The sequence below is a fragment of the Lysobacter zhanggongensis genome, assembly GCF_046638635.1.
Taxonomy (GTDB): domain Bacteria; phylum Pseudomonadota; class Gammaproteobacteria; order Xanthomonadales; family Xanthomonadaceae; genus Novilysobacter; species Novilysobacter luteus.
Genome location: NZ_JBJXHK010000018.1, coordinates 1 through 42,912 on the forward strand (window position 1 = coordinate 1; position 42,912 = coordinate 42,912).

Consider the following 42,912-nt stretch of genomic DNA (forward strand, 5'->3'; position numbering starts at 1 on the left):
CACGAGCGCGCGGCCGAGGAAGCCGCCGGCGCCGGTCACCAGCGCGTCGGCGGGTTCCAGCCGGCGCAGGCGCCCCTCGAGTTCGCGCGCCCGCAGACGGTCCGGTGCAACGCAGGCGGGTTCGAGCAGTCGCGCGATCCGCAGGGCGTCCTCGCCGCCGAACGGCGGTTCGGCATGGTCGAGCACCGCAAGCGCGAACTGCTCCACCCCGCGCTGGATGCCGGGTGAAGGCCGCAGCCGGCCAGTCGCGAAACGCAGCACGTTCCACGGAATCCGCACCAGGTCGGCGGATGCATGCAGCATCGCGTTGGCGACGATGCCGATGAACTTCGGTCCGGGGAACACGCGATGGACGCGGCAGGTCTGCAGGAAACGGTCAACCTCGATGCCGCCGTTGGTGCCGCGGATACACAGGCGGTTCTCCAATGGCCGGGCCGTCCACGACAGCGACAGGCGGCCTACACCGGTGCGTCCACGGGTACGCGCCTGCCAGTGGTCGAACCCGAGGTTCGGATCGGTGCCGCTGGCGTGGTAATCGACCTGCAGCGGTTCCAGCGGTCCGAGGAAGGCTTCGAGCGTATACAGACCGTGCACGCCGAGGTCGCGGAACGGGTAGGAGCCCTGGCTGACCATCCCCGGCAGAGGGCCGCCTGCGTAGGCGGGGTAGTCGGAGCTGCGCAGGATGTCGACCGAGACCACCTCGCCAACGCGTCCCGCGCGGACGATGTCGAGTGCCTGCTGCAGGACCGGGTCGAACAGGTCGGAATGGTTGACGCCCAGCAGCACACCCTTGCGGCGCGCGCTGTCGATCATGGTTTCGCAGTCGGCAACCGAATCGGCCATCGGCTTCTCGACCAGCACGTGGCAACCCATCGCGATCGCCTCCAGTGCCAGCGCCGCGTGCGACGCCGGCGGGGTCAGCACATGCACCACCTGCGGGGGCTCGGGCAGGTCGGCAAGCCGTGCGGCCGCAACGCCGCCGTAACGGTCTGCCAGCAGCCGGGCGGCGCCGAGGTCGGTGTCGCAGATGCCGACGATGTCGATGAAGTCCAGCCGGGACAGTGCGGCGAGGTGGTGGCCGGCCACGTAGCCGGCGCCGATGATCGCCACCCGGAGCCGGCGCGTGGTTGCTAGTGACATGGAGCCGTCCCCGAATCAGGCAGTGGCGTGCGGCGGGCGAGGGCCTGGCGCACGGTGTCGAGCACGGCGTCGACCCGCCGATCCCAGGTCTGGTCGGCCACCGCGGCCATGCGGGCGGCGGCCGCGGCCGGCGAGTCGTCACGCAACGCGCGCTCCAGCCCGGCCAGGAAGTCCTCCCGCCCGTCGGCGATGTGCACCCAGCGCGCGAACTTCTCGATCTCGGCGTTACGCACGCTGACGACGGGCTTGCCGGTGGCCAGGTACTCGCGCAGCTTGAGTGGGTTGGCGTTGGCGACCTGGCGGTTCAACCGGTACGGGATGATGCAGGCGTCGAATGCCCGCGCCCAGTCCGGCAGCGCGGCGTACGGCACCGCGCCGGTCAGGTGGACGTTGGGCAGCGCACGCAGGGCGCCGACGTCGGCGGCGGCATGCCCGACCAGTAGGAAGCTCCAGTGCGGCCGGGAGCGCGCCAGCCACTCGATCAACTCGAAGTCGATCCATTCGTGCAGCGACCCGAAGTAGCCGATGACGGGGCCGCGGAGGTTCCGTGCGCCGTCGGCGACCGGTGTGGCCGGGTCATTGGCGCGCCCGAACAGCGACACGTCGACGCCGTGGGGCGAGAACACGGTGGCGGCGTTGAGCCGGCGCTTGTCGTCCAGCAGCGCCGGCGGCGCGACGAACAGCACGTCCGCGCGCCGGCTCAGGTCGAGATCGCAACCCGCGATGAGCGGCGCGTCGACCCCGGGATGGGCGGCGTAGTCGTCGATGCAGTAGTAGACGCAGAGCGATTCGCCCAGCCGTCGGGCCAGGAAACCGGGGTGCGGGACGACGAACCACGAGATGCAGTCGCCGATGCCGACGCGGCGCATCGCCCGTCGTACGGCCCATCGACCGAACATGCGGTTGAAGCGGTCGACGCCCGGCAGCCGGCGGAACGGCAGTTGTGGAACCGTGCAGTGCCAGGGCCCCTGGGGGGTGGGTACCGGCGCGCGGAACGCCGCGGCGAGCTTGCGCAGCGCGCGACGGACATCGTGCCCGGACGCGCCGGGCGCCCGCATGCCGGGCGAGTCCACGTACAACAGCGGCATCCGCGTCGCCAGCCGCTCGGCGATGTGGTGGCTGCTGGTGCGGTTGGTGGCGTTCCAGTCGTTGCCGAAGTAGACGATGCCCAGCCCGTACAGGCCGGCCGCGGGTGCGTCAGGCACCATCGTGGTCCGTCCACCATCCGACCAGCCACGACGTGGCACCGGCGTGGATCCAGTCCTTGTGCAGGCCCGGCACGCGCTCGAGTACGTCGCCGAGCCGGCCGACGGCGGGCGCGAAGAAGGTGACCAGGCCGTTGCGACCGAGCATCTGCATGCGTTCGATGGTTGCGGCCGGGTCGCGCAGGTAATAGAGCACCTCGCAGGCGGTCACCAGGTCGAACCGGTGGCGTTCGTCGCCCCACGGCTGGCTGAAGATGTCGGCCACGGCGAACCTTGCCTGGGTCACCCGTGCATGCGCGCGCTCGATCGCGTGGACGCTGACGTCGACGCCGTAGACCTGGTCGCAGGCCCGTGCGAGGTAGCCGGTCTGGTGGCCTTCGCCGCAGCCCAGTTCCAGTACCGATGCGGGACGGCCAAACGCCTGCCCGATGATGCGGTTGGTGGCCTCGAAGCGGGCGCGCTCCATCGCGGACGCCATGTTCCACGGGTCCGGCATGCGGTAGGCGAGGTCGAGCCGCGCGTGGTTGTCGCTGCCTCCGACCCCGCGCAGCGCGTATTTCATCCACAGGCGCCGCTGTGCCTTGCCCAGGAGCTGCGTGGTTGCTGCAAGCATTGCCTTCCCCATCAAGAGTCGTTCCAGCAGTCCGGTGCCGGAGCCGGGTGCAGCGGCTTGCCCCCGATCGTCTGTGTTTCGTCCACCCGCAGCGGCTGGGGTGGGGTGCTGTACCAGTCGGCCACCTTTCCGCAGCGGAATTCGATCCACGACGGCCCGTAGTGCCACCGGGAACCGTCGATGCCCGTCGGTGCACCCTGCAGCGCGCGCACGTCGGACGACGTCATGCCCAGCTCAAGCCGGGGACGCTCCAGCTCGGCGTGGTACAGCCACAACAGCGCCACCGTCACCACTGCCACCACCAGCGAATAACGCGCGCGGTCGGATGGCCCGGCCACGCGCGACGCGGCGTCGGCCGGTTGATGCGCTCGCACCGCAGGTTCGGTTGCGGCTTCGCGCCGGGAGCCGGGCAGGCGCCCGTGCAGGCGGTGGAACTCCGACGCCTGCGCGTAGGAGCGATTCAACCGCTGCAGCCGCACCAGGCCGTCGTCACCCCCGATGCGGTCGGGATGCAGGCTTCCGACCCGGCGCCGGTAGGCCAGCCGGAACTGGGCGATGTCGCAGTCGGCATCGACGCCCAGCTCGGCGTACAGCGCGTTGAAATCGGTGTCTGCCGCCATATCGTCCTCGTTGGTGGATCCAACTGCACCGCCGCAACCCGCCGGCCTCGATTCGCCCCGCCTTGCGTTACAGCAGAAGAGATCTGCCAAGCCCGGTATCAGGGCCGCAGGGGAACGATCACAGGAGCGGCCACCCCGATGACCACCCCGGAGCTAACGGCAACCGTGCCGGCGACCGGCTACGGCCGTCGCCAGTTGCTGGCGCGGCTGTGCCATGGAAGCCAGCTGGTGTCGCCATTCGCCCGGCTGCGGACGTTGCTGCGCAACGACCTGCGCATCCTTGCCTACCACCGGGTGCTGGAGTCCGCCGAGCCGGACGGGTTCGATTTCGACGTCGACCTGATCAGCGCGTCGGCCGAGCGCTTCCGCGCGCAGATGGCTTTCCTGCGCCGCCATTTCCACCCGATGCGGTTCGACGAAGTGCTGGCGCGGATCGACAGCGGCCGTGCCCTGCCGCCGCGCGCGGTGCTGGTGAGTTTTGACGACGGCTACGACGACAACCATCGGGTCGCCTTCCCGATCCTGCAGGACCTGGGCATGTCGGCGATGTTCTTCGTGTCCACCGGCCATGTCGAAACGGGCCTGCCATTTGCCTATGACTGGCTGGTGCACATGATCTGCGGGACCGGTGCCTCGGTATTCAGCGCTCCGGAACTTGGCATGCGGGCGTCGTTGCCCCCGGAGATGGAGGGGCGCCGCGCGGTCGCGCGGCAGGTGCTTGCGCGACTGAAGTCGCTTGACGACCCGGCCCAGGCGGCGCTGGTGGCGCGGCTCGAGACCGAGTGGAACCTGCCCCGCGCCAACGGCCACGCCGACTGCCGCGCAATGAGCTGGGACCAGCTGCGCGAGATGCACCGCGCCGGCATGGAGGTCGGTTCGCACGGCGTTACCCACCGGATGCTGGCAAAGCTGTCCCCGCGTGACCTGGAGCAGGAACTGCGCGGCTCCAAGCAGGCGCTGGACCGCGAGCTGGGCGCCAGCACGTGCGTGCTCGCCTATCCGGTCGGAGGCAGCGACGCGTTCAACGACCGGGTGGCACGCGCGGCGCGCGAGGCTGGCTACCGGATGGCGTGCAGCTACATCTCGGGCACCAACCCGTCGGTGCACGAGTCGCGCTATGCGCTGCAACGGCTGCCGGTCGAACGGGAAATGGACGACGCCTGGTTCGAGTCGATGGTCTCGCTGCCGGAAGTATTCAGTTTCCGGTCCCACCAGCGCGTGTACTAGGGCCCGACGATGTTCCTGCTCATCCTGGCCTATCTGGTGCTGGTTCTGATCCGTCCACAGGACTATCCGGCATCGCTGGACTCGCCCGGGCTGGCTTGGCAGCCGATCGTGCTGGTGCTGGCGGCGGTGGCCTGGCTGATGTCGCCGCGCAAGTCCTTCGCCGCCCCGCAGTACCTGCTGCTGCCGCTCTTCCTGTTGGTGCTGATGCTGTCGAAGGTGGTCAACGGCTGGACGGGCGGGGCGCTCGTGCAGCTGACCAAGTTCGCACCGGTGGTCCTGGCGTTCGTGCTGCTGGCCAATGCGGTCGATACCCGCGAGCGGGTGCGCGCGGTGATGGCGGTGTTCGCCGTGTGCGCCGGGGTGCTTGCGCTGCACGGCATCGAGCAGTCGATTACGGGCGTGGGCTGGACCGGCGTGACGCTGTCGCAACAGACCCGCATCCAGTACGTGGGGATCTTCAACGACCCCAACGACCTGGGCATGCTGTTCGTGACCTGCCTGCCGATGAGCCTGTACCTGAGCGGCCGCGGCGGCCTGATGGGCCTGCGCCGGCTGTTCTGGCTGCTGGTGGCCGGCGTGTTGCTGTACGGGATCTACCTGACCGACTCGCGCGGGACGATGCTTGCGCTGGTGGTGCTGCTGGGCGTGTGGGTATGGCAGCGGCGCGGCGTGGTCACCGCGGGTGCGCTCGGCGCCGGCGCGCTGGCGGTGCTGATCGCACTGCCGTCGCGCATGCAGGAGCTCGACGTGGCCGAAGCATCCGCGCAGGGCCGGGTGGAGTCCTGGTACGAAGGCATGCACATGTTCATCTCGCGGCCGCTGCTCGGCATCGGTGCCGACGGCTATTCGGACCTCTACAACCTCACCGCGCACAACTCGTTCGTGCTGGTCCTCGCCGAGACCGGAATCATCGGTTTCACGATCTGGCTGGCCTTCATCGGCTACTGCTTCCGCATGGTGCTGGCGGTGCTGCGGCAACAGGACGACGGGGTCGACGACGCGCTGCACGGCGTCGCGACCGGACCACAGGGGCAGCTGCTGGCCGACGTGGCCGAGCCCGACGACGGCGCTGCGTTGCAGTGGCAGCAGGACCGGGCGATCGCGATGACGCTGCTGCTGTCGCTGTCGGGGTTCTTCGCGGCGGCATTCTTCCTCAGCCGCAGCTACGTCGTGGTGCTCTACCTGCTGGCAGCCCTGGTGGTCGGCCACTACTGCGGCATGCAGACGCGTTACCCGGCGCTGCCGCGGTTCCGGCTCGAGCACGACCTGCTGCGCTGGGCGCTGTGGTCGGTGTCCGGCGTCGTCGGCCTGTACCTGGTCGTCAAGGTGTTGCTGGGGATGGTATGAGCACGCGTTCGGCCACCTTGCGCAATACCGCGTTCTCCTCGATCGGCATGTACACGGAGTACCTGCTCGGCATGGTCACGTCGGTGGTCATCGCCCGGCACCTGGGGCCGGATGGATTCGGTGTATACGGGCTGCTGATCTGGCTGGTGGCAATGGGCGTGGCGACGGCCAACTCCGGTACCGCCAGTTCGGCGATCAAGTTCGTGGCCGAGCTGCGCGGGGCGGGGCAGGAGCAGGCCATCCCGTCGTTGCTGGCGTACCTGCGGCGCGCTCAACGGCTGTTCCTCGCGGCGGTACTGGTGGTCGGGACGGTCGTTTTCCTGCTGGCCGGCGATCACCTGGCCGGGGACATGGACCGTGCGCTGCTGCTGGGCTTCCTGCTGGTGGCGACCAGCCTGCGCGCGGCCTACATGTTCAATGTCGGCGTGGCCAAGGGGTTCGAGGACTTCCGCGGCACGGCGGTCGTCTCGCTGGTGTCGACGCCGCTCAACCTGTTGATGGTGGTGCTGGCCTGGCAGTTAGGGGCGCCGGTCGAGGGGCTGCTGCTGGTGTTCGTGGTGTCGGGGGTGGTGTTCCATGCGATGTCGCACTGGATGGTGGCGCGCCATGCGCCGGCCCGCGGCGATACTGGGCGGCCGCCGCCGCTCGCGCCGGCGATGCGCGCGCGCATCCGGCGCCACATGTGGCTGACGGCGATGATTGTCAGCGTGGGTTTCCTCGCCGCGAGCGAGGTCGAGGTGCTGTTCCTCAACCTCGATGGCGATCCCGAGGGCGCCGGGCGGTTCAAGGTGGCCTACCAGCTGGCGGTCGGCGCCGCGGCGCTGGTGCCCGGTGTGTTCGGGGCCCTGCTGCTGCCGATGATGGCCAACGCGCTGGGGCAAGGGCGTGAGGTCGCCGGCCGGCGCTTCGTCGCCAGCACCGGCTACCTGGTGCTGCTGGCGGCGCCGCTGGTCGCCTTCGGCGTGGTGTTCGGCGCGGCCGCGGTCCATGCGCTGTACGGTGATGCCTACCGCGAGGCGGCGCCGGTGTTCGCTGCGTGCCTGCTGGGCGTCGCGATCACCGCGGTGACCGGTGGGGGTTCGAGCCTGTTGATCAGTGCCGACCGGCAACAGAGTGTGCTTGCCGTGGTTGCCGGCTGCGGCGCCCTCAAGCTGGCGCTCGGTGCGCTGCTGGTGTTCTGGCTCGGCCTTGCTGGCGCGGCCATCGCCTATGTCGCGGTGGCGATTGCCAGCGCGACGGCAATGATGGCGCTGGCGATCCGGGTCAGCGGCGTGGTGCCGGACTGGGGCCGGTTGCTGCGCGCGGTGGCCGCGGCAGGGCTGGCGGCGGTGATCGTGCTGCCCTTGCGGGGACAACTGCTGCCGCTGGCCGAAGTCGCGGTCGGCGCCGCGGCCCTCGCCCTGGTCTACGCACCGCTGACCCTGCTGCTTGGCTGCTGGAGTAGGGCCGACATCGAATACCTGCAACAACTCCACCAGCGGTTTACCGCCGGCCGGCCATGGTTTGGCGCGCGGCTGCTGGAATGGGCCTGCCAGCGCGCACCCCTCGGAGGCGGGCAATGAACCTCTACGAGCCGCTGTTCCGGCATCTGCTGTTCCCGGCCTACGAGTCCGGCCTGCGGCGCCGGCGCACGCTCGCCTACCTGCGCGAGTACGAAGCCAGCCAGTGGTTGTCGGCCGACGCGCTGGCGGCTTTGCAGTGGCACCGGCTCCAGCGCCTGGTCGAACACTGCTGGAACGAGGTGCCGTATTACCGCGAGCGCTGGCGCCAGGCGGGCATGGCCGGTGCGGGCGATATCCGCGGGCCGGACGATTACGCCCGGCTACCGGTCCTGACCAAGCAGCATGTCCGCGGCAACCTCGAGCGGCTGGTGGCGCCTGCGTACCGTGGCCGGCTGCTGTACAAGGCGACCGGCGGTTCGACCGGCGAGCCGATGCGCTTCGGCTACACGCGTGAAAGCTACGAGCGCCGCATGGCGGGGATGCACCGCGGTTACGGCTGGAGCGGCGCGCGTCTGGGTCAACGGACGCTGTATCTGTGGGGGGCGTCATTGAGTGCCAGCGGGCTGCCACGCATCAAGGACGAGCTCTACCACGCCGCGTTCAACCGCAGGGTGCTCAACGCGTTCCTGATGACCGAGGCGGCGATGCCGCGCTATGTGGACGCGATCGCGAAGTACCGCCCGCAGGTGGTTGTGTCGTACGTGGCACCGCTGGTCAACCTGGCCCGCTGGATGATCGCCCACGGGCGCACCGTCCCGCCGCCCGAGCGCATCCTGACGGCGGCGGAGGCCCTGTTGGCGCCGGACCGGGCGACCATCGAGCAGGCCTTCGGCTGTCCGGTCCACAACACCTACGGCTGCCGGGAAGTCATGCTGATCGCGGCTGAATGCACCCATCGCGACGGGCTGCACATCAATGCCGACCACCTGAAGGTCGAGTTCGGTGCGCCGCTGGATCCGGAACGGCCCGACGGACCGGCCGAACTGCTCGTCACCGACCTGCACAACTACGGCATGCCGCTGCTGCGCTACGCCAATGGCGACCTCGGCACGCCAATGGCCGGCACCTGCGCGTGCGGGCGCGGGCTACCGCGGCTGGCCAGCGTGGATGGCCGCAAACTCGACACGCTGCGCACGCCCGATGGCCGGGTAGTGCCCGGCGAGTTCGTCGTCTATGCGCTGCTGGGCGTGGAGGGCATCCGCCGCTACCAGGTGGTGCAGCGCCAGCTGGACACGCTCGAGGTGGTGCTGGTGCGCGGCGAGGGCTTTGGCGACGACACGGTTGCCGCGGTACGACGCGAGCTGGCCCGGGCGATGGGGACGGAAGTGGCCTGCAACTTCAGCTACGTCGATTCGATCCCGCTCACCGCCAGTGGAAAACTGCGCGTGACCGTGTCGGAGCTGTCGTGAAGGCGCGCTCCGTTCGTCCCGCCAGCGTGGTCCATGTGGTCGAGAACCTCGAGCGTGGCGGGCTGGAGCGCGTGGTGATCGAACTGGTGCGCGCCCAACGCGCGCTGGGCATGCGCTGCCGGGTGGTTTGTCTGTTCGGCCGCGGTGCACTTGCCGACGAGCTGGCAGCCGACGGCGTCGACGTAAGCGCGTGCGGCAAGCGGCGCGGGCCCGACATGCGTGCGCTGCGGCGCCTGCGCGCGCAGCTCAGGCACGAACCGGGTGCCGTCCTCCATACCCACAACGCGGTGGCCCACTACTACGCGGTGCTGGCGGCGATCGGGCTGCCGCTGCGGCAGGTGGTCAACACCCGCCACGCGATGCCGACGACCGGCGGCAGTGGCCGACGCGAATGGCTGTACCGCCAGGCGATGCGGCTGACCGACGTCTGCGTGGCGGTCTGCGAAGCCGCGCGGCGCCAGCTGCAGGCGCACGGCGTCAGGCCGCGCAAGGGACTGGTGGCGATCCCCAATGGCATCCGGCTGGAGCGCTACCGCCCCGCATCGGACGCCTCGCGCCGCCAACTGGCCGAGGTGCTCGGGCTGCCGCGCGGAACCGTGCTGGTCGGCAGCGTGGGACGTCTCAACCGGGTAAAGGACCAGGCATCGCTCATCCGTGCGTTCGGACGTGTCCACCAGGCAATGCCGGCGACCGCGCTGCTGTTGATCGGCGACGGACCCGAGCGCGACGCGCTGGCCGAGGTCGCGCATGGCGAGGGTGTCTATCCCGCGGTGCACTTCATGGGCGACCGCGGCGACGTCGACGTACTGCTGCAGGGGCTGGACCTGTTCGTGCTGTCGTCCGTGTCGGAGGGATATTCGATCGCATTGCTGGAGGCCAGCGCGGCCGGCCTTCCCATCGTTGCGACCGATGTCGGTGGCAACGGCGAGATCGTGCGCAACGCGATCAGTGGACGACTGGTTCCGGCCTCCGATCCGGTTGCGCTGGCCGAGGCGATGCTGTCGATCCTCGACGACCGCGAGCTGGCCGGCCGCATGGGCAGCGCGGGGCGTGCCTGGGTGCTGGAGTGCGGCTCCTTCCGCAGCATGGCCGAGCGCTACGCGGCGGTGTACGCCGGCATGGTGTTCGCATGAACGCCACCGCCGTGGCCACCATGACGCCGCGCCCGCGGCGGCTCCACCTGCTGCGCTGGCTGCCGGGCGCCTGGGTCACCACCGCCGGGCCGGGCGGGCGCAAGGCGCTTTACCTGAGCTTCGACGACGGACCGCATCCGGAACACACGCTGCCCTTGCTTGACCTGCTCGCGCGCCACGGTGTCCAGGCGACGTTCTTCCTGGTCGGCAATCAGGTCGAGCGGCACCCGGTGCTGGTCGAGCACATCGTCGCGGCCGGCCATACCCTGGGCAACCATTCCTACGACCATCCACGGTTCGAGCGGCTGTCGCTGCACCAGCAACTCGAGCAGATCGATCGCACCGACGCGCTGCTCGAACGTTTCGATAGCCGCGCGCGGCATCCCTTCCGGCCTCCGCGCGGCGTGCTGCCTTTGCCACTGCTGGCCCATTTCGTCCGCCACCGGCGCCCGATCGCGTACTGGTCCTACGACAGCCTCGACTACGGCCACCATCCGGCGCCGTGGTTGATCGAGGTCGCACGGCGGCATCCGCCACGGGGGCGCGACATCATCCTCATGCACGACGACAGCACGACGTCCCGGCAGATGCTGGCGACGCTGATACCCGAATGGATGGCCGAAGGATTCACCTTCGCGGCGATGGACGGCCATGGCTGAGCAGGCCGTGGGGCGGGGGACAGGCCGATGAGCGTGGCGGGTTGGCTGGCGCTGGTGGCACTGGTGCTTGTGCTGCTGGCGGGCCTGCTGGTCTGGCAACTGCTGCGCGCGCGCAACATGCAGGTCTGGATCCTGGCCTACCTGCGGCGGCGGCCCCCGCGGGTCACGGGGCGGCCGGTCCACGTCATGTTCTGCTTCGTCGACCACTTCGAGCCCATGTGGCACGGCGCCGATGCGGACGTGCAGCGTGCGCGGGTCGACCGCTGGTGCAGCGAGTACCGCGCGCTGGCCGCCCGCCACCGGGACGCCGACGGCCGGCCGCCGCAGCACACCTTCTTCTACCCGGAGGAGGAGTACGTGCCCGCGCACCTGGAAAAGCTGGCGTCGCTGTGTGCCGACGGGTTCGGCGAGATCGAGGTGCACCTGCACCACGACAACGACACCGAGGCCAACTTCCGCGAATGCATCACCCGCTTCAACCAGGTCCTGCACGAGCGTCACGGTGCGCTGCCGCGCGATCCCAAGACCGGACAGCTGCGCTTCGGCTTCATCCACGGCAACTGGAGCCTGGACAACTCGCGCTGTGACGGGCGCTGGTGCGGCATCAACAACGAGCTGGTGCTGCTGCGCGAGCTGGGGTGCTACGCCGACTTCACCCTGCCGTCGGCGCCGAGCGAAACCCAGACGAGCACGATCAATTCGATCTACTACGCCACCGACGACCCCGGTCGCCCGAAGTCGCACGACCGTGGGACGCCGGTGAAGGTGGGTGGCCAGCCCGAGGGCGACCTGATGCTGGTGCAAGGCCCGCTCGGCCTCAACTGGCGCGAGCGGCGGGCTGGCGTCATGCCCCGCATCGAGAACGCAGACGTGCGTGCCAGTTGCCCGCCGACGCCGGCGCGCGTCGATGCATGGGTGCGCACCGGCATCCACGTCCAGGGTCGGCCGGACTGGGTGTTCGTGAAGGTGCACACCCACGGCACCCAGGAGCACGACATGGACACCCTGCTTGGCGCACCGGTCGACGCGATGCACGACCACCTCGAGCGCCGCTACAACGACGGCAAGGACTACGTACTGCACTACGTCAGCGCGCGCGAGCTCTACAACATCGTCAAGGCGGCCGAGGCCGGGCTCGACGGCGACCCAGGGCAGTACCGCGACCGCGGCCTGCCGCCCCCGCGGTCGTCCTGGGCCGGGGGACGGGCGCAATGAACGGGCAGGGGGCCGCCACGGTCAGCGTGGTGATGCCTGTGTACAACGCCGCCACCACGCTCGCCCAGGCCATGCAGTCGGTGTTGGGACAGACCCACCGGGCGGTAGAGCTGGTGGTGGTCGACGACGGTTCGCGCGACGGCTCGTCGGCGGTGATCGACGCCTTCGCGGCGGCCGACCCGCGCGTGGTGACGGTGCGGCTTGCGGGTAATTCCGGCGTGGCCGCCGCGCGCAACGCCGGCATCGATGCCGCCACGGGCGACTGCATGGCCTTCCTCGACAGCGACGACTGGTGGCACCCGCGCAAGCTGGCCGTGCAATTGGCCTGGATGCGCGCCAGCGGCATGCCGATCAGCTACACCGCTTACCAGCGTGTCGATGAAGCGGGGGCGGAACTGTCGGTGGTCCAACCGCCGGCGACGGTGAACTATCGCGACATGCTCAGCAGCAACCGCATCGGCAACCTGACCGGAATCTATGACCGCCGCGTGGGCGACGGCCGGTTCCAGCGGGTGGGACACGAGGATTACGCGTTCTGGCTGGCGATGGTCCGGCGGGCCGGCGTGGCGGGCTGCGCACCGGATCCGGAGCCGCTGGCGTACTACCGCGTCAGGCGCGGCTCGCTGTCGGCCGACAAGCTGCGCGCCGCGCGCTGGCAATGGCACATCTACCGCGAAGTGGAATCACTCGGCTGGGCGGATGCGTGCCGCTGCTTCGTCCACTACGGCGTTAACGCGCTGGCCAAGCGCTGCTGACGGGTCAGTCCTCGCTCAACGCGACCACGTAACCGGTGTCGCTGCCGCTGACGTCCAGGCGCCAGCCACGGCGGAACTCCTGAGCGTCGACGCTGCTCCAGTCGTGCACCGCGAGCGTGGCGTTGGCCGGTTCCAGCACGCGCACGCGGAGGTTGCCGGCGACGGCCTGGTTGCCCTCGATACGCGGCCGCTCGGGAACGTTGAGCTGGAACACCGCGCGCGTGCCCGGGCCCAGGTCGAAGCGGTCGCGCACCGTGAGGGTCCGGTCGGCGAAGTCGAACCGGCGCTGCCAGCCACGCAGGGCAGGGTTGCCGGCATAGGCGGCAGTCAGGTCGGCGTTGGCCGAGAACGACCCATCCGGCCCCGGGGTCACCTCCAGGGTCGAACGGGTGGGCGTGCACTGGTGCACCACCACGTCACCCGCCGGCGCATTGCACTGGCGCGCACTCGCATCGGCACGCTCGAACCGCACCACGTTGTGGACCGTGGTGCCCTGCTGGATGCCGCTGTGGCTCCAGATGTTCTCGGTCACCGCCAGCCAGTCACCCGCGAACAGGGTGAACCCGCCCTGGTCCTGGTGGGCGTGGCTCTCCTCGTAGGGGCCGGCGACGATCGCCACCCACATGGCGTCCTTGTCCCAGCCGGTGCGTGCGAACAGGTGCCCCGTGCCCTCGGCATGGTGGAGCAGCGACGCGGGTGGCTCGCCGTTCCCGCCGGCGGGCAGCAGGCCGTGTCGCAGGTTGAAGCCCGACGACATCTCGGGCACCGAGATGTTCCCGAGCCACCAGGCGGCCGCGCTGCGGGCCTGCGCGTCCTCGGTCAGGGCACGTGCTTCCAGCACCACCCGCCGGTGGTAGTCGAACAGTTCGGGCACCGAGTTGCGTGATTGGTCGCCGATCGGTGCAAAGCGGTCGCGGGTCGGCACCGTCGCGTGGATCCAGTAGTCGATGCTGTCGCGCGCATGGCTGCTGGCGCCGGCGAGGTCCTGGCCGGTGGCATCCCGCCACAGCCGGTACCAGGGGAACAACCGCATGTGCGCGGCACCGTATCCGGTGCCCTCGCGGCTGCCGCCGCCATCGAGCTGGGCGAAGTATTGCTGCAGCGGCGGCACGCGGTCCTCGCGCAGCTCCTTCATCCAGTCGGCGTTGCCGCTGGCGAGCGCCCAGTACAGCGTCGCCTCCAGGAAGCTGTAGTAGTAGTTGTTGCCCGGGTTGTCGGTGGCCCAGCCGGTCCACGGCTCCGGCCGCATGCCCCAGTGCGCGCGCACGTGGTGCCACACGTTCCACACCGCCTGCTCGGCGTACGCCGACCAGCGCTGACGCTGCGCGGCCGTCACCATCGTGTTGCAGGTGTCGAGGGTGAGTGCGAGGTCGGAGATCATCGGGCCGACCTGCAGGTAGGAGTCGCCGGCGACTTCCGGGCGGTCGCCGCGCGCGATCGCGGCCTCGGCGTCGGCGACCTGCTTCTCCACCATCGAAACCGCCAGCTCGCAGTAGCGGTCCTTGCCCGACAGCCGGTGCATCAGGGCGGCATCGGCCGCGGCGAACGCGTAGCCGGGATTGCCCCGTACCGCGCTGTCGACGAAGGCGGTGAAGCGGCGGTACTCGCCGGAGTTTCGATCGACGTAATCCAGGTCGAGCGGAATGCCGCTGGCCATCGTGCCGGCTGCCGCGGGCGCCGGGGCCGGTACTACATCGGGCGCCGGAGCGGCATCGGACGGGGCGGGCAGGGCTTCGGCCTTGGGGACGGACACGGGCGTCCCGGTTTCCGGGAAGCCACAAGCCGCGGCCAGCGAGACCAGGTACAGCACCGCGGCGGTGCGGCCGCGCCAGGCCAGTGCGCTGCGGCGAGGGGCGTGGCCCGGTCGGTGGATTGCTCGATGGGACGCCATGGCAGTGTTCCTCAGCGGCGGTAGGTGATGCTCAGGTAGACCAGACCCTGTTCCGCGTCGTCGCCCGGCACGTTGCTGAGCCGCTCGTGGCGCGCCCATTCGATGCGCCCGCTCAGGTGGCGGGACCAGTCGTGCTGCAGGTGGACGCCATAACGGCGGGTCTCGTGCTCCACCGTCAGTTGCAGGTAATCGATCCGGTCGACGCTGGCGAACGCGCCGATGGTGGTACGCGGGCGCAACTGCCAGCCGATGGCGGCGGCCACGCCGTGGCCTTCCTGGTCGAACTCGTCGGCATCGACGTAGTCGAGCCGGTCCACGTAGGGCTCCACGCTGAAGCCCAGCCGCGTGCCGGTGAATGTGTAGCCCAGGGCGATGCGCCGCTCGCGGTACGGCGACGCGTTGACCACCGCATCGCCGACCAGCAGCGGTCCCGGCGTGGTGGCCGCGTCCTCGTCGATGGCGACCAGCGCTTCGGTCGCGGCATCGGAGAACTGCTGCGACGCCGACAGCGACAGGCGATGCCGCTCACCCGGGGTCCAGTCCGCGTTGGCCCGCAGCAGCGGCTCCGAGCGACTGCCGGGGCCATCACGGTAGGACAGCCGCGAATAGCCGCCATCGAACCCGAGCTCGAAGTTCGCCAGCGTCCGGGCGTAGCGTGCGAACAGGTCGTAGCGCGTGTAGTCGCGCGCGATGACGTCGTCGTCGAAGTCAACCCGCTGGCCCTGCACGTTCAATGACAGCTGGCTGGTCGGCCCCAGTTCCTTGATGGTACGCACGGCCATGCCCAGCCGCTGCGAGTTGAACTCGTCGGTGATCTCGGCGTCGCTGTCGGTGTAGCGCAGTTCCGCACGCCCGCGCAGGCTCGAGCCAAGGTCGAAATGCAGGTTGGGCCCGAGCGACAGCACGTTGACCTGCTGGCGGTTGCCCGGTGCATTGACCGCCAGGGTGTCGACGGGCTGCACCGAGAGGTTGTCCTCGACGGTGAAACTCAGCCGTTCGGGCAGCGCGAACCAGTTCAGACGGCCCTGCGCGGTGCCGTCGAGGGTGTCGTCGTAGGCATCGCCGAGGTAGTCGCGGTACTCCGCCCGTCCAGCCAGGCTGGCCTGGATGACCGCGGTGTCGTGGGTCAGGGCGAAATCCAGCCCGGCGCGGAGGATGTCCTCCTCGACCGGGTCGATCGGGGTCATCGCGACGTTGTCGTTGCGCTCCACGCCCAGGTCGACCGAGTAATCCAGCCGGAGGGCCGCGGCCGTCCCCGGCAGCGTCGCCAGCGCGGCCGCAAGTGCGTGAACCGTGCCAAGCCTGTAGCGGTTGCGTGCGCCGGATCGGCTCATGGGCTGTTGTTGAGCACAACGCCGGCAAGCTTTTCCGACGGGAAGCTCGCCATGGTCTTCTCGACCGCGGCGGCGCTCACCCGGCCGTACCCGGCGACAAGCACCACGAAGTCGGCCAGCTCGGAGAGGATCCTGGCATCGGGCGAGCCCTGCACCGGGGGGCCGTCGAGGATCACGTAGCGGTCGTTGTACAGGCCGCGCAGGGAATCGGTCATCGCGCGCATCCGGAAGGAACTGAAGGCCTCGCCGGTGATCTCGCGGACGCGTCCGCCCGGGATCAGTCCCAGGCGCGGCACGCCGGTGGGGTAGACCACGTCGCCGACATCGAGCGACGGGTCGTCCAGGTAATCCATCAACCCGCCGCCGGTGGCCTCGACCTCGAGGGCGGTGTGTTGGGAAGGGTGCCGCGCGTTGCAGTCGATCAGCAGCGCCTTCTTGGATTCATCGAAAGCGAACGCAGCCGCGAGGTTGCGCGCCACGAAACTGCCGCCACAACCGGGGGCGACCGAGGCCACCAGCGTGACGAAACTGCGTTCGCCGCCCAGTTCCACCAGCCGCGTACGCAGTTCGCGGAAGGCGTCGGCCTGCACCCGCACCGAGTCGTGCCGGTGGATGAGGCGGCGCTCTTCCAGCTTGCGCGCCGGGAGCGGCTCCGGTTCGGCGTAGCGGCTGATCGCGTGGCCAGCCGGTACCGGGCCGAGCACGCCGGCCGAATCGGCGGTTACCGGCGCCAGGGGCGCGCGCTGTCGGGTCTGCTTGCTCATGGTCTTTGTTGTCATGCGTAGAGCTGCTTGTAGCCGTAGACCAGTCCATAGGCGACCACGACCGTCGCCACGATGGCGAAGCTCAGCGCCACGCGCGCCACGTCCTGGCGGCGCTCGGCGGGCGTGTGGTAGGTCGGGATAACCGCCAGCAGCGGCGCGCCGATCCGGCGCGACAGGTGCGATGCCGAGCGGATGCGCGGGTCGAAGCGTGCGCGCAGGAACACCACGCCCAGCGGCAGCAGGATCGCCAGCATCAGGCCGCCGATCGCGAAGTGCATGAAGCGCAGGCCGGTGGGGCGCAGCGGCATGGTGGCCGGGTCCTGCACCCGCAGCGTGAGGCCACGTTCTTCCTGGTCGAGCTGCATCGACACGCGTGCGTTCTCGCGCCGGCGCAACAAGTCCTGGTAGAGGTCGCGGTTGACCTCGTAGTCGCGCGTCAGCTCGGCCAGTGCGCCCTCGGCGTTGACGATGCTGCGGCGGCGGCCCAGCTCCTCGCCGAGCATCGACTGCGAGACCCCCAGCCGGGCGTTGGTGGCGGCCATTTCGCGCAGGGCCTCGTCGCGCTGCTGGCGCAGCTGCTGGTAGTGAGGGTTGAGCTGTGCGCTCTCGAATGGCGTGCCGCCCTGGGCTGCGGTGTCTGGGCGCGCGGCATCTTCCTGCATGGCGCGCTTGATGTCGGCGATCTGGTGCCGCAGGCGGACCACGTCCGGGTACTGCTCCGTGTAGTTGAGCAGCAGCAGGTCGACCTGGCTCTGCAGCTCCACCAGCTGCGCGCCGTACAGGTTGGCACGCGTCTGCACCGCGGTGACGGCCGACTCGCGCGAGAGCTGCGAGGCCAGCGCGGCGGCGCGCGACCGGTGCTCCTGCAGCTCCATGCGGTTCTGGCTGACCTGGGTGCGCAGGGCCGAAACCCGGTTGTTGACCTCGGCGGTGCTGTCGGGCTGGGCGTCGGCATTACGCGACCGGTACGCCTGCAGGTTCTCCTCGGCTTCGATCAGCTTGCGGTGGTACGCCTGTACCTGGCTGTCGATGAACTCGTAGGCCTCGCGGCTCTCGCGCTCCTTTGTCTCCAGGCTCTCGGCGATGAACAGCTCGGCCAGCCGCTCGGTTACCCGGAAGGTGCGCTCGGCGTCGGAGTCGCTGTAGACGATATGCACCAGGTCCTCGCGTGGGCTGGTGACCCGGGTGTTCTCCTGGATGCGCTCCATCCTCCGGTCGCGTTCGATCGGGGACGGGTTGTCGGCCAGCCAGCCACCGGTGGCGAGGATGTCCTCCAGCACCTTGCGGCTGAAGATCACCTGGCGCGCCATGCCGGCGCGGTCGGTCACGCCGGTGGCGACCGCGCGTCCTTCCAGCAGCGGCTGGATGATGTCGCTCTCGCGCGCGAGGATCGTGGTCGAGGCGACGTAGTTGCGCGGCAACAGGAACAACCCGACGAGCAATGCCAGCAGGGCGACCGCTCCAAAGGTGGCCGCGATCGGCAGCGCGTGGCGCCGGCACTCGGCCAGCAGCACCGGCACCAGCTCGTCCGGCGGCAGGGCGTCCGGTACCGCGACGGCCGTGCGTCGCGCCGGAAGGGCGATGGCGTTCATCAGAACGTGCGCTCCGGAACCGTGATCACGTCACCCGGGGCGACCGGATAGTTGGTGGCGAGATCGCCCCGTTCCAGGATCAGGTCGAGCCGCACGCCATGGGCCTGCGCGCCGTTGCTGGTCTTGCGATGCAGGTTGGACCGCCCGGGCGCGGCGAACTCGGTGATGCCGCCGGCCTCCAGCACTGCGTCGAGCACGGTCATGCCCTGGCGGTACGGGATCGACACCGGTTGCTGCACGGCGCCGGTGACCCGCACCCGCGACAGGTACTCATGGCTGCGCAGGTCGGTCAGGATCACCGCCACCTGCGGGTCGCGCACATAGGCCGCCAGCTTCTCCTGCAGGTCGGCGGCCACGTCCTGTGGGGTCAGCCCGGCGGCGGCGACGTCGCCGACCAGCGGTACCGAGATCATGCCGTCGGGACGCACCGGCACGGTGATGCCCAACTCGGGGTTGCGCCACACCGACACCTGGACGATGTCGTCGACGCCGATGAGATAGGCGTCCACTGCGTTGGCGGATTGGGCCGGCGGCGCATCGGCAAGCGAGCCGCCGCCGCTCGCGCACGCGGCAAGCAGGGAGCACAACAGGAGGGACAGGAAGGAGGCGGCAGCTCGCAGGTTCATCGTGGCGTTTCCCCGGATTCGCAGACTTCAACGACTGATCCGAGCCAACCCGGCCACGAGTCCGGATGCGGATGCGGACGGGTTGCGACCTGCTTGGTCCTGCGATGGTCGGGTTTGGCGTTGTACCGGTCATCGGGCGGGCCTGGAGGGCAGCATGCATATCCTGGTGACGGGTGGAGCCGGCTACATCGGGGGGCACACCTGCGTGCAGCTGGTCGAGCGCGGCCACCAGGTCGTCGTCGCCGACAGCTTCGTCAACAGTTCGCCGGCCGTGCTGCCGCGGTTGCGTCGGCTTACCGGCGCGCCACTGGTGGCGCACCGGGTGGACCTGCGCGATGCCGATGCACTGTCGGCGCTGTTCGCAAAGCACCGGTTCGACGCGGTCATCCACTTCGCCGCGCTGAAGGCGGTCGGCGAGTCGTGCAGCCGTCCGTTGGACTACTTCGACAACAACATCTGCGGCACGATCACCCTGCTGCGGGCAATGCAGGACGCCGGCGTGCAGCGGCTGGTGTTCAGCTCATCCGCCACCGTGTACGGCAACCCGCGGCACGTGCCCGTGCGGGAGGATGCGGACCTGCAGGTCACCAATCCGTATGGCCGCACCAAGCTGGTGGTGGAGCAGTTGCTGGCCGATGTCTGCCAGTCCGGCAGCGGCCTGCACGTGTGCAACCTGCGCTACTTCAACCCGGTCGGCGCGCACGCGTCCGGGCTTATCGGCGAGGACCCGGGCGGCTTACCCAACAACCTGATGCCCTTCGTTTGCCAGGTGGCGGTCGGTCGGCGCAAGCGCCTGCAGGTGTTCGGTGGCGACTACCCGACCGTGGATGGCACCGGCGTACGCGATTACATCCATGTCGTCGACCTGGCGCGGGCCCACGTCGACGCGATCGAGTACCTGCAGCGCGGCGATGCTGGCGCGACGGTCAACCTCGGCACCGGCCGCGGAGTGAGCGTGCTGGAACTGGTGCGCGCGTTCGAGCGTGCGTCGGGCCGGCAGGTCCCGTACGAGATCGTCGATCGCCGGCCCGGGGACGTCGCCGAGGTCTACGCCGACCCTGGCCTGGCCCGGCGGCTGCTGGGTTGGGAAAGCCGGCTGGGCATTGACGACATGTGCCGGGATGCCTGGCGCTGGCAGTTGATGAATCCACACGGCTATGCGCCGGCGCCGCGTACGAAACCGTCCGGCCGTGCACCGGTCGGGATCCCCGCGCCGAGCGCTGCCAAGGCAGCCGGGCGCACGCCCGTGGAGGGGCCGGTCCGCGTTCCCAGCGTCACGCCCTGAATCCCGCCAACAAAAAGTGGTTGATCGGCGTACCAATGTGCATTAACGTGCTAACGCGTTAATACATTGGAGCGCGGGATGAAGCGTCGTTCGGACGGGGTTGGAGAGGTGCAGGAAGACGTGCTGGACACGCTGGCGTCGGTGATCGACCGCCTGCGCGGGCCCACGGAGGTCCGCGCGTTCCTCGAGGACCTGTGCACGCCGGCCGAACTCGAGTCGATGACTGACCGGTGGCGGGTCGTGCCGCTGCTGGCCCAGGGCATCCCGTACCGCGAGATCCACGAGCGCACCCATGTCAGCGTCACCACGATCGGCCGCGTCGCGCGGACGCTTGAGCGCGGCGCCGGCGGTTACGGCCAGGCACTCAAGCGCAGCCGCGCGGTCGCGGCCAAGTAACGCACCACCCCCTTTTCGAACCAGGAATACCGGGATGACCCCTGTGCCCCCCGCGCGCGATCGCCTGCGCATCGCGATCCAGAAATCCGGCCGGCTGGCCGACCCCGCCCGCGCCTTGCTCGCTTCCTGCGGGTTGAGCTGGCGCGAGAGCCGCGACCGCCTGTTCTGCTACGGCGAGACGCTGCCGGTGGACCTCTTACTGGTGCGAGACGACGACATCCCCGGCCTGATCGCCGATGGTGTCTGCGACCTGGGCGTGGTCGGCCGCAACGTGCTGGCCGAGCAGGGCGCCGACCGGGCTGCGAACGATCGCCCCGCCGCGTTCCGCGAATGGCGGTCGCTGGGCTTCGGCAGTTGCCGGCTGGCGCTGGCGGTGCCGGAAGGATGGGCCTGGCAGGGACCGGCGCAGCTGGCCGGCATGCGGATTGCCACGAGCTATCCGGCATTGCTATCGCGCTGGCTGGCCGATCAGGGCGTGGCCGCCGAGGTGGTGTTGCTGTCGGGGTCGGTGGAGATCGCGCCGCGGCTGGGCCAGGCCGATGCGGTCTGCGACATCGTCTCCAGTGGCGCCACCCTGGCGGCCAACCAGCTCAAGCCGGTCACGACGATGTTCGAGAGCGAAGCGGTGCTGGCGGGGCCCGTGGCCGAGCTCGACGCGGTGCGTGGCGAGCTGGCGGCACTGCTGTTGCGCCGCCTCGACGGGGTGCTGCGCATGCGGCACAGCAAGCTGCTGCTGTTCCAGGCACCGCGCGCGGTGCTGCCGTCGCTGTTGCCGCTGCTGCCCGATGCGGAGGCGCCGACGGTGATGCAGGTCGAAGGCGCGGACGAGCTCGCGCTGCAGGCGCTGTGCCACGGCGCGGTCACCTGGCAGCGGCTGGAGGAACTCAAGCGGGCGGGCGCGCGCGGGCTGATGGTGCTGCCGGTCGAAGGGATGCTGGCATGAGCCGGATCGTGGACTGGAATGCACTCGATGCGCAGGGCCAGGACGAACTCCTGCAACGCCCGGCGCAGAAGACCGGCGCCAATGTCGCCACGACCGTCGCAGCGCTGCTGGACCAGATCCGCACGGACGGCGATGAAGCGCTGCGGCAGATCGGCGCAGGTCTCGATGGCGTAGCGCTTGACCGCTTCGAGGTGTCCGGCGCCGAGTTCGAGGCCGCGGCCGCCGCACTCACACCGGCCCTGAAGGCCGCCATCATCGAGGCCGCCACCCGGATCGAGCGCTTCCACCGCGTGGGCGCGGGCGAAACACCGGCGGTGGAGACGGCGCCGGGGGTGGTCTGCCAACGCATCAAGCGGCCGATCGCCCGGGTCGGTCTGTACGTGCCGGCCGGCTCGGCGCCCTTGCCATCCACGGCGCTCATGCTCGCCGTTCCCGCCGGGCTGGCGGGCTGCCGCGAGGTGGTGCTGTGCACGCCACCGCGTCGGGACGGCACCGCGGACCCGGCGGTCCTGTTTGCGGCCGCGCATTGCGGCGTGCGGCGGGTATTCAAGCTGGGCGGTGCGCAGGCCATCGCCGCCATGGCGTTCGGCCGCGGCGGCATGCCTGCCTGCGACAAGCTGTTCGGCCCGGGCAATGCCTACGTGACCGAGGCCAAGCGGCAGGTCGCACTGATGACTGGCGGCGCGGCGATCGACATGCCTGCCGGTCCGTCGGAGGTGCTGGTGATTGCCGATGGCGGCGCCAACCCGGCGTTCGTCGCGGCCGACCTGCTGTCGCAGGCCGAACACGGGCCGGACTCGCAGGTGCTGCTGCTCACCGACGACGACGGCCTGCTGGCGAGCGTCGAGACGGCGATGCAGCAGCAGCTCGCCGACCTGCCGCGGGCCGACATTGCCCGGCAAGCCCTCGCGAGCTCGCGGCTGGTACGGGTGGCGTCGATCGAACAGGCATTCGAGGTCAGCAATGCGTACGCGCCCGAGCACCTTATCCTGGCCTTGCGCGAGCCGCGTGGCTGGCTGCCGCGGGTGGCCGCGGCGGGTTCGGTCTTCCTCGGCGACTGGGCGCCCGAAGCACTGGGCGACTACTGCAGCGGCACCAACCACGTGCTGCCGACCGGTGGCGCCGCGCGCTGGTGCAGCGGGCTCTCGGTTGCCAGCTTCCAGACATCGATCACCGTGCAGGAGGTGTCCCCGCAAGGGCTACGCGCGATCGGGGGCTGCGCGATCGAGCTGGCAAGCGCCGAAGGGCTGGATGCGCACCGGCTGGCGGTCGTCCGGCGGCTGGAGGCCCTGGCGTGAACCCTTCACCGACGACACTCCTGCGTCCGGACCTGCGTGGCTTTGCCGGTTATCGTTCGGCGCGCAGCAGCATGGCTGGCGGCGACACGTGGCTCAACGCCAACGAATCGGCGTGGCCCAACCCGGCCGATGACGACGCGCGGGTGCGTCGCTATCCCGATCCGCAACCCTCGGCGTTGCGCGCGCTCATGGCGACCCGCTACGACTGCCGCCCCGAGCAGGTACTGGTCGGCCGCGGCAGCGACGAGGGCATCGACCTGCTGGTCCGCGCGTTCTGCCGGCCCGGCGGGGATGCCGTGGTGGTCACCCCGCCCACCTTCGGCATGTACGAGGTCTGCGCCCGCCTGCACGGCGCTCGGGTTGTCGCCGTGCCGCTGGTGGACGGTGAGCGTGGCTTCGCCTGCGATTTCAATGAGGTCGGCAACGCGGCACTGGCTGCAGGTGCCCGACTGGTGTTCCTGTGCTCACCCGGCAATCCGGTCGGCAGCCGCCTGTCGCTCGCCGCGATCGAGTCGCTCGCCCTGCGGCTGAGGGGCCAGGCCCTGGTCGTGGTGGACGAGGCCTACATCGAGTACTCGGAGGGCGCCTCGGCGGTGTCGCTGATCGGGCGGCAACGCAACGTCGTTGTGCTGCGGACGCTCTCGAAGGTACATGCACTGGCCGGCGCCCGGATCGGCTGCGTGGTCGCCGATGCAGAGTTGGTGGAGGTGCTGCAGCGCTGCCAGTCGCCGTATCCGGTGCCGGCACCCTGCGCGGAACTCGCCTGCCGGGCGCTCGATGACGCGGCCTGGTCGGACACGCTCGGCCACATCGCAATGACGGTCGCCGAGCGGACCCGGATGGGGCGCGCGATCTCGACCCTGCCACAGGTCCGGCGCGTCTATCCGTCATCGGCGAACTTCCTGCTGGTGCGCTTCGCCGATGCCGCCGCCGTGCTGGAGCGACTACTGGGCGCCGGGATCGTCGTGCGTGACATGCGGGGCTACCCGGGCCTCGGTGACGCCCTGCGGATCACGATCGGCACGCCGGACCAGAACGATCGCGTGATCGCCCAGCTTGCCGCGCTGGAGGCCGTCGCATGACCACCGCAGGCCCGATCCTCTTCATCGATCGCGACGGCACACTGATCGAGGAGCGAGAGGACTTCCAGATCGACCGCTACGAGAAGCTGCGCTTCGTCGCCGGCGTGATCCCGGCGCTGCTGCGCCTGCGGGACGCGGGGTACGCATTCGTCATGGTCACCAACCAGGATGGCTTGGGCACCGAGGCGTTCCCGCAGGCCGACTTCGACGGCCCGCATGCGCTGATGATGCAGGTGCTGGAAAGCCAGGGCATCGTCTTCCGCGACGTGCTGATCGATCGCAGCCTGCCGGCCGACAACGCGCCCACCCGCAAGCCGGGCATCGGCCTTGCGATGCCCTACCTGCGCGACCGTGGCATCGACTGGGCGCGTTCGGCGATGGTCGGCGACCGCGAGAGCGACAACGCGTTCGCCCGCAATATGGGTGTGCGTCCGTTCCAGTTGCGCACCGGACAGTTCGGCGGCGAGTGGGACTGGGCCGGTATCGCCCACGAGCTGGTCGATGCGCCGCGTCGCGCACGGGTCGAGCGCAGCACGCGCGAGACCACCATCCAGGTCACGGTCGACCTCGACCGGGCGGCGGACCCCGAGGTCTCGACGGGACTGGGGTTCTTCGACCACATGGTCGAGCAGCTCGGCAAGCACGGCGGTTTCGCGCTGGCGCTGCGCTGCACCGGCGACCTGCACGTGGACGAGCACCACACCGTCGAGGACAGCGCACTCGCGCTGGGCCAGGCCCTGCGCGAGGCGCTGGGGGACAAACGCGGGATCGGACGCTACGGCTTCACGCTGCCGATGGACGAGTCGCTGGCGACGGCGGCGCTGGACTTCTCCGGGCGTCCTTACTTCGTGTTCGAAGGCGAGCTCCGGCGCGAGCGGGTGGGCGACCTGCCGGTGGAGCTGGTCCCGCACTTCTTCCGGTCACTGTGCGAGGGCGCCGGGATCAACCTGCACTTGCAGGTGCATGGCGACAACGATCACCACAAGGTCGAGGCCTGCTTCAAGGCCGTCGCTCGCACGTTGCGCCAGGCCATCCGCCGAGAGGGCCACGACCTGCCGAGCACGAAGGGGTTGCTGTGAACGACGTCGTCCTGATCGATGCCGGCGGCGCCAACCTGGGCTCCGTGCGCTACGCGTTCGAGCGTCTGGGCGCGCGCGTCTCCACGAGTGCCGACCCAGCGGTGATACGCGCCGCGTCGCGCGTCGTGCTGCCCGGTGTCGGTGCAGCGGCGGCGGGCATGGCACGCCTGCGCGAGCTGGGACTGGTCGACGTGGTGCGCGGGCTCAGCCAGCCGTTGCTCGGCATCTGCCTGGGCATGCAACTGCTGTACGAGTCCTCCGAAGAAGGCGACGTCGAATGCCTCGGTCTGCTCCCGGGGCGGGTGGCGCGGCTCGTGCCGGTCGATGGCACGGACGACCGGCCTGCGGTGAGGGTGCCGCACATGGGCTGGAACCGACTGCGACGCATCGGTGACAGCGCATTGCTCCACGGCATCGACGACGGCGCACAGGCGTACTTCGTACACAGCTATGCCGCGCCAGTGGGGCCGGCGACGCTGGCCACGGCCACCCACGGCATGGAATTCCCCGCGGTGGTCGGCGACGGGCGACGGTTCGGTGCTCAGTTCCATCCCGAGCGGTCCGCCACGGTGGGCACGCAGCTGTTGCGCAACTTCCTTTCGGAGGCCATCGCATGAGTGCCGATGGCCGCGCACCGGGCGACGGTGCATTCGACCTGCTGCCCGCCATCGACGTGCGCGACGGCCGGACGGTACGGCTGCGCCAGGGCGACTACGCCCGCGAAACGCGCTACGACGATGCGCCGCTCGCGCTGGCCGCACGCTATGCGGATGCAGGCGCACGCTGGCTGCACCTGGTCGACCTGGACGCCGCGCGTGCCGGCGGATACACGCTTGCCGCGCTGTTGGCGCGGATCGTTGGCGACACCCGGTTGCAGGTGCAGACGGGCGGGGGCGTGCGTTGCGAGGGAGATGTCGCCACCTTGCTCGACGCCGGTGCGGCGCGCGTGGTCGTCGGCTCGCTTGCCGTGCGCGAGCCCGAACGCGTGGCTGGCTGGTTGCACCGGTTCGGGCCGGAGCGGATCACGATCGCCCTCGACGTACGGCAGGACCGGGCAGGGCGCTGGCAACTGCCGACCGCCGGCTGGACCGAGACCAGCGACTCGGCGCTTGCGCCGCTGCTGCGGCGCTACGCCGATGCCGGCCTGCGCCACCTGCTGTGCACCGACATCGCACGTGACGGGATGCTGGCGGGCCCCAACCTGGAGCTGTACGCCCAGCTACGGCAGGTCGCGCCGCAGGTCCGGCTGCAGGCATCCGGCGGCATCCGCGACGTCGCCGATATCGCCGCGGCGCGGGCGGCCGGTTGCGCCGCGGCGGTGCTGGGACGGGCACTGCTTGAAGGGTGGTTCACGCTGGACGAGGCGCTGGACCAGGCGCGGGATGGCCTCGCGGCCGAGGCATCCACGGGGCAGGTGCCATGCTGAGCCGCCGCATCATTCCCTGCCTGGACGTGCGCGATGGCCGGGTCGTCAAGGGCGTTCGCTTCCGCGACCACGTCGATATGGGCGACATCATCGACCTGGCCTTGCGCTACCGCGACCAGGGCGCGGACGAGTTGGTGTTCTACGACATCACGGCCAGTCCGCAGGACCGCTGCGTGGACCGCGACTGGGTGGAGCGGGTGGCGCGGGTGCTGGACATTCCGTTCTGCGTGGCCGGAGGCATCCGCAGCGTCGCCGATGCCCGCACGGTGCTCCACGCCGGCGCCGATAAGGTGTCCATCAACACGCCCGCTTTGCAGCGGCCCGCGCTCGTGAGCGAACTGGCGGATGCGTTTGGCGTCCAGTGCGTGGTGGTTGGCATCGACAGCCTGCGCGACGCCGACGGGCAATGGCGGGTGCGCCGATTCACCGGCGACCCTGCGCGCACCGAGGCTCTGTCGCGCCGCACGCTCGACTGGATCATCGAAGTCCAGCAGCTGGGCGCCGGTGAAGTGGTGCTCAACTGCATGGGCCACGACGGGGTACGCGCCGGTTTCGATATCGAGCAGCTACAGGCGGCCAGACGTGTATGCGGCGTGCCGCTGATCGCCTCGGGTGGCGCCGGGGAGGCAGCGCACTTCGAAGCGGTGTTCACCCGCGCCGATGTCGACGGCGCGCTGGCCGCCAGTGTTTTCCACTCTGGCGCGGTGCCGATCCCCCAGCTCAAGCAGACCCTGCGCGCGCGGGGCGTGGAGGTGCGCGATGCCTGACATCCCCTTCGATCCGGCCGGCCTGGCCTGGGACAAGCAGGGCGGCCTGCTGCCGGCCATCGTCCAGCATGCCGACACCTTGCAGGTGCTGATGCTGGGTTACATGGACCGGGCCGCACTCGCGGCAACGCTGGACACGGGTCGCGTCACGTTCTTCAGCCGCAGCCGCGGCCGCCTCTGGGTGAAGGGCGAGTGCTCCGGCCATCACCTGTTGCTTGAAGGGGTCGAGGCCGACTGCGATGCCGACACGCTGCTGGTGCAGGCCCGCCCGTTGGGCCCGACCTGCCACCTGGACCGCCGCAGTTGCTTCCCGGCGGCGCCTTCGGATTTCCTCGCCGAACTGGACGCCGTGATCGACGACCGACACCGCACGCGGTCGGCCGACAGCTACACCACCCGGCTGTTCGGCGATGGTGTGCGGCGCATCGCGCAGAAGGTGGGCGAGGAGGGCGTCGAGACCGCCCTGGCGGCCGTCGCCCAGGACGACACCGCGCTGCTGGGGGAGGCGGCCGACCTGCTGTTCCACCTGCAGGTCCTGCTGCGAGCACGCGAGTTGTCGCTGGCGGACGCGGTCGGCGTGCTGCGGGACCGGCACGGGGACGCGCCGCCCCGTTGACCGGGGGGACGTACACGTTGCCTCCACCATCGTCGGATGAAGGTTTGGCCTCCCCCCCACGTTCGAGAGGTTGAGGCCATGGCCCGCGACATCCTGGCAACGCTGAAAAACGAGCACGACGCCCTCCGCGGGCTGTTCGCCGACCTGAAGGCCACCACCGACCGCGGGGTCAAGACCCGCACCGACCTGCTCGAGCGGATCGAGGCCGCATTGATCCCGCACGCCAAGTGGGAGGAGCAGGTGTTCTACCCGGCATTCAAGGAGCGCGCCGACCGTGATGGCCTGCAGACCCATGCCGAGGCGTTGGCCGAGCACCACGCCGTCGAGCAGACCATCATCCCCGAGGTCCACGCGGCCGATCCGGGTACGCCCGAGTTCGCCGGTCGCACCAAGGTCTTTGGCGAACTGATCGACCACCACGCCAAGGAAGAGGAAAAGACCATGTTCAAGATGGCGCGCCAGCTCTTCACGGCTGAAGAGCGCGCCCAGCTCGATGAGGAATACGAGGCATGGAAGCAGTCCGATACGGCCGCGACCCTGGTGGCTGCCGAGAAGGCCAAGGCCGGCATCAAGGGCGTGGTGAAGGCCGTGAGGCACTGAACCATTTGCGCGATGGCGCTGGCGGGCGCCGGGTGGGTCAGTCCGCGAGCGCCGCCGCCACCGCGGCGGGACGGTTCATCCACGCGAAGTGATCCGCGCGCGTGTCCAGTGCCTGGGCGTCGAGCTCAAGAGGGCTGACCGACGTACCGGGCATTTTCGACAGCAGGAACCGAAGCGAAGACGCCGGTGCCAGCCAGTCGTCGTCCATCACCACCGCGCGGACGTCGTGCGTCATGGCGGCAAGCCCGGCTTCGAGATCCACGTCCAGCCCGGCAGCTGCATAGCGTCCCCCCAGCGCTGTGCGCGCCCAGTCGGCAATGACGCCCCGGGCCTCGTTGCCGCCGAAACCGATCCGCCGGCCGGGCAGGGCGCCGTAGCGTCGGGCAAGCCACGGCAGGAAGCGGTACGCGAGAGGCAGGCCGTAGCGCAGCGGCCGTGGAAACGCGCGCCACCACGGGGCGCCGCTGGCAACCAGCCACAGCTCCTGGGCCGATCCAGGCGACATTGCCAACCGGCAGGCGGCCAGCTGGCCGCCGAGGCGGTGGCCGCCAATCGCGCGGCGGATACCGGGGTCCGGGAGCACCTCCGCCATCGCGGCTTCGCTGGCAGCCAGGTCGAGTGCGAGCAGTTCGCGGTAGCCCCAGTCGGTGCCCCGGCCGGCACGCAGGCTGCTGCTGCCGTGGCCGCGCCACTCGTGGAGGAAGGTGGCCACGCCCCGCTGGGCCAGCGCCTCGGCCAACGGCAGGTAATGCCTTGCCGCGACCCCAAGCGCGGGGAGCCACAGCGCGGCGGCGCGTGGTCGCTGCGGGATCCTGGCGACCAGAACCGCGTCGTGGCCGTCGGCGCTGGAGACGGGGAGTTCCAGTGCCTGCATCACGCCACCGGGGTACGGTCGGCGGCACCGAAGTGGTCGAGCACCACGACATGCCCCAACCCGGGCCGGTATCCGGAAAGCAGGGCACGGTGCACGTAGTCGGACGCCTTGTCGCAGGCGGCGCGCAGGTCGTCGCCCAGCGCCAGCCGCGCCGCCACCGCGGACGCGAGGGTGCAGCCGGTTCCATGCGCTTCGCCCGGCAGGCGGCGGTGGCGGATTTCGTGGATGGCGCCGCCCCCGGCCAGCAGGTCGACGATATCGCCGTTGCCCGGCAAGTGACCGCCCTTCAGCAGGACCGCCCGTGCGCCAAGGGCCAGCAGTGCGTGGCAGGCATCGCGCATGGCGTCGAGGTCGGCGATCGGCCGCTCCAGCAGCAACTCGGCCTCGGGCAGGTTGGGGGTGATCAGCGTGGCCATCGGGAGTAGTCGCTCGCGCAGGGCGGACAGCGCGTCGGGTTCCAGCAGGCGCGCCCCGGACGTCGCGACCATCACCGGGTCGAGTACGACCGCGGCCGGTGCATGGGCTTCAAGCGCATCGGCAACGGCGTGGCTGACCTCGGCGCTGGCCAGCATGCCCAGCTTGACCGCCGTGATGCGGAAGTCGGCGAAGCAGGTGTCGATCTGGGCGCGGAGGAAGCCCGCGTCGGGCACGTGGACCGCGGTCACGCCGCGCGTGTGCTGGGCGGTCAGCGCGGCGATCGCACTTAGGCCGTGCACGCCGTGCGCGGCGAAGGTCTTGAGGTCGGCCTGGATGCCGGCACCGCCGCCGGAGTCGGAACCGGCAATGGTGAGTGCGGAAGGCGGGCGGGGATCGGAACTGTGCATCCGCGCATTGTCGCCGAACGTATCGGCCGCGTGCCGCTCCTACAAAGGTTCCGTGTCGCGAAGCATGGTGAACTGGCGGTAGAGGAAGTACCCCAGCCCAGTGCCGCCGGTCAGCGCCGCGGGCACATAGAGCGCGGCGTAGCCGATGCCGCCATACAGCACGGCTCCCACGACGCCGCCCAGGAAGAAGAAACTGATCACCAGCGAGCACAGCGCGAGCCGCCGCCGCGCCAGTGGCAGCCCGCGCAGCGAGTGGCCGAGCATGATGCCCAGGTCGGTGAACATCCCACTGACATGCGAGGTGCGCACCAGCGCGCCGCTGTACGTGGTGGCCATCGCGTTCTGCAGGCCGCAGGCGGTGGCCGCGAGGATCGGCCCGGCCAGGTGTTGCTGGCGGAACAGCGGCACGGCCGCCAGCAGCATCAGCGACTCGATCGTCAGCACCACACCGTAGCGGCGCCCGAGCCGCAGCGTGCTGTCCTGCACGATCAGCCCGCTGAGCATCGAGCCGGCCACGAACGCGAGCAGCATCGCCCCCAGCCCCAACGCCATGCCGGCATCGCCGCCGACCAGCGCGGCCGCCAGCAGCGAGGTATTGCCGGTCAGGTGGGTGACCGCCTGCTGCTGGAAGCCGAGGAAGCCGACCACGTTGACGATGCCGGCCACGCTGGCAAGCGCGGCGGCACCGACCCAGACCCACGTGGCCAGCCGCTCGGCCATCGCCTACAGCACTTCCGAGGCGTAGTCGGCCAGGCGCGAGCGCTCGCCGCGGCGCAGGGTCACGTGGGCGCTGTGCGGCCAATCTTTGAAGCGGTCGACCGCGTAGGTCAGGCCGGAAGTCGTCTCGGTCAGGTACGGCGTGTCGATCTGCTCGACGTTGCCCAGGCAGATGATCTTCGTGCCCGGACCGGCACGCGTGATCAGCGTCTTCATCTGTTTCGGGGTGAGGTTCTGCGCCTCGTCGAGGATCAGCCAGCGGCTCAGGAACGTGCGCCCGCGCATGAAGTTGAGCGAGCGGATCTTGATGCGCGACGCCAGCAGGTCGTTGGTCGCCGCGCGGCCCCAGCTGCCGCCGTCCTGGTTGTGCGTCAGGACCTCGAGGTTGTCGGTCAGCGCGCCCATCCACGGCGTCATCTTCTCTTCCTCGGTGCCGGGCAGGAAGCCGATGTCCTCGCCGACGCTGACCGTGGCGCGAGTCATGATGATCTCGCGGTAGCGCTGCTGGTCCATCGTCTGCGCCAGGCCGGCGGCCAGCGCCAGCAGGGTCTTGCCGGTGCCGGCAGTGCCGAGGAGGGTGACGAAGTCGATCTCGGGGTCCATCAGTGCATTGAGCGCGAAGTTCTGCTCGCGGTTTCGCGCGGTGATGCCCCACACCGAGTGCTGGTTGTGGCGGTAGTCATCGACGATCTGCAGCGTCACCTTGTCCTCGGTGACGCGCGTCACCTTGAGCTCGGCCTCCTCCTCGCCGGGCAGGTAGAGGAACTGGTTGGGGTACCAGCTTCCGTCGGTCGTTTCATCGCCGTCGACCCGCGAGATCTCGTAGTAGGTGCGGCCCCGGTCGGTCCAGGACTTGAGGTCCTTGCCGTGGCGCTTCCAGAAGTCCTCCGGCAGCGCGGTGGCGCCGGTGTAGAGCAGGCTGAAGTCGTCGAGCGCGCGGTCGTTCTCGTAATCCTCCGACACGATGCCGGCGATCGCGGCCTTGATGCGCAGGTTGATGTCCTTGGAGACGAACACCACCGGCAGGTCCGGCTCGGCCTCCTTCAGCGCCAGGATCGCGCCGAGGATCGCGTTATCGGGAACCACCGCGCCGAAACGCCGGCCGGCGTCGAAGTTGTCGGTCTGGAATCGCAGGCAGCCGGCGCTCTGCGCGCCACGCAACTGCAGGCCCTGCGGACGGAGCAGCGGAATGCCCTCGATCACCCGGGCAGTGCCGGCCGCCTCCACCAGTTCGTTGAGGAACCGGCTGACCTGTCGCGCGTTGCGACTGGCCTCGGAAGTGCCCTTCTTGCCGTTGTCGAGTTCTTCGATGACCTGCATCGGCAGGTAGACATCGTGTTCCTCGAACTTGAACAACGCGGTCGGGTCGTGCATCAGCACGTTGGTGTCGAGCACGTAGATCCGCTTGCCTCTGGTCATCGCGAGCTCCGGTCGGGAAGGGGACAGCTGGGTAACGCTGGGGCACGGCAAAGCACCGCCACGGACCCGCAGGGCGGGGTGGCGGAGCGGCATGGAACGGGCGGGGTCACTGCGTGGCGACAGCCTTGAGTTCGTCGAGCACGGCCTGCGCGTGGCCGGGCACCTTGACCGGCTGCCAGACGCGGGCGATGCGCCCGGCGGGGTCGACCAGGTACGTGCTGCGCACGATGCCCATCACCTTGCGGCCGTACATGTTCTTTTCGCGGATCACGCCGAAGGCGTTGCACAGCGCCTCGTCGGCATCGCTGACGAGCTCGAAGGCGAAACCCTGCTTGTCGCGGAAGTTGCGGTGCGATTTCACCGAGTCCCGCGAGACGCCCAGCACGCTGGCGCCGACGGCCTCGAACTCGGGAAGGAGTGCGTTGAAATCCTGGCCCTCGGTGGTGCAGCCGGGCGTACTGTCCTTCGGGTAGAAGTACAACACCAGCCACCGGCCGGCGTAGTCGGCGAGGGTGACGCTGCGCTCGTCGGAGAGCGTCAGGGGAAGCTTGCCTGGGACCTTGTCGCCGGTTTCAAGCATTGCAGACTCCTCAGAACTTCATCGGATCCATGATGGCGTCGAGGTTGAGGTGATCGCAGAACTCGAGGAAATCGTCGCGCAGCGCGGCGATGTGCATGCTCGCCGGTACGCCGATGGTGACCTGGGCGGAGAACATGTCCGCGCCGGTCTGCATGGCGCGGTAGCGTGAGCAGTGCAGGCTCTCGATCGTGATCCCCTCGCGGTCGAAGAAGTCGGCCAGCTGGAACAGGATGCCGGGCTTGTCGGCCGCCACCACCTCGACGATGTAGGGCAGCAGGTTGGACTGCACCTGCTTGGCGCCGGTGCGGTACCAGATCAGCTTCAGGCCTTCCTCGCGCTCCAGCCGCGTCAGCATCGCCTCGAGCTTGGCGATCGCGTCCCACGAACCCACCGCCAGCGCGGTCACCGAAACATCCCGTCCAACCGTGGAAAGCCGTGCGTCGACCAGGTTGCAGCCGCTGTCGGCAATACGCCGCGACACCGACAACAGGGGCGATTCCGGATGCGTCGTATAGGCGTTGATCAGGAGGTGGTTTTCGTTCGGCGACGGCCGGGTGCTGGAATCGGTCAAGGCGGCGCCTGCAAGGAGGGACTGGCTGGAAGCCCGTGGGACGGGGCTTCCGGAAGACTGGACCGCGGGTCGCGAACAGCCCGTGAGCGGTCCTTGAGCTGCGGCCAGCATACTTGCCGGTGCTTTCAGGCCGCAAGTAACATCGGAGCCTCCGCGGTGTCGCTTGCCGCATCCCCCCGAATTGCTCGCGCACCCCGCGTCCAAAGGCACCGACTTGCGAATTTCAGGAAGCATCACCGCCCTGGCGACCCCCTTCGATGCTGACGGCGAGCTCGACCTCGACGCCTGGCGCCGGCTGCTCGACGCGCAGATCGATGGCGGCACCCAGGCGGTGGTGGTGGCCGGGTCCACCGGTGAGGCGGCCGCGCTGTTCGACGCCGAGTTCGACACCCTGCTGCGTTCGGCCGTCGAGTATGTCGCAGGCCGCGTGCCGGTGATCGCCGGCACCGGGCTGTCCAACACCGGCAAGACGATCGAGCAGGGGCGCCGCGCCGCCGCGCTGGGTGCCGACGCGGCGCTCGTAGTCACGCCGCCCTACGTGCGCCCCACCCAGGCCGGCCTGGTGGCGCATTACCGTGCGGTCGCCGACGACGGCGCGCTGCCGGTCATCCTCTACAACGTGCCCGGTCGCACCGGGTGCGACATGCTCCCCGACACCGTGGCCGAGCTGGCCGGTCACCCGCGCATCATCGGCATCAAGGAGGCGNGCGCTGCCGGTCATCCTCTACAACGTGCCCGGTCGCACCGGGTGCGACATGCTCCCCGACACCGTGGCCGAGCTGGCCGGTCACCCGCGCATCATCGGCATCAAGGAGGCGCGCAACGACGTCGCCCGGATGGAAGAACTCCTCGGTTTGCGCGACGAGGCCTTCGTGGTGCTGAGCGGCGACGATCCGACCGCCTGCCGGGCGATGCTGTCGGGCGCCGATGGCGTGGTGTCGGTGGCGTCCAACGTGTTGCCGCGTTCGTTCCGTCGCCTGTGCGAGCTTGCGCGTACCCGGAAGCGCGACGCCGCCGAGGGCTGGAACGACCGCATGCTCGAGATCAACGATTTCCTCGGGGTCGAGCCGAACCCGATCCCGGTCAAGGCGTTGCTGCAGTTGCAGGGGATCGGCCACGGCCTGCGCCTGCCGCTCCAGCCGCTGTCGGCCACCCATCGCGATACCGCAACGCGCATCGCCTTGGCCGTGCGCGAACTAGAAACCGCCTGCGACGCCGTCGCGGACTGACCGGAGAGTCCCCCATGCAATCGAACTCGAACCAACCGCGCCTTCTCGTGGGCAGCCTGCTGCTTGCCACCCTGGTCGCCACCTCGGGCTGCAGCTGGTTCAGCCGCAGTGACGACCTTTACGCCGCCGCCCCGGAAAACCGTCCGTTGGAAGTCCCGCCGGACCTGGACCTGCCCAATACCGGGGCAACGACCGCGCCAGCCGGCCCGGTCACCGCGTCCGGCACCGTGGCTGCGGCGGGCAATGCCGCACCCGTGGGCGCCACTGCCGCCGGCTTCACGGCGAACGGCACGCGCGAGGAAGTGTTCGCGCAGGTCGATGCCGCGCTGGCCTCGATCGAAGGCCTGACCGTCGCCAGCCGTGCCCAGCTGCTCGGCGTGTTCGACGTCAACTACCAGGGCAGCAACCTGCTGGTCCGCGTCAGTGAAGCCGAATCCGGTGCCCAGGTGTCGGTGGTGGATCCGCGCGGCACGCCGGCGACCGGCGCGGTGCCGGGACAACTGCTTGCCCGGTTGCAGGCGGCGCTGGCAGGCAACTGAGCCACGACGGCCGCAGCCTCCAACTCCAAACAACAGAACGGGCGCATCGGCGCCCGTGCTCTTTGATGCGTCCCTTGCGGCAGGCCGGCGTGGGCGGCTCAGCGCTCCAGCAACTCGAGCTTGCCGGGCTTGCCTTCCCACTCCTTGGCATCGGGCAGGCCGTCCTTGCGGGCGGTGATCACCGGCCAGTCCTTGGCAAGGTCGGCGTTGATCTGCACGAACACTTCCTGGCCCGCCGGCACGTCATCCTCGGGGTAGATCGCGTTGATCGGGCACTCCGGCTCGCAGAGGGTGCAGTCGATGCACTCGTCCGGATCGATCACCAGGAAGTTGGGACCCTCGTGGAAACAGTCGACCGGGCACACCTCGACACAGTCGGTGTACTTGCACTTGATGCAGTTCTCGGTGACGACGAAGGGCATGGTTGGGGGGATTCCGGGGGATCGGCGTGGATCGGAAGGGGATTGTAGCCATTCGCTCCATGGCCACCAAAAGAAGAAAGCCCGCACATCGCTGTGCGGGCTTCCGGTGTTTGGCGCTCCCTACGAGATTCGAACTCGTGTTTTAGCCTTGAGAGGGCCACGTCCTAGGCCTCTAGACGAAGGGAGCAAATCCGCGCCGGACTCTCAACGTTGCGCGGCCTGCTAGTATAGAGGGCTATGTTTCGCCCGGCAACGGGTATCCTTGAAAAAATTCCAACGCGGCGACGCCCGCTCGATGCCTGACCAGAACCCATTGCCCAATCCCACGCTGCGGATCATTCCGCGTGACCAGCACAACGTCTCGCGCAAGGACATCAGCCCCAACGCGCTGCGCGTGCTCTACCGCCTGCGCGACGCCGGATTCGGCGGCTACCTGGTCGGCGGTGCGGTCCGGGACCTGCTGGTCGGCGGCCACCCCAAGGATTTCGACGTCGCCACCGACGCGACCCCCGAGGAAGTCCGGGCACTGTTCCGCAACTGCCGCCTGATCGGCCGCCGGTTCCGCCTGGCCCACGTGGTGTTCGGCCGCGAGATCATCGAGGTCGCGACCTTCCGCGCCAACGTCGATGACGGCAGTGGTGACCGCGAGACCCACGAAGGCGGGCGCCTGCTGCGCGACAACGTCTACGGGACGATCGAGGACGACGCCGTCCGCCGCGACTTCACCGCCAACGCGCTGTATTACGCGATCGAGGATTTTTCCGTCCGTGACTACACCGGCGGCTTCGAGGACGTGCAGAACCGCCTGATGCGCCTGATCGGCGATCCGGAAACCCGCTACCGCGAGGACCCGGTGCGGATGCTGCGCGCGGTCAGGCTGTCGGCCAAGCTCGGCTTCGAGATCGAGGCGGCGACGGCGGCCCCCATCCCGGTGCTCGCGCCGCTGCTGGCCGAATCCGCGCCGGCGCGGCTGTTCGAGGAATGCCTGAAGCTGTTCCTGTCCGGGCACGCGGTCCAGAGCTTCCTCGGGCTGGAGCGCCACGGCCTGCTGCCGGCACTGCTGCCGGAAACCGCGCAGGCGCTCAAGTCCAATCGCAGCGGTGCCTTGCGCAGGATGCTGCTGGAAGGCCTGGCGGGTACCGACCGGCGTGTGGCCAACGATGAACCGGTTTCGCCCGCGTTCCTGTTCGCGCTGCTGCTGTGGCCAGCGTACTGCCGTGCCCTGATGGCGCTGCAGTCGCAGGGCGTGCATGCGGTGGAGGCCCAGCGCCGTGCCGCCGACCGGGTCACGGTGCATCAGCTGGGCATGATCGCGCTGCCGCGCCGGTTCTCGGTGCCGATGCAGGAGATCTGGTTGTTGCAGTCGCGGTTCTCGCTGCGCCAGCGCAAGCGTGTCATGCGCATGCTGTCGCATCCGCGTTTCCGCGCGGCCTTCGACTTCCTCGGCCTGCGGCTGGTGGCGTCGAACGAGCACGCCGAGGACGTCGAGTTCTGGCGTGAGGCGCAGCAGCACCCCGACCATATCGAGGCGATGCAGAGTCGGGCGCGCGATGCCGAGTCCGATGACGACGACGGCGGGGAGGGCGGTGACCGCCCCCGCAAGCGTCGCCGTCGCCGTCGCACGCCGGTGGCGTCCGGCGAATGAGCTCGCCCGTGGTCGCGTACGTCGGCCTCGGCAGCAACCTCGGAGACAGCATCGGCCTGCTGGTCGGCGCGATCCGGGCGCTCGGCGGCTTGCCGGGGACGTCGGTGGCCGCGTGTTCGGGGTTCTACCGCACGCCGGCCTGGGGCATCACCGACCAGCCAGATTTCATCAACGCGGTGGCCGAGCTGCACACCGCGCTCGCACCGCAGGCACTGCTGACCGGGATGCTCGGGATCGAGCGCCACGCGGGGCGTGAACGTGGTGCCGCTGCCGATCGCTGGGGGCCGCGGACCCTCGATCTCGACCTGCTGCTCTACGGTGACGCCACGATCGACGACCCGGGCCTGGACGTGCCGCATCCGCACCTGCATGAACGCGCATTCGTGCTCGTGCCACTGGCCGAGATCGCGCCGGATGCCGCCATTCCCGGTCGCGGGCCGGTGCGCGAGGCCCTCGCCGCGATGGCGGCCGGGGACATCGAGGCGCTAACGTATGTCGCTCCGCCGCCTTCCGCGGCGCGCTGACGAGCCACCCCCATGTACAGCTCGACTGAACGACCCGAGCGGCGCGCCGCGCCGTGGACCGTGCCGAAGCTGCGCGACGCCAAGCGAGACGGGCGCAAGCTGGTGATGCTGACCGGTTATGACGCCGGCTTCGCGCGGGCTGCCGACGCGGCCGGCATCGACCTGCTGCTGATCGGCGACTCGCTCGGCATGGTGGTCCAGGGCCACGACAGCACGTTGCCGGTGACCGTGGACCACATCGAGTACCACACCGCGTGCGTGGCCCGCGGGCTGTCGCAGGCACTGCCCGTGGCGGACATGCCGTTCCAGTCGGATGGGTCGTGCGCGCTCGCGCTGGACGCGGCGACGCGCTTCCTCCGCGCCGGGGCGGGGATGGTCAAGATCGAGGGCGCCGGCCACAAGCTGGAGGTGATCCGGCACCTGGTCGAGCGCGAGATCCCGGTCTGCGCACACCTCGGCCTGACCCCGCAGTCGGTGTTGCGCCTGGGCGGCTACAAGGTGCAGGGCCGCGACGATGCGGCCGCCCGTCGCCTCCGCGAGGATGCCGCCGCGGTTGCCGAAGCGGGCGCGGAACTGCTGGTGCTCGAATGCGTGCCGACCGCGGTCGCCGAGTCGATCACGGCCGCGCTCGAGATCCCGACGATCGGCATTGGCGCCGGACCGCACTGCGACGGGCAGGTGCTGGTGCTGCACGACATGCTCGGGCTTTCCAGCGGCCATCGCCGGCCGAAGTTCGTCAAGGATTTCCTGGCCGAAGGCGGTTCAGTGGAAGGGGCGATGCGCGCCTACGCCGACGCGGTCCGCGACGGCCGGTTCCCGGACGACGCACATTCGTATGCCTGAAGACCGGAGCGATCCATGTTGGAGTCGGTAACCGACCTGGCGGTGCTGCGCGAGCAGGTCGCCGGCTGGAAGCGCGAGGGTCTGCGCGTTGGCTTCGTGCCCACGATGGGCAACCTCCATGCCGGCCACCACTCACTGGTGCGGCTTGCGCGCGAGCACGCGGACCGGGTCGTGGCCAGCGTTTTCGTCAATCCGACCCAGTTCGGGCCGAATGAGGATTTCGCCCGGTATCCGCGCACGCCCGACGCCGACCGCGACGGGCTCGCGGCCGCGGGGGCCGACCTGATGTGGCTGCCGTCGGTCGACACGATGTACCCGTACGGTGCCGCAGCGGCGGTGGAAGTGCGGGTGCCGGTGGTGACCGCGGTGCTGGAAGGGGCGCACCGGCCCGGACATTTCGACGGGGTGGCGACGGTGGTGTCGCGTTTGTTCCACCAGGTGCAGCCCGACGTCGCCGTGTTCGGCCGCAAGGATTATCAGCAGCTTGCGGTCATCCGCCGGATGGTGCGCGACCTCGCGTTCCCGGTGGAGGTGCTGGCCGCGCCGACCCTCCGCGAGGCCGATGGACTGGCGATGAGTTCGCGCAACCAGTTCCTGTCGGCGCAGGAGCGTCCCGTGGCGGCGGGTATCCATCAGGTGCTGCAGGGCGTGCGCGCGGCGATCCAGTCCGGGCGGTCGCGCGGGGAGGTCGAGGAAGAGGCGCGTCGCCGGCTACGGGCCTCCGGGTTCCAGGTGGATTACGTGGAGGTCCGCACGCCGGACCTGCTCGAGCCCGACGATGGCGTGGGTGGAGCACGGGTGGCGCTGGTGGCGGCCCGGCTGGGTACGACGCGGCTGATCGACAACCTCGAATTCGACGCCTGAACGCCGAAATCGCTGCATCCGGCATTCCACTCGCGTTTTGTTGCGTCGCGCCATGCGCTGGTAAACTTGCACCCTGATCGCCCGCCGCCCGCGGACGGAGTTCCGGACATGCAACTGAACCTGCTGAAGGCCAAGATCCACCGCGCCACCGTCACCCATGCCGAGCTGCATTACGAAGGCTCGTGTGCCATCGACGGGCGCCTGCTCGACATTTCGGGCATCCGCGAATACGAGCAGGTGCACATCTACAACATCAACAGCGGCCACCGCTTCGTCACCTACGCCATCCGTGGCGAGGAAGGCAGCGGCATCATCTCCGTCAACGGCGCCGCGGCCCACTGCGCGCAGCCGGGCGACCTGGTCATCATCTGCGCCTACGCGGAGTTCGACGAGGTCGAGGCGGCCCGGTACAAGCCGACCCTGGTGTATGTCGACGGCGACAACAAGTTGACCCACACCAACCACTCGATACCGGCCCAGGCGGCCTGATCGGGGAGGCGTCAGGATGACGGCCTCCGCCCCGATCCAGCAGCTGCGCGCGCACGCCGCGCGCCTGTCTGCCACCCCCATCGATGCGCTGTGCGCCGCCGACCCGGCCCGCGCATCGGCGCTGGCGTTGCGCGTCGGTCCGCTGTACGCCAACTTCGCCCGCCAGCGCTATGACGCCGCGGCATTGGCGGCGCTGTTCGCACTCGCCGACCAGGCCGACCTGCCGGGCCGGTTGCGGGCGTTGTTCGACGGCGAAATCGTCAACCGCACCGAAGACCGGCCGGCGCTGCACACCGCGTTGCGCGGCAACCTGTCCAGCGGCCAGCGGGCCGCCGACGCGTCCGCTCTCGCGGCCGACGCCCGACTGCGGATGCGGCAACTGGTCGACCGGATCCAGGCCGGCGGCGTCACCGACGTGGTCAGCGTCGGCATCGGCGGTTCGGACCTTGGCCCGCGGCTGGTGGTCGACGCACTTGCCGCGCCCGGGGCCCCGGTGCGCGTCCACTTTCTTTCCAACGTCGATCCGGCAGCCGCACGGTCGGTGACGCAGGCGCTCGATCCGTCGCGCACCGCGGTCCTGCTGGTGTCCAAGAGCTTCGGTACCCAGGAAACCCTCCTCAACGGGCGGATCCTGCGCGAGTGGCTGGGCGACGACAGCCGCCTGTACGCCATCACGGCAAACCCTGCGCGCGCCGAAACGGCGTTCGCGATCGGCCCCGACCGGATCCTGCCGATGTGGGACTGGGTCGGCGGACGTTATTCGATGTGGTCCGCAGTGGGCTTTCCGATCGCACTGGCGATCGGGATGGATGCGTTCGAGGCGTTGCTGGAGGGCGCGGTGGAGATGGACGCGCACGTGCTCCAGGCACCGCCGCGGGAAAACCTGGCCGCGTGGCATGCGCTGACCGCGGTGTGGAACCGCAATGCGCTCGGGCTTTCCACCCATGCCGTGCTGCCCTATGCGGAGCGCCTGCGGCTGCTACCCAACTACCTGCAGCAGCTGGTCATGGAAAGCCTCGGCAAGTCGGTCCGCGTCGACGGATCGGTGATCGACCTGTCGACCGTGCCGGTGTGGTGGGGCGGGGTGGGTACCGATACCCAGCACAGCTTCTTCCAGGCGCTGCACCAGGGCACCCAGCCGGTGTCGATGGACATGATCGGCGTGGTCCACCGCGATGCGGCGCACCCGGACAATGCCACCGCCCTGCTGGCCAACTTCCTGGCCCAGTCCGAGGCGCTTGCGAACGGCCAGGACAGCAGTGACCCCCACCGGGCCTACCCGGGCAACCGCCCGGGCACGGTGATGCTGCTCGATCGTCTGGATGCCCGGTCACTCGGCGCTCTGGTCGCGATGTACGAGCACAGCGTGTACCTGCAGGGCGTGCTGTGGGGCATCAATCCGTTCGACCAGTTCGGTGTCGAGCTGGGCAAGCAGGTTGCCGACCGGTTGATGCCCGCCCTGCGCGGCGAGGGCGAAGCGGACGACCCGGTCACGCGCGAGCTGGTCGCACAGTTGCGCCGCTGATCGGGCGCGTTGCTCTACGCAGGGCGGTGCCGCGCGAGCGCCCATTCGACGTGTTCGCGCACCAGTCCGTCGTCGCAATGCCGACGCGACTCCAGCGCCGCAACCACTTCCGGCGTGGTCGGCGCGTTGCCCAGGGCGACGGCGATGTTGCGCAGCCAGCGCTGGTGGCCGCTGCGCCGGAGGGCCGACCCCTCGGTCCGTTGCAGGAACTCCTCCTCCGTCCAGGCGAACAACTCGGCCAGGCTGGCTTCGTCGAGGTTGTTGCGGGCGCGGAAATCGGGCTCGTCGGAACGCTTGGCGAACTTGTTCCACGGGCACACGAGCTGGCAGTCGTCACAGCCGAAGATCCGGTTGCCGATCGGCTCGCGCAGCTCGAGCGGTATCGCGCCCTCGTGCTCGATCGTCAGGTACGAGATGCATCGCCGTGCATCCAGCCGGTAGGGCGCGGTGATCGCGCCGGTCGGGCAGACGTCGATGCAACGCGTGCATGTGCCGCAGTGCGGGGTGGCGGGCGTGTCGACCGGCAGCGGCAGGTCGACGTAGATCTCGCCGAGGAAGAACCACGACCCGCCGTTGCGGTCGATCAGGCACGTGTGCTTGCCGATCCAGCCCAGTCCTGCGTTGCGCGCCAGTGCACGCTCGAGCACGGGTGCGGAGTCGACGAACACGCGGTGGCCGAATGGACCCACCACCTCGGCGATGCGCTCGGCCAGGCGTTGCAGGCGCTGGCGCATCAGCTTGTGGTAATCACGGCCGAGCGCGTAGCGCGCGACGTAGGCACGCTCGCCGTCGGCCAGCGTCTCCCAGGCCTCCTGATCGTCGCGGCGGCCGTAGTCCAGCCCGACCGAGATCACCCGTAGCGTGCCGGGGATGAGCTCGGCGGGGCGCGAGCGCTTGTCGCCGTGCCGCGCCATCCAGTCCATCGAGCCATACAGCCCCTGCGCGAGCCAGTCGCGCAGGTGCCCTTCGTCCTCGTCGAGCACGATGTCGCTGATGCCACATCGCTGGAACCCGGCCTCTCGCGCGAGATCCCGGATCCGCTGCGCCAGCTGCGCGGGGTCGGCGCCGGTGGAGTTGTCGGGCAAGGTCGGAAGGGGAATGGTCACGGCGGGGGCAAGTATAGAATCGCGGCCATGACTGGCGCCCCGCACGAGCTGGAAGACCTGCGCGAAGACGACCTCGCGCGCTGGCTGCGGCCGCGCGCGCGCGACAGCCACAAGGGCGACCACGGCCGCGTGCTCTGCATCGGCGGCGACAGTGGTCACGGCGGCGCGATCATGCTGGCGGCCGAGGCGGCGCTGAGGTGCGGCGCCGGGCTGGTCG

General features: G+C 69.8%; 44 protein-coding genes, 1 tRNA gene and 2 pseudogenes. 29 read left to right on the forward strand and 18 right to left on the reverse strand.

The window, feature by feature from the left end:
* From ACKVMH_RS04925 to ACKVMH_RS04940, 4 genes are all read right to left on the reverse strand, one after another.
* A partial coding sequence (locus tag ACKVMH_RS04925) for a Gfo/Idh/MocA family protein (protein ID WP_412699464.1) occupies window positions 1-1,140 on the reverse strand: 1,140 nt, incomplete at its 3' end.
* On the reverse strand, window positions 1,131-2,345 hold the full coding sequence (locus ACKVMH_RS04930) for a glycosyltransferase (RefSeq protein ID WP_412699465.1): 1,215 nt from the start codon (window positions 2,343-2,345) through the stop codon (window positions 1,131-1,133). The genes ACKVMH_RS04930 and ACKVMH_RS04925, both read right to left, overlap by 10 nt.
* The gene (locus tag ACKVMH_RS04935) at window positions 2,338-2,958 is read right to left on the reverse strand and encodes a class I SAM-dependent methyltransferase (RefSeq protein WP_412699466.1); all 621 of its coding nucleotides are present in this window, start codon (window positions 2,956-2,958) and stop codon (window positions 2,338-2,340) included. Before ACKVMH_RS04935 ends, ACKVMH_RS04930 begins: the two co-directional genes overlap by 8 nt.
* Window positions 2,959-2,969: 11 nt before the next feature.
* A complete protein-coding gene (locus ACKVMH_RS04940) occupies window positions 2,970-3,578 on the reverse strand; it encodes a J domain-containing protein (RefSeq protein WP_412699467.1) in 609 nt (202 codons plus the stop codon).
* A 138-nt stretch (window positions 3,579-3,716) separates the two neighbouring features.
* Between ACKVMH_RS04940 and ACKVMH_RS04945 the strand changes: the two genes are divergently transcribed.
* From ACKVMH_RS04945 to ACKVMH_RS04980, 8 genes are read left to right on the forward strand one after another with little or no spacing between them, the layout of a single operon-like run.
* Window positions 3,717-4,805, forward strand: a complete 1,089-nt coding sequence (locus ACKVMH_RS04945) for a polysaccharide deacetylase family protein (protein ID WP_412699468.1) — start codon at window positions 3,717-3,719, stop codon at window positions 4,803-4,805.
* A gap of 9 nt (window positions 4,806-4,814) precedes the next feature.
* Window positions 4,815-6,152, forward strand: a complete 1,338-nt coding sequence (locus ACKVMH_RS04950; RefSeq protein WP_412699469.1) for an O-antigen ligase family protein — start codon at window positions 4,815-4,817, stop codon at window positions 6,150-6,152.
* Window positions 6,149-7,714 (forward strand): oligosaccharide flippase family protein, encoded by a 1,566-nt coding sequence (locus tag ACKVMH_RS04955; protein WP_412699470.1) that lies wholly within the window; start codon window positions 6,149-6,151, stop codon window positions 7,712-7,714. The genes ACKVMH_RS04950 and ACKVMH_RS04955 overlap by 4 nt, the downstream gene beginning before the upstream one ends.
* Window positions 7,711-9,063 carry a phenylacetate--CoA ligase family protein gene (locus tag ACKVMH_RS04960; protein ID WP_412699471.1) on the forward strand — a complete coding sequence of 451 codons (1,353 nt, stop codon included), beginning with the start codon at window positions 7,711-7,713 and terminating at the stop codon, window positions 9,061-9,063. The genes ACKVMH_RS04955 and ACKVMH_RS04960 overlap by 4 nt, the downstream gene beginning before the upstream one ends.
* On the forward strand, window positions 9,060-10,196 hold the full coding sequence (locus ACKVMH_RS04965; protein WP_412699472.1) for a glycosyltransferase: 1,137 nt from the start codon (window positions 9,060-9,062) through the stop codon (window positions 10,194-10,196). Before ACKVMH_RS04960 ends, ACKVMH_RS04965 begins: the two co-directional genes overlap by 4 nt.
* Window positions 10,193-10,855 (forward strand): polysaccharide deacetylase family protein, encoded by a 663-nt coding sequence (locus tag ACKVMH_RS04970; RefSeq protein WP_412699473.1) that lies wholly within the window; start codon window positions 10,193-10,195, stop codon window positions 10,853-10,855. Before ACKVMH_RS04965 ends, ACKVMH_RS04970 begins: the two co-directional genes overlap by 4 nt.
* 27 nt (window positions 10,856-10,882) lie before the next feature.
* Entirely contained in the window at window positions 10,883-12,070 is a 1,188-nt protein-coding gene (locus ACKVMH_RS04975; RefSeq protein WP_412699474.1) for a hypothetical protein, read from the forward strand.
* On the forward strand, window positions 12,067-12,825 hold the full coding sequence (locus ACKVMH_RS04980; RefSeq protein WP_412699475.1) for a glycosyltransferase family 2 protein: 759 nt from the start codon (window positions 12,067-12,069) through the stop codon (window positions 12,823-12,825). The genes ACKVMH_RS04975 and ACKVMH_RS04980 overlap by 4 nt, the downstream gene beginning before the upstream one ends.
* A 4-nt stretch (window positions 12,826-12,829) precedes the next feature.
* On the opposite strand, the gene ACKVMH_RS04985 is transcribed toward ACKVMH_RS04980, so the two are convergent.
* Genes ACKVMH_RS04985 through ACKVMH_RS05005 form a run of 5 tightly spaced genes read right to left on the reverse strand, consistent with a single transcriptional unit; the run spans window position 12,830 to window position 19,032 of the window.
* Window positions 12,830-14,716: a hypothetical protein gene (locus ACKVMH_RS04985; RefSeq protein ID WP_412699476.1), complete on the reverse strand. Its 1,887-nt coding sequence runs from the start codon at window positions 14,714-14,716 to the stop codon at window positions 12,830-12,832.
* An 11-nt stretch (window positions 14,717-14,727) separates the two neighbouring features.
* Window positions 14,728-16,050 (reverse strand): hypothetical protein, encoded by a 1,323-nt coding sequence (locus tag ACKVMH_RS04990; protein WP_412699477.1) that lies wholly within the window; start codon window positions 16,048-16,050, stop codon window positions 14,728-14,730.
* Window positions 16,047-16,814 (reverse strand): CpsD/CapB family tyrosine-protein kinase, encoded by a 768-nt coding sequence (locus ACKVMH_RS04995; protein ID WP_412699478.1) that lies wholly within the window; start codon window positions 16,812-16,814, stop codon window positions 16,047-16,049. Before ACKVMH_RS04995 ends, ACKVMH_RS04990 begins: the two co-directional genes overlap by 4 nt.
* An 11-nt stretch (window positions 16,815-16,825) precedes the next feature.
* Window positions 16,826-18,406 (reverse strand): XrtA system polysaccharide chain length determinant, encoded by a 1,581-nt coding sequence (locus ACKVMH_RS05000; RefSeq protein WP_412699479.1) that lies wholly within the window; start codon window positions 18,404-18,406, stop codon window positions 16,826-16,828.
* A complete protein-coding gene (locus ACKVMH_RS05005; RefSeq protein ID WP_412699480.1) occupies window positions 18,406-19,032 on the reverse strand; it encodes an XrtA/PEP-CTERM system exopolysaccharide export protein in 627 nt (208 codons plus the stop codon). Before ACKVMH_RS05005 ends, ACKVMH_RS05000 begins: the two co-directional genes overlap by 1 nt.
* Window positions 19,033-19,186: 154 nt before the next feature.
* On the opposite strand from ACKVMH_RS05005, the gene galE reads away from it, so the two are divergent.
* From galE to ACKVMH_RS05060, 11 genes are all read left to right on the forward strand, one after another.
* Window positions 19,187-20,317, forward strand: coding sequence for a UDP-glucose 4-epimerase GalE (gene galE, locus ACKVMH_RS05010; protein WP_412699481.1), 1,131 nt, complete (start codon window positions 19,187-19,189; stop codon window positions 20,315-20,317).
* 78 nt (window positions 20,318-20,395) lie between these two features.
* A complete protein-coding gene (locus ACKVMH_RS05015; RefSeq protein WP_412699482.1) occupies window positions 20,396-20,713 on the forward strand; it encodes a YerC/YecD family TrpR-related protein in 318 nt (105 codons plus the stop codon).
* A 34-nt stretch (window positions 20,714-20,747) separates the two neighbouring features.
* The gene (hisG, locus tag ACKVMH_RS05020; protein WP_412699483.1) at window positions 20,748-21,656 is read left to right on the forward strand and encodes an ATP phosphoribosyltransferase; all 909 of its coding nucleotides are present in this window, start codon (window positions 20,748-20,750) and stop codon (window positions 21,654-21,656) included.
* A complete protein-coding gene (hisD, locus tag ACKVMH_RS05025; RefSeq protein WP_412699484.1) occupies window positions 21,653-22,954 on the forward strand; it encodes a histidinol dehydrogenase in 1,302 nt (433 codons plus the stop codon). Before hisG ends, hisD begins: the two co-directional genes overlap by 4 nt.
* A complete protein-coding gene (gene hisC, locus ACKVMH_RS05030) occupies window positions 22,951-24,036 on the forward strand; it encodes a histidinol-phosphate transaminase (RefSeq protein ID WP_412699485.1) in 1,086 nt (361 codons plus the stop codon). Before hisD ends, hisC begins: the two co-directional genes overlap by 4 nt.
* Window positions 24,033-25,115 (forward strand): bifunctional histidinol-phosphatase/imidazoleglycerol-phosphate dehydratase HisB, encoded by a 1,083-nt coding sequence (gene hisB, locus ACKVMH_RS05035; protein ID WP_412699486.1) that lies wholly within the window; start codon window positions 24,033-24,035, stop codon window positions 25,113-25,115. Before hisC ends, hisB begins: the two co-directional genes overlap by 4 nt.
* A complete protein-coding gene (hisH, locus tag ACKVMH_RS05040) occupies window positions 25,112-25,732 on the forward strand; it encodes an imidazole glycerol phosphate synthase subunit HisH (RefSeq protein WP_412699487.1) in 621 nt (206 codons plus the stop codon). The genes hisB and hisH overlap by 4 nt, the downstream gene beginning before the upstream one ends.
* Window positions 25,729-26,541, forward strand: coding sequence for a 1-(5-phosphoribosyl)-5-[(5-phosphoribosylamino)methylideneamino]imidazole-4-carboxamide isomerase (gene hisA, locus ACKVMH_RS05045; protein ID WP_412699488.1), 813 nt, complete (start codon window positions 25,729-25,731; stop codon window positions 26,539-26,541). Before hisH ends, hisA begins: the two co-directional genes overlap by 4 nt.
* Window positions 26,535-27,308: an imidazole glycerol phosphate synthase subunit HisF gene (gene hisF, locus ACKVMH_RS05050; RefSeq protein WP_215218217.1), complete on the forward strand. Its 774-nt coding sequence runs from the start codon at window positions 26,535-26,537 to the stop codon at window positions 27,306-27,308. The genes hisA and hisF overlap by 7 nt, the downstream gene beginning before the upstream one ends.
* Window positions 27,301-27,924 (forward strand): bifunctional phosphoribosyl-AMP cyclohydrolase/phosphoribosyl-ATP diphosphatase HisIE, encoded by a 624-nt coding sequence (gene hisIE, locus ACKVMH_RS05055; RefSeq protein WP_412699489.1) that lies wholly within the window; start codon window positions 27,301-27,303, stop codon window positions 27,922-27,924. The genes hisF and hisIE overlap by 8 nt, the downstream gene beginning before the upstream one ends.
* A gap of 78 nt (window positions 27,925-28,002) precedes the next feature.
* On the forward strand, window positions 28,003-28,524 hold the full coding sequence (locus ACKVMH_RS05060) for a hemerythrin domain-containing protein (protein ID WP_215218215.1): 522 nt from the start codon (window positions 28,003-28,005) through the stop codon (window positions 28,522-28,524).
* A 37-nt stretch (window positions 28,525-28,561) separates the two neighbouring features.
* On the opposite strand, the gene ACKVMH_RS05065 is transcribed toward ACKVMH_RS05060, so the two are convergent.
* The 6 genes from ACKVMH_RS05065 to ACKVMH_RS05090 all read right to left on the reverse strand — a co-directional run bounded on the left by ACKVMH_RS05065 (window position 28,562) and on the right by ACKVMH_RS05090 (window position 33,620).
* Window positions 28,562-29,398, reverse strand: a complete 837-nt coding sequence (locus ACKVMH_RS05065) for an alpha/beta hydrolase family protein (protein WP_412699490.1) — start codon at window positions 29,396-29,398, stop codon at window positions 28,562-28,564.
* Window positions 29,398-30,222: a bifunctional hydroxymethylpyrimidine kinase/phosphomethylpyrimidine kinase gene (gene thiD, locus ACKVMH_RS05070; RefSeq protein ID WP_412699491.1), complete on the reverse strand. Its 825-nt coding sequence runs from the start codon at window positions 30,220-30,222 to the stop codon at window positions 29,398-29,400. Before thiD ends, ACKVMH_RS05065 begins: the two co-directional genes overlap by 1 nt.
* Window positions 30,223-30,261: 39 nt before the next feature.
* The gene (locus ACKVMH_RS05075; RefSeq protein ID WP_215218212.1) at window positions 30,262-30,942 is read right to left on the reverse strand and encodes a YoaK family protein; all 681 of its coding nucleotides are present in this window, start codon (window positions 30,940-30,942) and stop codon (window positions 30,262-30,264) included.
* Between the two features lie 3 nt (window positions 30,943-30,945).
* On the reverse strand, window positions 30,946-32,358 hold the full coding sequence (locus tag ACKVMH_RS05080) for a PhoH family protein (RefSeq protein WP_215218211.1): 1,413 nt from the start codon (window positions 32,356-32,358) through the stop codon (window positions 30,946-30,948).
* A 106-nt stretch (window positions 32,359-32,464) separates the two neighbouring features.
* Window positions 32,465-32,938, reverse strand: a complete 474-nt coding sequence (locus ACKVMH_RS05085; RefSeq protein ID WP_215218210.1) for a peroxiredoxin — start codon at window positions 32,936-32,938, stop codon at window positions 32,465-32,467.
* Between the two features lie 10 nt (window positions 32,939-32,948).
* A complete protein-coding gene (locus ACKVMH_RS05090; RefSeq protein WP_215220340.1) occupies window positions 32,949-33,620 on the reverse strand; it encodes a glycine cleavage system transcriptional repressor in 672 nt (223 codons plus the stop codon).
* Between the two features lie 103 nt (window positions 33,621-33,723).
* Here ACKVMH_RS05090 and ACKVMH_RS05095 point away from each other — a divergent pair.
* From ACKVMH_RS05095 to ACKVMH_RS05105, 3 genes and pseudogenes are all read left to right on the forward strand, one after another.
* Window positions 33,724-34,204 (forward strand): annotated as a pseudogene (locus ACKVMH_RS05095) (dihydrodipicolinate synthase family protein); the annotation flags it as partial.
* 60 nt (window positions 34,205-34,264) lie between these two features.
* Entirely contained in the window at window positions 34,265-34,738 is a 474-nt protein-coding gene (locus tag ACKVMH_RS05100) for a dihydrodipicolinate synthase family protein (RefSeq protein WP_412699498.1), read from the forward strand.
* Between the two features lie 14 nt (window positions 34,739-34,752).
* A complete protein-coding gene (locus ACKVMH_RS05105; RefSeq protein ID WP_412699492.1) occupies window positions 34,753-35,277 on the forward strand; it encodes a hypothetical protein in 525 nt (174 codons plus the stop codon).
* A gap of 98 nt (window positions 35,278-35,375) precedes the next feature.
* Here ACKVMH_RS05105 and fdxA read toward each other — a convergent pair whose 3' ends face one another.
* Window positions 35,376-35,699 carry a ferredoxin FdxA gene (gene fdxA / locus ACKVMH_RS05110; RefSeq protein ID WP_215218207.1) on the reverse strand — a complete coding sequence of 108 codons (324 nt, stop codon included), beginning with the start codon at window positions 35,697-35,699 and terminating at the stop codon, window positions 35,376-35,378.
* Window positions 35,700-35,810: 111 nt separating this feature from the next.
* Window positions 35,811-35,886 (reverse strand) — tRNA-Glu (locus ACKVMH_RS05115).
* Between the two features lie 108 nt (window positions 35,887-35,994).
* Here ACKVMH_RS05115 and pcnB point away from each other — a divergent pair.
* From pcnB to pgi, 6 genes are all read left to right on the forward strand, one after another.
* On the forward strand, window positions 35,995-37,344 hold the full coding sequence (gene pcnB / locus ACKVMH_RS05120; protein ID WP_412699493.1) for a polynucleotide adenylyltransferase PcnB: 1,350 nt from the start codon (window positions 35,995-35,997) through the stop codon (window positions 37,342-37,344).
* A complete protein-coding gene (folK, locus tag ACKVMH_RS05125) occupies window positions 37,341-37,868 on the forward strand; it encodes a 2-amino-4-hydroxy-6-hydroxymethyldihydropteridine diphosphokinase (RefSeq protein WP_412699494.1) in 528 nt (175 codons plus the stop codon). The genes pcnB and folK overlap by 4 nt, the downstream gene beginning before the upstream one ends.
* Before the next feature lie 12 nt (window positions 37,869-37,880).
* Entirely contained in the window at window positions 37,881-38,711 is an 831-nt protein-coding gene (gene panB, locus ACKVMH_RS05130; RefSeq protein ID WP_412699495.1) for a 3-methyl-2-oxobutanoate hydroxymethyltransferase, read from the forward strand.
* Window positions 38,712-38,726: 15 nt separating this feature from the next.
* Window positions 38,727-39,575: a pantoate--beta-alanine ligase gene (panC, locus tag ACKVMH_RS05135; RefSeq protein WP_412699496.1), complete on the forward strand. Its 849-nt coding sequence runs from the start codon at window positions 38,727-38,729 to the stop codon at window positions 39,573-39,575.
* A gap of 108 nt (window positions 39,576-39,683) precedes the next feature.
* Window positions 39,684-40,064, forward strand: coding sequence for an aspartate 1-decarboxylase (gene panD / locus ACKVMH_RS05140; protein WP_215218202.1), 381 nt, complete (start codon window positions 39,684-39,686; stop codon window positions 40,062-40,064).
* A 16-nt stretch (window positions 40,065-40,080) separates the two neighbouring features.
* Window positions 40,081-41,589, forward strand: coding sequence for a glucose-6-phosphate isomerase (pgi, locus tag ACKVMH_RS05145; protein ID WP_412699497.1), 1,509 nt, complete (start codon window positions 40,081-40,083; stop codon window positions 41,587-41,589).
* A 14-nt stretch (window positions 41,590-41,603) separates the two neighbouring features.
* Here pgi and queG read toward each other — a convergent pair whose 3' ends face one another.
* The gene (gene queG / locus ACKVMH_RS05150; RefSeq protein ID WP_412699499.1) at window positions 41,604-42,674 is read right to left on the reverse strand and encodes a tRNA epoxyqueuosine(34) reductase QueG; all 1,071 of its coding nucleotides are present in this window, start codon (window positions 42,672-42,674) and stop codon (window positions 41,604-41,606) included.
* 93 nt (window positions 42,675-42,767) lie between these two features.
* Here queG and ACKVMH_RS05155 point away from each other — a divergent pair.
* Window positions 42,768-42,912: pseudogene (locus ACKVMH_RS05155) on the forward strand (bifunctional ADP-dependent NAD(P)H-hydrate dehydratase/NAD(P)H-hydrate epimerase); the annotation flags it as partial.

Coding starts and splice junctions, on each gene's coding strand:
- ACKVMH_RS04935 (WP_412699466.1), bottom strand. CDS start 2,958: ATGCTTGCAGCAACCACGCAGCTCCTGGGCAAGGCACAGCGGCGCCTG.
- ACKVMH_RS04940 (WP_412699467.1), bottom strand. CDS start 3,578: ATGGCGGCAGACACCGATTTCAACGCGCTGTACGCCGAGCTGGGCGTC.
- ACKVMH_RS04945 (WP_412699468.1), top strand. CDS start 3,717: ATGACCACCCCGGAGCTAACGGCAACCGTGCCGGCGACCGGCTACGGC.
- ACKVMH_RS04950 (WP_412699469.1), top strand. CDS start 4,815: ATGTTCCTGCTCATCCTGGCCTATCTGGTGCTGGTTCTGATCCGTCCA.
- ACKVMH_RS04955 (WP_412699470.1), top strand. CDS start 6,149: ATGAGCACGCGTTCGGCCACCTTGCGCAATACCGCGTTCTCCTCGATC.
- ACKVMH_RS04960 (WP_412699471.1), top strand. CDS start 7,711: ATGAACCTCTACGAGCCGCTGTTCCGGCATCTGCTGTTCCCGGCCTAC.
- ACKVMH_RS04970 (WP_412699473.1), top strand. CDS start 10,193: ATGAACGCCACCGCCGTGGCCACCATGACGCCGCGCCCGCGGCGGCTC.
- ACKVMH_RS04975 (WP_412699474.1), top strand. CDS start 10,883: ATGAGCGTGGCGGGTTGGCTGGCGCTGGTGGCACTGGTGCTTGTGCTG.
- ACKVMH_RS04980 (WP_412699475.1), top strand. CDS start 12,067: ATGAACGGGCAGGGGGCCGCCACGGTCAGCGTGGTGATGCCTGTGTAC.
- ACKVMH_RS04985 (WP_412699476.1), bottom strand. CDS start 14,716: ATGGCGTCCCATCGAGCAATCCACCGACCGGGCCACGCCCCTCGCCGC.
- ACKVMH_RS04990 (WP_412699477.1), bottom strand. CDS start 16,050: ATGAGCCGATCCGGCGCACGCAACCGCTACAGGCTTGGCACGGTTCAC.
- ACKVMH_RS04995 (WP_412699478.1), bottom strand. CDS start 16,814: ATGAGCAAGCAGACCCGACAGCGCGCGCCCCTGGCGCCGGTAACCGCC.
- ACKVMH_RS05000 (WP_412699479.1), bottom strand. CDS start 18,406: ATGAACGCCATCGCCCTTCCGGCGCGACGCACGGCCGTCGCGGTACCG.
- ACKVMH_RS05005 (WP_412699480.1), bottom strand. CDS start 19,032: ATGAACCTGCGAGCTGCCGCCTCCTTCCTGTCCCTCCTGTTGTGCTCC.
- galE (WP_412699481.1), top strand. CDS start 19,187: ATGCATATCCTGGTGACGGGTGGAGCCGGCTACATCGGGGGGCACACC.
- ACKVMH_RS05015 (WP_412699482.1), top strand. CDS start 20,396: ATGAAGCGTCGTTCGGACGGGGTTGGAGAGGTGCAGGAAGACGTGCTG.
- hisG (WP_412699483.1), top strand. CDS start 20,748: ATGACCCCTGTGCCCCCCGCGCGCGATCGCCTGCGCATCGCGATCCAG.
- hisD (WP_412699484.1), top strand. CDS start 21,653: ATGAGCCGGATCGTGGACTGGAATGCACTCGATGCGCAGGGCCAGGAC.
- hisB (WP_412699486.1), top strand. CDS start 24,033: ATGACCACCGCAGGCCCGATCCTCTTCATCGATCGCGACGGCACACTG.
- hisA (WP_412699488.1), top strand. CDS start 25,729: ATGAGTGCCGATGGCCGCGCACCGGGCGACGGTGCATTCGACCTGCTG.
- hisF (WP_215218217.1), top strand. CDS start 26,535: ATGCTGAGCCGCCGCATCATTCCCTGCCTGGACGTGCGCGATGGCCGG.
- hisIE (WP_412699489.1), top strand. CDS start 27,301: ATGCCTGACATCCCCTTCGATCCGGCCGGCCTGGCCTGGGACAAGCAG.
- ACKVMH_RS05060 (WP_215218215.1), top strand. CDS start 28,003: ATGGCCCGCGACATCCTGGCAACGCTGAAAAACGAGCACGACGCCCTC.
- ACKVMH_RS05065 (WP_412699490.1), bottom strand. CDS start 29,398: ATGCAGGCACTGGAACTCCCCGTCTCCAGCGCCGACGGCCACGACGCG.
- thiD (WP_412699491.1), bottom strand. CDS start 30,222: ATGCACAGTTCCGATCCCCGCCCGCCTTCCGCACTCACCATTGCCGGT.
- ACKVMH_RS05075 (WP_215218212.1), bottom strand. CDS start 30,942: ATGGCCGAGCGGCTGGCCACGTGGGTCTGGGTCGGTGCCGCCGCGCTT.
- ACKVMH_RS05080 (WP_215218211.1), bottom strand. CDS start 32,358: ATGACCAGAGGCAAGCGGATCTACGTGCTCGACACCAACGTGCTGATG.
- ACKVMH_RS05085 (WP_215218210.1), bottom strand. CDS start 32,938: ATGCTTGAAACCGGCGACAAGGTCCCAGGCAAGCTTCCCCTGACGCTC.
- ACKVMH_RS05090 (WP_215220340.1), bottom strand. CDS start 33,620: ATGCTGGCCGCAGCTCAAGGACCGCTCACGGGCTGTTCGCGACCCGCG.
- ACKVMH_RS05100 (WP_412699498.1), top strand. CDS start 34,265: ATGCTCCCCGACACCGTGGCCGAGCTGGCCGGTCACCCGCGCATCATC.
- ACKVMH_RS05105 (WP_412699492.1), top strand. CDS start 34,753: ATGCAATCGAACTCGAACCAACCGCGCCTTCTCGTGGGCAGCCTGCTG.
- fdxA (WP_215218207.1), bottom strand. CDS start 35,699: ATGCCCTTCGTCGTCACCGAGAACTGCATCAAGTGCAAGTACACCGAC.
- pcnB (WP_412699493.1), top strand. CDS start 35,995: ATGCCTGACCAGAACCCATTGCCCAATCCCACGCTGCGGATCATTCCG.
- folK (WP_412699494.1), top strand. CDS start 37,341: ATGAGCTCGCCCGTGGTCGCGTACGTCGGCCTCGGCAGCAACCTCGGA.
- panB (WP_412699495.1), top strand. CDS start 37,881: ATGTACAGCTCGACTGAACGACCCGAGCGGCGCGCCGCGCCGTGGACC.
- panC (WP_412699496.1), top strand. CDS start 38,727: ATGTTGGAGTCGGTAACCGACCTGGCGGTGCTGCGCGAGCAGGTCGCC.
- panD (WP_215218202.1), top strand. CDS start 39,684: ATGCAACTGAACCTGCTGAAGGCCAAGATCCACCGCGCCACCGTCACC.
- pgi (WP_412699497.1), top strand. CDS start 40,081: ATGACGGCCTCCGCCCCGATCCAGCAGCTGCGCGCGCACGCCGCGCGC.